The 46,466-nt window shown below is 44.0% G+C and carries 44 protein-coding genes and 3 tRNA genes; 9 read left to right on the forward strand and 38 right to left on the reverse strand.

The window, feature by feature from the left end:
• On the forward strand, positions 1 to 207 hold a 207-nt coding region (locus tag AB4154_RS10040; RefSeq protein ID WP_206361182.1), incomplete at its 5' end, for a hypothetical protein.
• A 12-nt stretch (positions 208 to 219) separates the two neighbouring features.
• Here the strand turns inward: AB4154_RS10040 and AB4154_RS10045 are convergent.
• The 7 genes from AB4154_RS10045 to dusA form a co-directional block, all read right to left on the reverse strand.
• Positions 220 to 996: a phosphoadenylyl-sulfate reductase gene (locus tag AB4154_RS10045; protein WP_017059954.1), complete on the reverse strand. Its 777-nt coding sequence runs from the start codon at positions 994 to 996 to the stop codon at positions 220 to 222.
• Positions 989 to 2,716 carry an assimilatory sulfite reductase (NADPH) hemoprotein subunit gene (gene cysI, locus AB4154_RS10050; RefSeq protein ID WP_017069028.1) on the reverse strand — a complete coding sequence of 576 codons (1,728 nt, stop codon included), beginning with the start codon at positions 2,714 to 2,716 and terminating at the stop codon, positions 989 to 991. The genes AB4154_RS10045 and cysI overlap by 8 nt, the downstream gene beginning before the upstream one ends.
• Positions 2,716 to 4,581, reverse strand: a complete 1,866-nt coding sequence (locus AB4154_RS10055; RefSeq protein ID WP_136981990.1) for an assimilatory sulfite reductase (NADPH) flavoprotein subunit — start codon at positions 4,579 to 4,581, stop codon at positions 2,716 to 2,718. Before AB4154_RS10055 ends, cysI begins: the two co-directional genes overlap by 1 nt.
• Positions 4,582 to 4,704: 123 nt before the next feature.
• On the reverse strand, positions 4,705 to 4,935 hold the full coding sequence (locus AB4154_RS10060; protein WP_004735813.1) for a hypothetical protein: 231 nt from the start codon (positions 4,933 to 4,935) through the stop codon (positions 4,705 to 4,707).
• A 201-nt stretch (positions 4,936 to 5,136) separates the two neighbouring features.
• Positions 5,137 to 5,808, reverse strand: a complete 672-nt coding sequence (locus AB4154_RS10065; protein ID WP_017059951.1) for a TIGR04219 family outer membrane beta-barrel protein — start codon at positions 5,806 to 5,808, stop codon at positions 5,137 to 5,139.
• A 135-nt stretch (positions 5,809 to 5,943) separates the two neighbouring features.
• Complete coding sequence (gene pspG, locus AB4154_RS10070) at positions 5,944 to 6,165, reverse strand: envelope stress response protein PspG (RefSeq protein ID WP_017059950.1); 222 nt, start codon at positions 6,163 to 6,165, stop codon at positions 5,944 to 5,946.
• Between the two features lie 206 nt (positions 6,166 to 6,371).
• The gene (gene dusA, locus AB4154_RS10075; protein WP_019822275.1) at positions 6,372 to 7,376 is read right to left on the reverse strand and encodes a tRNA dihydrouridine(20/20a) synthase DusA; all 1,005 of its coding nucleotides are present in this window, start codon (positions 7,374 to 7,376) and stop codon (positions 6,372 to 6,374) included.
• Positions 7,377 to 7,480: 104 nt separating this feature from the next.
• Here dusA and AB4154_RS10080 point away from each other — a divergent pair, with 104 nt between their 5' ends.
• A complete protein-coding gene (locus AB4154_RS10080) occupies positions 7,481 to 8,545 on the forward strand; it encodes a tyrosine-type recombinase/integrase (RefSeq protein WP_372122866.1) in 1,065 nt (354 codons plus the stop codon).
• Between the two features lie 13 nt (positions 8,546 to 8,558).
• Here AB4154_RS10080 and AB4154_RS10085 read toward each other — a convergent pair whose 3' ends face one another.
• From AB4154_RS10085 to AB4154_RS10125, 9 genes are all read right to left on the reverse strand, one after another.
• Positions 8,559 to 9,050 (reverse strand): hypothetical protein, encoded by a 492-nt coding sequence (locus AB4154_RS10085; protein WP_239937557.1) that lies wholly within the window; start codon positions 9,048 to 9,050, stop codon positions 8,559 to 8,561.
• On the reverse strand, positions 9,050 to 9,463 hold the full coding sequence (locus tag AB4154_RS10090; RefSeq protein WP_239937558.1) for a helix-turn-helix domain-containing protein: 414 nt from the start codon (positions 9,461 to 9,463) through the stop codon (positions 9,050 to 9,052). The genes AB4154_RS10085 and AB4154_RS10090 overlap by 1 nt, the downstream gene beginning before the upstream one ends.
• Before the next feature lie 3 nt (positions 9,464 to 9,466).
• The gene (locus AB4154_RS10095) at positions 9,467 to 9,733 is read right to left on the reverse strand and encodes a hypothetical protein (RefSeq protein ID WP_146162167.1); all 267 of its coding nucleotides are present in this window, start codon (positions 9,731 to 9,733) and stop codon (positions 9,467 to 9,469) included.
• 386 nt (positions 9,734 to 10,119) lie between these two features.
• Positions 10,120 to 10,284 carry a hypothetical protein gene (locus tag AB4154_RS10100; RefSeq protein ID WP_181360447.1) on the reverse strand — a complete coding sequence of 55 codons (165 nt, stop codon included), beginning with the start codon at positions 10,282 to 10,284 and terminating at the stop codon, positions 10,120 to 10,122.
• Complete coding sequence (locus AB4154_RS10105; RefSeq protein ID WP_372122869.1) at positions 10,281 to 10,421, reverse strand: hypothetical protein; 141 nt, start codon at positions 10,419 to 10,421, stop codon at positions 10,281 to 10,283. Before AB4154_RS10105 ends, AB4154_RS10100 begins: the two co-directional genes overlap by 4 nt.
• A gap of 85 nt (positions 10,422 to 10,506) precedes the next feature.
• Complete coding sequence (locus AB4154_RS10110; RefSeq protein WP_372122871.1) at positions 10,507 to 12,870, reverse strand: hypothetical protein; 2,364 nt, start codon at positions 12,868 to 12,870, stop codon at positions 10,507 to 10,509.
• A gap of 43 nt (positions 12,871 to 12,913) precedes the next feature.
• A complete protein-coding gene (locus AB4154_RS10115) occupies positions 12,914 to 14,389 on the reverse strand; it encodes a glycerophosphodiester phosphodiesterase (RefSeq protein WP_017065767.1) in 1,476 nt (491 codons plus the stop codon).
• A 216-nt stretch (positions 14,390 to 14,605) separates the two neighbouring features.
• Positions 14,606 to 15,760, reverse strand: coding sequence for a hypothetical protein (locus AB4154_RS10120; RefSeq protein ID WP_017059943.1), 1,155 nt, complete (start codon positions 15,758 to 15,760; stop codon positions 14,606 to 14,608).
• A 24-nt stretch (positions 15,761 to 15,784) separates the two neighbouring features.
• Positions 15,785 to 15,994: a hypothetical protein gene (locus AB4154_RS10125; RefSeq protein ID WP_017059942.1), complete on the reverse strand. Its 210-nt coding sequence runs from the start codon at positions 15,992 to 15,994 to the stop codon at positions 15,785 to 15,787.
• A 434-nt stretch (positions 15,995 to 16,428) separates the two neighbouring features.
• Between AB4154_RS10125 and zur the strand changes: the two genes are divergently transcribed.
• Both zur and AB4154_RS10135 read left to right on the forward strand, forming a co-directional pair.
• Entirely contained in the window at positions 16,429 to 16,887 is a 459-nt protein-coding gene (zur, locus tag AB4154_RS10130) for a zinc uptake transcriptional repressor Zur (RefSeq protein WP_017078243.1), read from the forward strand.
• Positions 16,888 to 16,904: 17 nt separating this feature from the next.
• Positions 16,905 to 17,366, forward strand: coding sequence for a chemotaxis protein CheX (locus AB4154_RS10135; RefSeq protein WP_017059940.1), 462 nt, complete (start codon positions 16,905 to 16,907; stop codon positions 17,364 to 17,366).
• A gap of 148 nt (positions 17,367 to 17,514) precedes the next feature.
• Here the strand turns inward: AB4154_RS10135 and pgi are convergent, their stop codons facing one another.
• Positions 17,515 to 19,167: a glucose-6-phosphate isomerase gene (gene pgi, locus AB4154_RS10140; protein ID WP_372122873.1), complete on the reverse strand. Its 1,653-nt coding sequence runs from the start codon at positions 19,165 to 19,167 to the stop codon at positions 17,515 to 17,517.
• A 326-nt stretch (positions 19,168 to 19,493) separates the two neighbouring features.
• Here pgi and AB4154_RS10145 point away from each other — a divergent pair, with 326 nt between their 5' ends.
• Positions 19,494 to 19,913 (forward strand): secondary thiamine-phosphate synthase enzyme YjbQ, encoded by a 420-nt coding sequence (locus tag AB4154_RS10145; protein ID WP_102398013.1) that lies wholly within the window; start codon positions 19,494 to 19,496, stop codon positions 19,911 to 19,913.
• A 117-nt stretch (positions 19,914 to 20,030) separates the two neighbouring features.
• On the opposite strand, the gene AB4154_RS10150 is transcribed toward AB4154_RS10145, so the two are convergent.
• The 3 genes from AB4154_RS10150 to AB4154_RS10160 are packed head-to-tail and all read right to left on the reverse strand — an operon-like array spanning position 20,031 to position 23,743.
• Positions 20,031 to 21,236: a BamA/TamA family outer membrane protein gene (locus tag AB4154_RS10150; RefSeq protein WP_372122876.1), complete on the reverse strand. Its 1,206-nt coding sequence runs from the start codon at positions 21,234 to 21,236 to the stop codon at positions 20,031 to 20,033.
• A 23-nt stretch (positions 21,237 to 21,259) separates the two neighbouring features.
• Complete coding sequence (gene alr, locus AB4154_RS10155) at positions 21,260 to 22,345, reverse strand: alanine racemase (protein WP_017065624.1); 1,086 nt, start codon at positions 22,343 to 22,345, stop codon at positions 21,260 to 21,262.
• Between the two features lie 6 nt (positions 22,346 to 22,351).
• The gene (locus tag AB4154_RS10160) at positions 22,352 to 23,743 is read right to left on the reverse strand and encodes a replicative DNA helicase (RefSeq protein ID WP_016767560.1); all 1,392 of its coding nucleotides are present in this window, start codon (positions 23,741 to 23,743) and stop codon (positions 22,352 to 22,354) included.
• Positions 23,744 to 23,919: 176 nt separating this feature from the next.
• Here AB4154_RS10160 and AB4154_RS10165 point away from each other — a divergent pair, with 176 nt between their 5' ends.
• Complete coding sequence (locus tag AB4154_RS10165; protein WP_372122877.1) at positions 23,920 to 24,804, forward strand: DUF481 domain-containing protein; 885 nt, start codon at positions 23,920 to 23,922, stop codon at positions 24,802 to 24,804.
• 162 nt (positions 24,805 to 24,966) lie between these two features.
• Here the strand turns inward: AB4154_RS10165 and rplI are convergent, their stop codons facing one another.
• The 5 genes from rplI to rnr all read right to left on the reverse strand — a co-directional run bounded on the left by rplI (position 24,967) and on the right by rnr (position 29,894).
• The gene (rplI, locus tag AB4154_RS10170) at positions 24,967 to 25,419 is read right to left on the reverse strand and encodes a 50S ribosomal protein L9 (RefSeq protein WP_010434182.1); all 453 of its coding nucleotides are present in this window, start codon (positions 25,417 to 25,419) and stop codon (positions 24,967 to 24,969) included.
• Between the two features lie 38 nt (positions 25,420 to 25,457).
• Positions 25,458 to 25,685, reverse strand: a complete 228-nt coding sequence (gene rpsR, locus AB4154_RS10175; protein WP_000090472.1) for a 30S ribosomal protein S18 — start codon at positions 25,683 to 25,685, stop codon at positions 25,458 to 25,460.
• 112 nt (positions 25,686 to 25,797) lie between these two features.
• Positions 25,798 to 26,187, reverse strand: a complete 390-nt coding sequence (rpsF, locus tag AB4154_RS10180; protein WP_004741278.1) for a 30S ribosomal protein S6 — start codon at positions 26,185 to 26,187, stop codon at positions 25,798 to 25,800.
• Positions 26,188 to 26,464: 277 nt separating this feature from the next.
• Positions 26,465 to 27,205, reverse strand: coding sequence for a 23S rRNA (guanosine(2251)-2'-O)-methyltransferase RlmB (gene rlmB, locus AB4154_RS10185; RefSeq protein WP_017063180.1), 741 nt, complete (start codon positions 27,203 to 27,205; stop codon positions 26,465 to 26,467).
• 187 nt (positions 27,206 to 27,392) lie between these two features.
• On the reverse strand, positions 27,393 to 29,894 hold the full coding sequence (gene rnr / locus AB4154_RS10190) for a ribonuclease R (protein WP_372057160.1): 2,502 nt from the start codon (positions 29,892 to 29,894) through the stop codon (positions 27,393 to 27,395).
• Between the two features lie 247 nt (positions 29,895 to 30,141).
• Here rnr and AB4154_RS10195 point away from each other — a divergent pair, with 247 nt between their 5' ends.
• Positions 30,142 to 31,551, forward strand: coding sequence for an amidohydrolase (locus AB4154_RS10195; RefSeq protein WP_372122879.1), 1,410 nt, complete (start codon positions 30,142 to 30,144; stop codon positions 31,549 to 31,551).
• 155 nt (positions 31,552 to 31,706) lie between these two features.
• Here the strand turns inward: AB4154_RS10195 and motX are convergent, their stop codons facing one another.
• Together motX and AB4154_RS10205 are read right to left on the reverse strand one after the other, a co-directional pair.
• Positions 31,707 to 32,342: a flagellar protein MotX gene (gene motX, locus AB4154_RS10200; RefSeq protein ID WP_004735859.1), complete on the reverse strand. Its 636-nt coding sequence runs from the start codon at positions 32,340 to 32,342 to the stop codon at positions 31,707 to 31,709.
• A 298-nt stretch (positions 32,343 to 32,640) separates the two neighbouring features.
• Positions 32,641 to 33,957: an adenylosuccinate synthase gene (locus AB4154_RS10205; protein ID WP_010434108.1), complete on the reverse strand. Its 1,317-nt coding sequence runs from the start codon at positions 33,955 to 33,957 to the stop codon at positions 32,641 to 32,643.
• Positions 33,958 to 34,129: 172 nt separating this feature from the next.
• On the opposite strand from AB4154_RS10205, the gene AB4154_RS10210 reads away from it, so the two are divergent.
• On the forward strand, positions 34,130 to 34,318 hold the full coding sequence (locus AB4154_RS10210; protein ID WP_010434105.1) for a DUF2065 domain-containing protein: 189 nt from the start codon (positions 34,130 to 34,132) through the stop codon (positions 34,316 to 34,318).
• 190 nt (positions 34,319 to 34,508) lie between these two features.
• Here AB4154_RS10210 and hflC read toward each other — a convergent pair whose 3' ends face one another.
• From hflC to tsaE, 8 genes are all read right to left on the reverse strand, one after another.
• Positions 34,509 to 35,486, reverse strand: coding sequence for a protease modulator HflC (hflC, locus tag AB4154_RS10215; RefSeq protein ID WP_017059930.1), 978 nt, complete (start codon positions 35,484 to 35,486; stop codon positions 34,509 to 34,511).
• A 2-nt stretch (positions 35,487 to 35,488) separates the two neighbouring features.
• Complete coding sequence (gene hflK / locus AB4154_RS10220) at positions 35,489 to 36,691, reverse strand: FtsH protease activity modulator HflK (protein WP_017059929.1); 1,203 nt, start codon at positions 36,689 to 36,691, stop codon at positions 35,489 to 35,491.
• A 27-nt stretch (positions 36,692 to 36,718) separates the two neighbouring features.
• A complete protein-coding gene (gene hflX / locus AB4154_RS10225) occupies positions 36,719 to 38,026 on the reverse strand; it encodes a ribosome rescue GTPase HflX (protein WP_017059928.1) in 1,308 nt (435 codons plus the stop codon).
• A gap of 44 nt (positions 38,027 to 38,070) precedes the next feature.
• On the reverse strand, positions 38,071 to 38,334 hold the full coding sequence (hfq, locus tag AB4154_RS10230) for an RNA chaperone Hfq (RefSeq protein WP_017059927.1): 264 nt from the start codon (positions 38,332 to 38,334) through the stop codon (positions 38,071 to 38,073).
• Between the two features lie 192 nt (positions 38,335 to 38,526).
• Positions 38,527 to 39,459, reverse strand: a complete 933-nt coding sequence (gene miaA, locus AB4154_RS10235; protein WP_102394615.1) for a tRNA (adenosine(37)-N6)-dimethylallyltransferase MiaA — start codon at positions 39,457 to 39,459, stop codon at positions 38,527 to 38,529.
• Positions 39,460 to 39,556: 97 nt separating this feature from the next.
• Entirely contained in the window at positions 39,557 to 41,752 is a 2,196-nt protein-coding gene (gene mutL, locus AB4154_RS10240; RefSeq protein WP_372122882.1) for a DNA mismatch repair endonuclease MutL, read from the reverse strand.
• Between the two features lie 102 nt (positions 41,753 to 41,854).
• The gene (locus AB4154_RS10245) at positions 41,855 to 43,570 is read right to left on the reverse strand and encodes an N-acetylmuramoyl-L-alanine amidase (protein WP_372122884.1); all 1,716 of its coding nucleotides are present in this window, start codon (positions 43,568 to 43,570) and stop codon (positions 41,855 to 41,857) included.
• Positions 43,564 to 44,028, reverse strand: coding sequence for a tRNA (adenosine(37)-N6)-threonylcarbamoyltransferase complex ATPase subunit type 1 TsaE (gene tsaE / locus AB4154_RS10250; RefSeq protein ID WP_004735870.1), 465 nt, complete (start codon positions 44,026 to 44,028; stop codon positions 43,564 to 43,566). Before tsaE ends, AB4154_RS10245 begins: the two co-directional genes overlap by 7 nt.
• Before the next feature lie 240 nt (positions 44,029 to 44,268).
• On the opposite strand from tsaE, the gene queG reads away from it, so the two are divergent.
• Positions 44,269 to 45,447, forward strand: coding sequence for a tRNA epoxyqueuosine(34) reductase QueG (gene queG / locus AB4154_RS10255; RefSeq protein WP_372122886.1), 1,179 nt, complete (start codon positions 44,269 to 44,271; stop codon positions 45,445 to 45,447).
• Positions 45,448 to 46,080: 633 nt separating this feature from the next.
• On the opposite strand, the gene AB4154_RS10260 is transcribed toward queG, so the two are convergent.
• From AB4154_RS10260 to AB4154_RS10270, 3 genes are all read right to left on the reverse strand, one after another.
• Positions 46,081 to 46,156: transfer RNA gene (locus tag AB4154_RS10260), tRNA-Gly, on the reverse strand.
• Between the two features lie 33 nt (positions 46,157 to 46,189).
• Positions 46,190 to 46,266: transfer RNA gene (locus AB4154_RS10265), tRNA-Met, on the reverse strand.
• A gap of 70 nt (positions 46,267 to 46,336) precedes the next feature.
• Positions 46,337 to 46,412 (reverse strand) — tRNA-Gly (locus tag AB4154_RS10270).
• Between the last annotated feature and the right edge of the window lie 54 nt (positions 46,413 to 46,466).

The following is a 46,466-nucleotide window of genomic DNA, read 5'->3' on the forward strand; positions in this document are numbered from 1 at the left end:
AGGCGGCATTATAGAGATGTTCATCACATTGGCAAGTGTTTATTAAAGAAAGATGCAAAAATAACGATTACATGGCGAATAAACACTCAAAGCCTTATTTGTGCAAGTTTAACTACAGAGTACTTACAAAATAACCACAGACTTATCCACAATTGCTCTGATTTTCATCCTAGAAAACAAAAAAGCTGCCTCATGGCAGCTTTTTAAATGGCAACGAGTCTAAATCCCAGAACCATATTGCTCTCCATCATCTTCATGGAGACCACATTCGCGTTTCAACCCATTAAAACGAGTTTCCTCTTCAGTCATACCCGGTTCCCACTTCTTAGTTGTATGTGTATCTCCAACAGAAAGGTAACCCTGCTCTCGAAGCGGGTGATAACCGAGACCATGCTCTTCTAGGTAATAGTGAACATCTTTATTCGTCCAATCGATTACCGGCAAAAATTTAAACACACCATTTTGGATAGATAAGATTGGCAAATTTGCACGCGATTGAGATTGCTCTCTTCTTAAACCGGAAAACCATGTCCCAGCCTCGAGCTCATCCAACGCTCTTCTCATCGGTTCAACTTTATTAAGCTTGTTGTACTTCTCTATCCCTTCTATACCTTGATCCCAAAGTTTTCCATATTGCGCTTCTTGCCAATTAGGGCTCTGTTGGGCGCGAAAGACTTGAAGGTTTAGAGTCAACTTCTGACTTAACTCATCAATAAAGCGATAGGTCTCCGGAAATAGATACCCTGTGTCAGTCAAAATAACCGGAATATCTGGTTTTGCTTGGGTCACTAGGTGCAACATCAATGCTGCTTGGATTCCGAAACTAGAAGACACAACATGTGTCCCTTCTAAATTATCTAAAGCCCACTTAACTCTTTCTAATGCGGTTAGCTGCTCTAACTCTGCGTTGATTTGTCCAAGACGAAGTATTTGCTCCGTCTTAGTCAATGCGAGTAGCTCTGCTAACTTCAATTTTGAAGCGACAGAATTATGCATGCAGATCCCTCTTGGAAATGATCACCTCTTCGATGATGCCAGCTCGGATTGTAAAATCACCGAACCCTTCATTGTCGTTACGTTCCGTAGCCCAACGTCCCACCAGCGAGTCAATCTCTTCTAAGATCTGAGCTGAAGTGATGTTCTCTTTATACATCTTAGGGATACGAGTTCCGGCTTTGTTGCCACCTAAGTGCATGTTGTAACGCCCCGGAGCCTTGCCGACTAAACCAAGCTCAGCCAACATTGCACGACCACAACCGTTTGGACAACCTGTGATTCGAAGGATGATGTTATCTTCTTCTGGTAATCCATGTTTCTTCAGAATGTCTTCAACATCCGTTACAAACTCAGGAAGAAAGCGCTCAGCTTCTGCCATTGCTAAAGGACATGTTGGGAATGCCACACAAGCCATTGAGTTTTTACGCTGCTCGGAAACGGCATCATCCATCAGACCGTATTGACGTGCCAGCTTTTCAATTTTTGCCTTTTGGCTCTTAGGTACACCTGCAACAATTAGGTTTTGGTTCGCTGTCATGCGGAAGTCACCTTTGTGGATCTTCGCTATTTCAGCAACACCTGTTTTCAGGGCTTTACCCGGAAAATCAAGTAAACGACCATTCTCGATGAATAACGCCAAGTGGTGCTTACCATCAATGCCTTCCGCCCAACCAATGCGATCACCACGGCCAGTAAACTCATAAGGACGGCTTTCAGAAAATTCTACGCCTGCACGCTTTTCTACTTCTGCTTTGAATACATCAATACCAACACGGTCTAGTGTGTATTTGGTTTTTGCATTCTTACGGTTTGAACGGTTACCCCAGTCACGCTGAGTCGTTACCACCGCCGCTGCTACATCTAACGTTTTATCTAATGGCACAAAACCAAAGTCGTCAGCTTTACGTGCATAAGTAGAGGTATCACCATGTGTCATAGCAAGACCGCCACCGACTAACACATTAAAGCCCACCAGCTTTCCGTCTTCAGCAATAGCGACAAAGTTAAGATCGTTAGCATGGACGTCCACATCATTTTGCGGAGGAATGACAACCGTCGTCTTGAACTTACGCGGTAGGTAGTTGCTACCAAGGATAGGTTCTTCATCCGTTGTTTCTAGTTTTTCACCATCTAACCAGATTTCTGCATAAGCACGAGTCTTCGGTAATAGATGTTCACTGATCTTTTTCGCCCACTCGTAAGCTTCTTGATGAAGTTCAGATTCAACCGGGTTTGTCGTACATAGAACATTTCGGTTTACATCACCCGCTGTCGCAATTGAATCAATGCCAATGCTATTTAGCGTTTGGTGCATCAACTTAATGTTCGGCTTCAAGACACCGTGGAACTGAAACGTTTGACGAGTTGTTAGACGAATTGAACCGTAAGAGGTACTTTCGTCTGCGAACTTATCAATCGCCAACCACTGCTTAGGGGTAATGATGCCACCAGGCATACGAGCACGAAGCATGACGTTATGTAACGGTTCGAGCTTTTGTTTGGTACGTTCGTTACGAATATCACGGTCGTCTTGTTGATACATACCGTGGAAACGAATCAACTGAAAGTTATCAGCAGTAAAGCCACCTGTTATGCGGTCTTGGAGATCTTGTTCAATCGTACCGCGTAGGTTATTACTTTCACGCTTAAGACGCTCATTGTCAGCCAAAGGTCCAAGTACTTGACCTAGCACTTCTTGCTCTATTACTTGCTTGCTCATTAGTACACATCCCTTTGGTAACGTTTCGCTTTACGTAAATCATTAATATATTGTTCAGCTTGCTCGCGGCTCTGGTTGCCATGCTTTTCCGCTATCGAAACTAACGCTTCATGAACATCTTTAGCCATTCGAGTCGCATCGCCACAGACATAGAGGTACGCGCCCTCTTGCAGCCATTGCCACACCTGCTCTGCTTGTTCGATTAAACGATCCTGAACATAAACCTTTTCTTTTTGGTCACGGCTAAAGGCAACATCGAGCTTAGTTAGCGCGCCAGACTTGAGGTACTTTTGCCATTCAACTTGGTATAAGAAATCTTGAGTAAAGGTACGGTCACCAAAGAACAACCAGCTTTTTCCTTCAGCATCATTGTTTTCACGCTCTTGAACAAAACTGCGGAACGGTGCGATACCGGTACCCGGGCCGACCATGATGATTGGTGTATTGTCGTCTTGTGGTAATTTGAAGTTATTGTTGTTCTCAACAAACACCTTCACTTCACCACCCTCTTCAAGACGTTGAGCTAAGAAGCTAGAAGCTCCGCCTAAACGAGACTCTTCGCCTTTTTGGTATTCAACCAAACCAACCGTCAAGTGAACTTCTTCATCTACTTCTGCTTGGCTTGATGCAATAGAATAGAGACGCGGTGTCAGCTTACGTAACAGGCCAATTAACTCATCAGCCGATAGCTTAGTTTTCTTCTCAGCTAAAACATCGACAACTTGAGTATTACCCGCGTATTCACGAAGCTTGTCTTTATCTTCCACCAGCTTGATTAACTTCTTGCTGCCCGATAACTCAGCAAACTTAGTCACAAGTTGAGGGTTTGAAGTGGTAATCTCAAATTTACTCACTAGCGCACTATGGATAGATAGATTCTCACCATCGACATCGACACTTTCGATACCCGACAACCCAACCTTAGAAAGAATCTGATTTGCGAGTTCTGAACTGTTTTCATACCATACGCCTAGCGCATCGCCGGGTTGGTAGGTAATGCCCGACTCATCAAGATCAATCTCGATATGACGAACATCTTTACCCGAGTCACGACCCGTGATCTTTTGACTGGTTAATAGTGTCGCTGTATATGGATTTTGTTTGGTGTATTGCGAATGACCGGCGGCCGCTTGACCGACTGGTAATTGAACCACATCGGCTTCAGTGCCTGTCGATAGCGTCTCTTTTACTTGCTCTAATGCTTTAGCGCGCCATTCCGTTGCTGATTCTTCGTAATCAACATCACAATCAAGACGGTCGACAAACGATTTAGCACCAAGCTTAGCGAGGAAGCTATCGAAGTCTTTAGCCGTTTGGCAGAAGAACTCATAGCTTGAGTCACCTAAACCAATCACACCGTATTGTAGGTTTGATAATTTTGGCGCTTTCTTCGATTGTAGGAATTCATGCAACTCAATAGCGTTATCAGGGGCTTCGCCCTCACCATTGGTTGAAGCCACAAAAATGACGTGTGTCTCTTTGGCTAGGTTCTTACCTTTATAATCACTTGCATCGAAAAGCTCGACAGCAATACCTAAGGCTTTTGCTTCTGCCTCGAGCGATTCAGCGACGCCTTTCGCATTACCGGTTTGAGAAGCGAAGATAATGCTGAGCTTACCCGCTGGCTTAGCCGCTACTGCAGCGGCCGCTTGAGCGATTGGCGCAGCAGCACCGACAGGCTGAGCTTGGCTCACTCCCCAAAGGTAACCACTGACCCATGCCAGTTGTTGTGAAGACAGTTCAGAAACAGTTTGCTGAAGATGACCCAATTGTTGGTCATTAAGTGGTGCTGCTAGCCCAGGTAACTCATTAGCCCCAGACTGTGCATTATTGTTTTGTGAAGACTCTTTCTTATTTAAAGACATGGTCACGACATCCCTAATCATTGCGTGACGATAGATTAACCACTCCTTTTAATAACAAGAAAGAATAGAAAAGTATGTTTTATAACTTTTTGGAAGTAAAAACCGATTGAAACGTAAATTGACTTACTGGTTTTCAATACGCACTTGCTGAAAGCCAACCGCCATTGCCGATTTAGATGCTAGGTCTAAATCCGCGTAATGGCACTCTTCACCATGAACATCAGTAAGCAGAACAAAGCCACCTCCCATATGGCGAAACTCCACAACCCAAGACCCTTCTTGAATTGAGGGCTCTATGATAGCTTCAACTAACAGGTTTTCTCTATATAAATTTCGTAATTCATTGAGTGTCATATTCCATCCCTTGCTTTGACCTCACTACATAGACCTTATAAGAATAGACGCAAATTGGCTCTCTGTATTAAGGATGGTCGAAAGTGATGAATGTGCTAACTAATTCCAGAAAGATATATACTCAAGTAACCAATAGATATAAAAAACGCCACTTAATAAAGTGGCGTTCTTAAAATTCGCTCTAAATTTGCTTTATATGGCCTAGAAGCGCACTTCAGCACCAGCAAACCAGCCATCGACCATAACAAAGCTCTTACCTAGTTCTGAGCTAAAGAACTCATCCGAATCTAAATCGATAACACGGTAACCACCACGCAGGGCAATTTCAGATTCTGATACAGGGATTCGGTACTGAACACCCGCCATCAAGTCAGTGCTCTTAATACCACTGCTATCACCGAACTCCATCGTACCAATGATATCGAAGTTGGTGTCCGGCACATTGATCTCTGCGTTACCGTAGAAGCTCCACGTGAACTCATCAAACGTCGATGTTTTCGCACCTGTTGCTTTTGGTTCAATGTAATTCGAGTTTGAGTATTGAGTAAACGTCACACCCGCATCGAAGTTCATCAGCTTGTGATCTAACAACGTGTAATAGAAGGTGTAATCGTACTTATCGAAAGCCAATGAATCTGCATCAACAGAAGTATAGCGAAAGCTAGCGTTTGGTAGCATCGGGGCATTATGCTCAAATGCGAAATACAACGAAGGTGAGTTAGAGTCATCATCTTGTCTAACTTCGTTTAGCTTTGTACTTCCCCACCACATATCGGCACCGACTTTAGCCGTGTAAGAAAACTCTTCTTCAGCAGACACTGCCGAGCTTAAAGATAGCATTCCCACTAAAGCAATTAATGGCATTTTATTCATTTGAGATAGCTCCAATTCCATATCGTTGTGCTAATTGTATGCACATTCATAGATTATTGGGGAAAATTCTATCACACATCTTAAATTCTCAAACGATAAACCGCTGACGATCAAAGATATGACGACACCATGACCTTAGTAACGTCTTTGGTTAGAACTGTGTACAAAGTTTTTGAAAAACCACACACCGATTGCAATCACGATCAACCAAGGCAGTAACTTAAACACGACCCCCATCATACCTAAGACCAACATGACTAATAACGCTACTCCGGTTGCAGCCAATACCGTCATAAACGTGATACCAGTGACAAGTAGAGTTGCGACGAAAATAAGAACAAAGATTAATTCAAACATAATGGTCTCCCTAATGAGTTAATGACCTATCTTTCCTACTTTCTAACATTGCAGCTTCCATACCAAGTGTGCCAAACCAATAAAACCCTTATTTATCAGATAAATAAAAAGCCACACATCTTCATGCGTGGCTTTTCAGAAACTTACAGTGGTAAATTTAGCCTCTAGTGGCGAATTTAACCTTAAGTTTTTAACTTAGAGGGAGCTTAAACATTTAGCTCTTTAGGGATCTTAGCCAATGCTGTTTGCATCACTTCAATACCTGCACCTTTCTTATGTGCGTTTTCACTGATGTAGCGACGCCATTGTCTTGCACCAGGCATGCTTTGAAACAAACCAAGCATGTGACGAGAGATGTGGCCTAAACTTGCGCCATTTGAAAGTTCACGCTCGATGTACGGGTACATCTCTTCGACAACCTGTGAGCGCTTCTTAATTGGTGTGTCTAAACCAAAGATCTGTTGATCAACTTCAGCCAAAATAAATGGGCTATGGTAAGCCTCACGACCAATCATCACACCATCAAGATGTTGCAAGTGCTCCTTAGTTTGCTCAAGAGTCGTAATGCCACCATTCACGGCAATCACCAGATCAGAGAAATCTTTCTTGATTTGGTATGCACGATCGTAATCTAGCGGTGGGATCTCACGGTTCTCTTTCGGGCTAAGGCCACTCAACCACGCTTTACGCGCGTGAATAGTAAATTGCTCACAGCCACCTTTTTCAGAAACCGTCGAAACAAACTTAGTTAGAAACTCATAAGAGTCTTGGTCATCGATACCGATACGCGTTTTCACGGTAATTGGAATATCAGTGACTTCTTTCATCGCTGAAACACAATCTGCCACCAACTCGGGCTCAGCCATCAAGCATGCACCAAATCGACCATTCTGAACTCGGTCTGAAGGACAACCTACGTTAAGATTCACTTCATCGTAACCACGCTCACCAGCAAGCTTGGCACAAGCCGCAAGATCAACCGGGTTTGAACCACCGAGTTGAAGTGCAAGAGGATGTTCTTGCTCGTTATATTCTAGGAAGTCGCCCTTACCATGTAAGATCGCGCCCGTTGTTACCATTTCCGTGTACAGAAGAGTCTGCTGAGAAAGCAAACGGTGAAAGTAACGACAGTGGCGGTCAGTCCAATCGAGCATGGGTGCAACAGAAAGTCGGTTACTAGCGTATTTACTGGTTTTATTAGTGTTTGTCATGATTCAGTCTCAATTAATACTGTACAAACATACAGTGAATTACCTAGAATTAAACGGAATTACTTCCTGTAGTACCCCTCAAGTACCCCTTTAGGAGTTGGACAATGGCAAGTTATACCATCGAGACCAGAAAGCTAAAAAGCGGTGAACCAAGGTTCAAGGTAACAATCATCGTTAAAAAGAATTCGCGCATTATACACAGGGAAAGCAAAACTCTAAAAAAGAAAGCACTCGCTAAAGCTTTCGGTAAAAAAAGGGTAGCTGAACTAGAAGCTCAAGGGGTACTCAATCAGCCAAAAACAGTCCCCCTTTCGGTACTCCTCGATTTGTTCATGGCTGAGCGTGATCTCTGGGACAATACAGGCCGCACAAAACGCTACGTTATTAAAATGCTTAGGGATTGCGACATCGCCAATGTTGAGAGCAATCAACTGCGAACTAGCGACTTAATCGAGCACTGTAAAAATAGAAGAGGCGCAGGAGCCAAACCCGCAACGATTTATCATGATATTGCTTACCTACGTTCTGTAATGAAAAAGTCTAAGCCTGTCTTCAACATCGACACCAATCACCAGATATTTGATGAAGCCGTACCCGTTCTGATTGATATGGGGTTAGTCGGTAAGAGTCAGAAACGAACACGTCGCCCAACTTCTGAAGAACTGAAACTCTTAAAGCTTGGATTAGAACAACGTGAATCTTTCCGGCCAAACGGCACAACTCGAATCCCATTCACCGATATTCTTGAGTTCAGCATTCTTACTTGTATGCGAATTGGTGAAGTCTGCAAGCTGCGTTGGGAAGATCTCAACCAAGAACATAAAACAATTCTTGTCAGAGACAGAAAAGACCCAAGGAAGAAAGAAGGTAATCACATGATTGTACCGCTGCTTGGTGAGTCATTTGAGATCACCCTAAAGCAGCCAAACAAAGGCGAACTTATTTTCCCGTACAACTCACGAAGCGTTAGTGCAGGCTTTCAGCGAGTAAGAAATGAATTAGGTATTGAAGATTTGAGATATCACGACTTACGCAGAGAGGGGGCAAGTCGTTTATTTGAGAAAGGCTACTCCATTGAAGAAGTAGCCCAAGTGACTGGTCATCGTAACTTAAATATTTTATGGCAAGTTTATACTCAACTTTATCCCCATAAACTACATGAGAGATGACTGAGTTACCCAACTAAACTCGATAAGGAGGAAGAGGGATAGCTGCGACATCTAGCCTTGCACATGATGATTGTACAAATTCTCTAAAATACGGCCATGCATGAAAGTAAACATGGCTCTCAGCGAACTCAAAACACTCTTCTTGAGACAGACTACATTTAGAGCGGTATTGAATGGTATATTCGGCTTTTATTTCCATGATAGCTTCAATAGATTCATCAGTAGGCTCTTTCTCTGCATCATCAGCGTATAAGCTACGGATTCCTAGAGAGACATAGAACTTGTACATATAAGGAGGAACGTCACTATCCTGTTCCTCTTCTTCATTATCCATTACAAGCTCTCTTATCGTCCCTGTATGTCTCATGATCTGAGTGAACTCTAAGTGCTCTTCTTCTATATCTTCTAATTCAATACTATCATCAACATGCACAGAGAAACTGCGCATCTTAATCTGATCAACTAATAAATTTTTTACACCTTTGTTGGTGCAATCGCTAGACATCAGGCTACCTTCTTTTCTCGATTCCAAGTAACTGCATCTACTTTGTAGACATTCGCTTCTTTTTTATATTTTGGAACTTTCTTTACATGTGTAACATTAGACCAGAAGTTTTTTCTCTCTGGTTTTTCAGGAAGCTCTACAGGTAAAATAACATTTGGCTTAACACCAAGTGCAAAACAAATATCAGATAGTGAACCCAACGTCATATTACGAGAGCCACTCAAAACCTGCGTCACGTAAGACTTAGATTTACTTAGTTTTCTAGCTAGCTCTGCTTTGCTAACTCCTTTATCTTCCATAATCATTAGGAGGTCTTCTGTAACAGTGTAAACAAGATCATCTCTTGCAAACGCTTTTTCTTCGGCATTGCTGAAGACAGTTCCCTCTTGGAAGAACATATCTCTTGCGTTCATAACCTACTCCTCAATTTTTCGCCAATTGGCAACAACTCTATCAGTGTCTTTTTGATCAAGCTTATCCTTTGCTTTATATATGTAGTGACTGATAAAAACTGTATGCGGATGTTTTTTCGAGTGCCAACAATACCCTCTGATAGGGATTTTTTTAAGTGCACGGAATTTCCCACCATTTTTAGGTAGATTTCCTTCTAAAGGATAGTTTTCACCTGACAAACGTCCTTTATTCGCTAACTGTTCAATCTGTCTGACCATCCACATAGCCATTCCGGTGCGTTTTTTGGGTGGATTAACACTATTTATAGCGTTCTCGAAACTTTCGAGTGCACCTTCACAATGAACGACTGTTAGACGTTCTCCTTGAAATTTTTTCTTTAGATTGCTGACCAACTCGATATACCGGTAATATTAGTTCATATATAAGTTAACTTTCAAGTGATTTCATGTAATTTCTGCTCATTAAGCCACCACAACAAACTTAACTGTTTATACATACATAATTGAAAATCTATTTAATCTAGAGCGTAACAATACATTATATTCTCATCTCTTTGAAATTATTGTGATTGATAACGACAATATAAAACTAGAGCAATACGCTACAAAATCGAATGACTTTTTTCTCCGCTCAATTCTGTCGAAAAATAGTGCCACTACCCACAATTATGCTTGGTTTCAAGCTCAACAACACGTTGAACTAACTTATCCAATAAGTGTTTTGTCCCCCTAACATTTTGCCAAAGCATTCCTAGAATCAATACTTCTGTAGGCTTCAAACCTAGCTCTGTTAATATGGGTAAAATAGGAAAATCAATCATTCATCTCCCTTAAATTCATTGCGTAGAGTTTCCCATAGGCCAAATACTATTGGAGCACTTGCGCCAATAATGCCACCGAATTGAACACCGTCTGCCGATACGCTCGCGGTGATAAGTTCAGGGTGACCAGCTACCAAAGCAGCTCCCGCGCCAAGTAACGCTAAACCCTTTTTAGTGGAAGGAGCAGATCATTTTCTTCTGTTCACTTTCTATGACGCGGACTTAAATAACCAACTTTTCAAGTTCGATTCGGTGAGAGGCTTTTCCTTTACTGTGCTTTACCCATAAACGCTTTGGTTGGTATCCATTGGCACGGACCTCAACATCATAATTACCCTCTGGCAATCGCATACCGGCTTGGTACCTAGGCTTAATATTCATTATTCGAACCTTAAAACCCGGTTGGTTCTGTGCATTTGAATTGATGTACATAGGAAACTCCGTTTGGGCTTCATTATTGTTTTTAGCTGAACTCACCGGTTCGCTCTCAGCACGCTGAGTTAAATAACGAGCAAAAACACCATCAAACTCCGCTACCGAATGCTCCAAAGAGGTAGAAAACCCATCAGTAATACGCATACTTTTGTCTATTTGAGCGCCAAGTGGATGAATCAACGGTTGAGTATGTATCACCCAACGAACGGCATAAGAAGCCGACGGAGATAGTGTGTCACTGACTTGCTCTAAGAAAAAGCCAATCGTTGAGTCCGTTTGAGTGTACTTGGATGAAAATACATTCACAGGCACAACAAGAATAACGAATATGACGATAAACGAGCTGCCTATATTCAGAGCCTTGCTCTTCAAGTTCGGTGCTGGCCGTGGTTTATGGCAATTCATCAACGCGATAAATTTTCCTGGCAGCTTAAACACCGTTAGGACAACGAGAAATAGCGATAGTCCCATTGATATTGGCGGCACAATGATAGAACGCAATGCCGCTTTGCCTTGTTCAGCATAAGGGCCATCATCAGCAAACTGAGCGCGTGACGCCTCAATATAACCTAGCCAATAATCTCTCTCACGCCTCACATTTGGAACAATAACCTGTTGGTAAAATTGCTTATTATTCCACGTCGCCATCATGGGCTCGACGTAATAACGTTCGCCCATACGATTCTTTATTTGTTGCTGAACTTCGGCTACTTTTTGAAAATCATTCCAAGATAAGTTCGGTTCAATGTCGTAACCCCGCTGCTTTGCCTCGGCATGCCAACGAGCTTTGGTGTCCTTCATAACTTTGTTTCTGACTGCATTTTTAAACACGCTAATTTGGTTTATTTGCCAATTGGAGTCTAAATGGATCCCCTTTCGATGAACTTGAGTACGAACCTTACTTGCTGTTGTAGAGTGGGAGCGAAACTCCGACATAGAGTCGATTCCCATAGGATAACCGGTCTCTTTTAAGAACTGTTTTTGCCACACTGCCAGTATTCGTGGTGTGTAATGAGCGACACTATTGGTATACGTTTTATCTTGAATGGCTTCTCCAGCTTGCCCTGTCGCCTGCTCAATACCGGCTTGGATAACTGATAAGCCTAGAGAACCGAATGCTTCCCCCCAAGATGTTTCACCTTTCGTTCGTCGAAAGGTTTTCTCTAACCAATAATCCATCGGTTGGTGGGGAATCGAGTTATCTTTTAATAAGCGTTCATAGCGATCTTCAATGCGGCTGATACAATTGGCTCTTGAGCTTCCTTTGCGTTTATAACAGCGTTCTTTATCATCAAATAGGTCAAAAATAGGTTGTGCAACTCTTTGTGCTCTCGCCTCTGCTCTCGTTAAATAGGCCTTACTCGCCTGTTGATAATCACGATACCCCGTCGCGACGGTCGACTCGACCTCTTCCCACGCTTGATTGGCCTTTTGATGGCGAGACTCTACCGTCTGATTATACGCCCCAACATGTTTTTGATATTGATGCCACGATTGCTGAACTTCACTCCGTAATACTTTATAGTTCGCATAGTGCTCATCGAAATTGGCGTTTGCTCGATTTTGAATATAACGATCCAAAATTTGAACTTTCTTATCATCAATATGACTTAAGAATGCATCATTGCTGTAAACCAACCCACCGATCAAAGCGAGAAAAGTCATTTCTGACGACTCGGTACTCGCCTCTGAGTTATAAGGGATCCCTTCGATATTAATCGCATTCATCGCTAAACTAGATCGCAGTACAGAGGAAAAGAAAGCCTCCTGTCTCTGCTTTGCACTACTCGGTTCAATCAACCATTTATCTATTACCGCCTTTTGACCAAAAAAAACCGTTGGCCAAACCAAAGCTGTAATCACGACCAACGATGAAATAGCGCGAAACTTCGTCGTGGTCAGCCATCCTTTAAGTAGAAAATCCGCAACAATTAAAGTCACCCCGATCCCTGAGATGGTTCGGCCAAATAGCTCCGTTTTATGTAATTGAGCATCACTAACATCGATTCCACCCGCAATTTCAACCAACTTGGCGTTGAAAGCGACTTCAGGAAAAAGATAAAGAAGTGAACAAAAAAACAACAAAACAGCCAACCATTTCGGCTTCTTATTATTTGTGGTTATTACGTCCTGGCTAGGAACTGGTTTCATCTTAACGCTTCCATAATTTGTCTATCCCTGTTCTCATCAAACATCATTTTTCTGTCGGCATCGAAATGCTGATCGCATCGTTACTTAAATTTAAATCTTCATCTTGAATATCAAACAGCACTGCTGGCTTCGCGCTCTGCGTTGTTTGCGTTCTTTTTTTCACACCTTTCACGCTAGCAGGCTTGGAATATGACACACTCCTAATGAGACCTCGGTTAGTGATGTAATGGCCATCTTTGAGGTAATCTATTTGTTCATAGAGTCGGTGAAAATCAGCGTCATTGGGTAGGCCAGCAACGGTTTCGCCTGCTAACGTTGTGGGTTGGTAGCCATTTGATTGAACGACAAGCTGTGGAGCAAGCTGCTGACAAATAGAGAACTTACTGGTATCCATGATCGCCTCATCTGGCAGAGGTCGACCTGCCTTAGCTAACGAGACCAATTGATCTTGGTGGTAATCCGTTCCGTTAATCGTATAAGTCACCACCTTCATGCCTTGCGCTTTCGCACGGCTGTAAATTGTCGCATATTGTCGGTAACTTCTTATATCAACATGTAATCCACTATTGGGGCCAAGTATTCGTTTTACCGTTTTAGCGGAATGTTTGGGCTTATGCTTACGATAACGCCCCTCCATAGCAAAGGCGCGATCGATATTCTTTTTATTTTTCTGATAATAATCATCAGAACCCATGCCTCGTTTTGCATCTCGCTTAAACTGAGCAACCGACGCCGAATGAGGCTCCCATACATACCCAAGATAAACACTTGAATTGATTTCCCGCATTTTTTTCAGAACGTCCATATCCATTGATGAATAAAAATAGTTTCTATAGGGGAGACTTTGTCTGGCCATTTCGTCGAGTTTAAACAAATCTTCCATGGAGCCATCTGATGTTTTTATTTCAATATTAAGGGGTTGTTCAATCGTTGCGTAATGGTACCAATCATTCACGGCTTCATTGAAATAAGCGGGACGATACCCATCTAATGTTCCGTCAGGGCTCCTTCCACTCAGAGAGTTCCACTCACTACTCTTCATACGACTCACGCGATATCGCTTACCATCACTTCGAGCGGTTGCTCTTCCTGTTTCTATGTCGTGATGTACAACCCAATCTTTATCACGCGTCAGCATCACATCAATTTCTGCTCCATCAAAACCACTTACCGCCGCCATTTGAATCGCATTACGAGAGTTTTCAGCATAATTAGAGCTGCCACGGTGGGCGATAACATCAATAGGGCACTGTCCTTTGATGTAAGAGATATCCCCTCCCATGGTTTGATAAAGATTGCGCGATTTTAACGCCAACTGCATATCACGAAACATTTCTCGCCCCTCTGCTGAGTTATGATTCGAGATTAGTTTTGCATCTGCAGGTAATCCAAGCCCTCGCTCCAAGGTTGGTTGTGGTGGTGTTACTTTATCTGTAGATGAACATCCCTGAATAAGAGCAATAGTAGTGACAAGCAGCCCTCTTGAAAGCGTGGTTACACGTGAAGGTGGTGAAAACATGAGATCCTTATCCGTTGGTAGCTTATATGTGACATAACTGGGTTTCACACGCTGAGCACGACAAAGTCGGCCTCCAAGCACGGAGACCGCAAAGTGCTAATATATGATGACTCCAACCATTGATTTCGATTGTTGATATGTTGTTGGAGTGGACGTATTTAATGGTTTAATTTGATTGAAAGCAAAGGCTCAAAAACTCATAAATACAAATCATGATTACATTATTTCATCAAATAATAATTGAATAAGCCCTTGTTCATCTGGGATGTCATACCCCTTTCGACATGGATAAGCCAAACCATCTGTGAAGTTCAAAAACGAAAAGCTATTGTCTATGCTTTCGCTCCCCTCTTCATCCTGCCATGGTTCAATAGTACTGTTCTGTTTAGTCACGATATAACCACACGAATTGACAGGCATCTCGGTCTTACGATTTAAGACTATCTTATGATTGGAATTATTGTAGTGATTTACTCGAATCTTACCGGCTAACGCTAGATATATCGCCCCTGCGGCGCCCAAAAGCAAAGTATGGCCGATAACTTTACCTGTCGCACTCGCTACGGCGATTCCAACATTAGCAGTCGCACTCGCGATGCTTTGACCTCGGTTTCCATAACGGTCTGTAGAATACACGTAATCCACGCTATGTTTTCTTTCAACGCGAGCACGTTGTCTGACAGGAGTATGGTTTATGTACTCTTGACCACCAAAAGCATCAAAGTTGTGTATTAATACCGGAACACAATGATAAGTTTCTCCATTCCAGTTCACTACACGAGCCTTCATTTGCCATGGATAATACTCTTCATCTAAATATTTCTTACATAAAGCTGGTAACAAATGGCTAAGTAACGCTGTGTTGTGATCGCTCTGCGCCATGTTGTACAGTTCTTGCGTTATTGATCGGGCCTGCTCTTGATCTCCTGATCTTGCGGCAACGATAAAGAGAATGACCTCGCCCCAAAAAGTATCGTTGATCAAGTAGTCAACCGGCAAATTATCGATTTCGATTAAAGCTCGTGGAACATCTTCATCGGACAAAGCCTCCAATACTGCAGACAAGTGATGCACGCGATCTTGAGGCTTTGCAATAGGTTCGTAATATGCGTCCCATCGTTCAACAAAGGTCTTCCAACGCATTATTTTTTTAAACTCCTCAGTTACTCCTTCCGTGGTGAGTAACTTAGGTTCAATATATTTTGCAATGTGCTTTTTATGACCGTCTCGCTTTTTCATCGCCTTTGTGTAAATTTTGCTATCAGACTTGAATAAGTGCAGTGCTAAACCATAGCTTTCATACCATTCACCAAGGTTAAGATGACTACTTTCTAATGAAGCTTTAGCCAAAGCGTCAAAATGCTTTTTCATTTTATTCCCTTCCAATTTGACGACTTAAATAAAGATAAAGGCGATGACTAAAATAATAGCTGCGGCTATAGCCAGTTTGATGTATAGCTCATTTTTTTTAACTCTTGGTTCTTCCACTTCTTCAAGCTTATCCCTCATGGCCTTAAAGTCATCCAAACGTTGTTGATAACGTTTTTCTCTTTGATTATAGATGGACAACAGTTTCAGAAATGATTCTTTGTTTACTTGCTCCACAGCTTAACTCCAAGCATTTGAAATTAAAGACTAAAACTCCAATACACCATGACAAGCTCATGTTGACAGGAGGGGTCAATAGTCTTCTTCTAGTCTATATTAGGCATCGATTTTAGCGAATAAGGAACAATATGCGATAAGAAATGTGATTTAAAACAGCACATTATTGTAAGAAAAATTAATTGAGCTAAATTGAACTCAAATGAAGATGTCATATCAACTTTACCTCACATTTTTTATTTAAACCTATTCACCAAACCTCTAATTCAGCCTCACTAATCAGTTATGCCTTGAGTCACACTGTCATTTTGAGTTACCTTGTCTTATTCAAAGTCGTGGGTCACAATACGCTCTGTACCTGACTTTAATAGAAATCATTGGCTCCCAAAACGTAGTAACCTAGAAATAAGGTTTGATTAGGGATGTCCGATTGAATGGTGAAAAATTTGGACCACACATTAATAGAGCAAGTTGAAGGGATATGCGCATCGCGAGGCGTTAGATTAACACCTCAAAGAAAGCGAGTGTTTGAGCTCATTTTCTCTAATAAAAAAGCCTCCAGTGCTTATGAATTATTAGAGCAGTTGAAAGTCAGTGAACCGCAAGCCAAGCCTCCTACAGTTTATCGTGCTTTGGATTTCTTGTTGGAACAAGGTTTCATTCACCGAGTTGAATCAACCAATAGCTTCATATGTTGCTGTTCTTGCAATGCAAACAAACATTTCTCCCAACTACTGATCTGCGATAAATGTGGCACTGTGATAGAATTGCAAGACGATGCGCTTGTCACTCTACTCGCTAGTAACGCTGAGAAGCATGGCTTTCAATTGACCAATCATGTCATTGAATCGCATGGCATTTGCCAATCTTGCTCCTCCGAGATGAAAGAATAAGATTATAGAAGAACATTATGCGCGCTGAATTTGTAAACCCGTTTTTAGCTTCTTTGATGAATGTACTAAAAACGATGGCTTCTCTTGAATTGAAGCCACAAAAACCAAGAGTTAAGAAAGATGAAATCGCTCGTGGTGATGTATCCGGCCTAATTGGTATGGTTGGCACACAATCTCGTGGCTCAATGTCGATCACTTTTGATGAAGGTCTTGCCCTAGAAATCATGGAAAACATGTTGGGTGAACGACCAAATGGCTTGAACGAAGAAGTGACCGATATGGTGGGTGAAATCACTAATATGGTGACTGGCGGTGCAAAACGTATTCTTGCGGAAAGCGGCTTTGACTTCGATATGGCAACGCCAATCGTGGTTTCCGGTAAAGGTCATACGATTCGTCACAAGTGTGATGGGGCAATCATCATCATGCCTTTTTCATCTCAATGGGGTAATGCTTTCATCGAGATCTGTTTCGAATAACAGCTGTTGATTTCTAGCAGTACTGAGTATCAAAGAAGGTTGGCATAATGCCAGCCTTTTTTATTACCTGCGATTTAACCATTGCTTGCTCTACAGATACAAAAACGCCAACCCGAAGGTTGGCGTTTTTTGGATGCTATCGACTCAATTAAGCTTTAAGCGCTTTAAATGCGTTGATTAGACCGTTCGTTGAGCTGTCGTGAGATGTTACTTGAGCATCATCAGCAAGCTCTGGAAGAATTTGGTTTGCTAGTTGCTTACCAAGTTCTACACCCCATTGGTCGAAGCTGAAGATGTTCCAGATAACACCTTGAACAAAGATCTTGTGCTCGTACATCGCGATTAGGTTACCTAAAGAGCGAGGGTTGATTTGCTTAACAAGAATTGAGTTCGTTGGGCGGTTACCTTCAAACACTTTGAAAGGTACTAGCTCAGCAACTTCTTCAGCTGTTTTGCCCGCAGCTAGGAATTCAGCTTCTACAGTCTCTTTTGTCTTACCGAAAGCTAGAGCTTCAGTTTGAGCAAAGAAGTTAGACATTAGCTTCTGGTGGTGATCAGATGCTGGGTTGTGGCTGATAGCAGGCGCGATGAAGTCTGATGGGATCAGCTTAGTGCCTTGGTGAATCAGTTGGTAGAAAGCGTGCTGACCGTTTGTACCTGGTTCACCCCAGATGATAGGACCAGTTTGGTATTCTACTGGATTGCCGTCACGGTCAACAAATTTACCATTCGATTCCATGTTGCCTTGTTGGAAGTAAGCCGCAAAACGGTGCATATATTGATCGTAAGGTAGAATTGCTTCTGACTCAGCGCCGTGGAAGTTGTTATACCAAATACCGATAAGCGCAAGGATTACTGGAATGTTGCTTTCAAACTCAGTTGAAGCAAAGTGGTTATCCATCTCGTGAGCACCTTCTAGTAGCTCAACGAAGTTATCGAAGCCAACAGATAGTGAGATAGAAAGACCGATTGCAGACCATAGTGAGTAACGACCACCAACCCAGTCCCAGAATTCGAACATGTTGTCAGTATCAATACCAAACTCAGCGACCGCAGTTGCGTTAGTTGATAGTGCTGCGAAGTGTTTAGCTACGTGTGCGTTGTCACCCGCTTCAGCCAAGAACCAATCACGTGCAGAGTGCGCGTTAGTCATTGTTTCTTGAGTCGTGAATGTTTTAGATGCCACTAAGAATAGCGTTGTTTCTGGGTTAAGAGGCTTAAGTGTCTCAACGATGTGAGTGCCATCTACGTTAGAAACGAAGTGCATGTTTAGGCGAGTTTTGTATGGCGTTAGTGCTTCAGTCACCATGTATGGACCAAGATCCGAACCGCCGATACCGATGTTTACAACATCAGTGATCTCTTTACCTGTGTAACCTTTCCACTCACCAGAAACGATGCGGTGTGTGAACAGTTCCATTTTTGCTAGTACAGCGTTAACTGCTGGCATTACGTCTTTGCCGTCAACCATTACTGGCTTGTCGCTACGGTTACGTAGAGCAGTGTGAAGTACTGAACGACCTTCAGTCTTGTTGATTGCATCACCACCGAACATTGCTTCGATTGCAGACTTAACTTCAGTCTCGTTCGCAAGAGCAAATAGGTGCTGCATAGTTTCAGCATCGATAAGGTTCTTAGAGTAATCCACTAAGATGTCAGAACCGAAACGAGTAGAAAAGCTCTCGAAACGCTTTGCATCTTGAGCAAACAGCTCTTTCATATCCATATCTTGAGCAGACTCAAAATGTGCCGTTAGAGCTTTCCACGCTTGTGTATGCGTTGGGTTGATATTTTTCAACATGGTATCTATCCCGATGTTACTGTAGGTTTTATTCTAAACGTCACCTAGGTGATGAATAGAACCCCCGATTAGGCGAAAGTTTATATTTTTCTGTGATGACCAAACCGCGCCACCACTGAAAGATTCTTTGTAATTTTTTTTCACGACGTATTATGCCGCATATGAAGAGCTGTACCTTGAGATAAATCAGGATTAGATTTCCTGACAGAAGAATCGGTACAGACTCTAGCTCTAACATAATTAAATGTGAGCGAGACCTGATAAATTCAAGTTCAAAAGATAGCGTTAAACCACTTTTTTTCCAAATACATTATAAAGGATGGCGTATGTGGATTCAGAAGACTATACACCTAAATGCACGAAAGCGTGGATTTCATCTCATTACTGATGAAATTGAACAACAGATACACGATATCAACTCTCTATCTGTTGGTTTATTACATCTTTTTATCCAACATACCTCTGCCAGCCTCACATTAAATGAGAACGCAGATCCTACCGTCCGTACCGATATGGAATCGCACTTCAATAAGTTTGTCCCAGAGCGAGCGCCCTACTACAGACACACCTATGAAGGTGATGATGACATGCCTGCCCACATTAAAGCATCGACACTTGGCGCCAGTGTGACAATACCAATTAGCAATGGTCGTTTAGCTTTAGGAACATGGCAGGGCATTTACTTAGGAGAGCACCGGGATTGTGGTGGAAGCCGAACTGTGATCGCTACGATGCAAGGTGAGTAGACTGCTTGAAAACAAGATTTCCATAATAAAAACAATATCTTGTTAATAAAAAAGAGTGGAGCGTTTCCACAACCACTCTTATAAAAATAGTATTTGGCCTACTGTAGGCCGAAAGCTTTAGAAGGGCTGATTTATCATGACCCTAAAGGTCCCTTCATCACCACCTCGCGCTAATTCAGCACGAACAACAATGCCTTCCACTTGGAAACGAACCGCGCCACCTAAGCTCCACTTCATGTCTGTATGCAGTGTTTTAATGTCGTACTCATCGGCAACACGCCCTACTTCAGCAAACGCTACCCATTGCCACCAAGGCAAGTCGTAGTAGTTAATCAGTGGGATATCGCCCAAAGGTTGCCAGTCAGGAAGCACTCGATACTCTGCAGAGTAATGCACTGCAGAGCGACCGTGATAACGGCCTCCGGTATAACCTCGTAATCGATACAAGCCACCTAATCGAGCTTGCTCGGTCTCCGGTGGACGAGCACAATCTTGCCCAGAGCAGTTATCCCACGTTGGCGTGTCAGCGGTATAGAAATCAAATGCTAAAACTTGTTGATCGAATAAGTCCCCTAAAGGACCTAAAGCAAAGTACTGGCTATTTTGGAAGGTCCACTTAAGCCACAAGTCATCGTTAGACCAACTCTCTGCGCCAGTGGTGAACTCAAGGTTAGTGTGAGAACCTCTGGTCGGGTTGCGTGTGCTATCACGGTTATCCCAATCAAACGCCAAACTAAAGCCTGTTGCCTCCTCGGTATTATTTAAACCTTCCAACTCACGAGCAGTATAAAAAGGCGTAAATAGAATCGAACTGACACCCGATTCGATTGGCGAAGCAAAGCTCACATCTTTGATTGGCTGAAAAGCACCGAGTAAACCGTGTTCTGCAACGTTGCCCCAAGGTAGCAAATACTTAAACTCAAACTGATAGTTTTGCTCTAAGCCATCAGCAATGGTTTTGTCATCGATAGATGAATCATTATCGCCTTGAGAACCAATGTAATACGGGTTGTCGTTGAAGCGCGCTTGATACATCTGAGTGCTAAACAATACGTTCTCAGACAAGGCATAGTTAAAAGCCGATAGAAAACCGACGTAACTGTCTTTGTCTGAATAGAGTGCCATACCAAACAGAGCGGCTTGAGGTTGCCAAACACCCTTTGCGACACCCGCAACCCCAAAGGTGTTACCCATGGTTTCGGTGCTGAAGTAGAAAGGGACAAAAGCTGAATCTTTTTCTTCACTCGCAGCGGAAGAAGAAAAGCTGACACCGAGTAATGTCATTGCAGACATTAGCCAGTTTCGAGTCGTTCGCTTGAACATAATTTACTTATCAAGATCCATGATTACTTCACATATTCCATCGCAACACGCGAAGTCAGCTTAGTAACTAACTCGTAAGCGATAGTGCCGATATGTTCAGCCACTTCTTCGGAAGGTAAATCTTTACCCCACAGAGTCGCTTCATCGCCGACTTTATCTGCCGCATCAGGGCCTAGATCAACCGTTAGCATGTCCATTGATACACGTCCTGCGATCGGTACTTTTCGACCGTTAACGAACACTGGGGTGCCGTTAGGTGCAGTGCGAGGATAACCATCACCATAACCAATCGCGATAACACCAACCTTGGTATCACGTTCACTGGTCCAGTTTCCGCCATAACCCACACTTTCACCGGCTTTCACATCGCGAACGGCAATTAGGTGTGAGGTCAGGGTCATCACAGGCAAAAATCCAAGCTCTTGCGCTGATTTATCAACAAACGGAGAGACACCGTAAGATATGATTCCCGGACGAACCCAATCAAGGTGGCTGTCTGGCCAAGCGAGTAAACCCGCAGAGGCAGCAAGTGAACGCTCCCCTTCACAACCTTCAGTAAGCGACAAGAAAAGCTCTGTCTGTTCAACGGTGGTTGCTCTATCCAGTTCATCAGCACAACCGAAGTGGCTCATGTAACGTAGAGGTTTGGCAACATTCGCACATTGATGCAAACGCTCAACAAAGTTTTGGTATTGCTCAGGGCGAACACCTAATCGGTGCATACCACTGTCGACTTTTAGCCATACCACAACGGGTGTTTCCAAATCCGCATTCTCTAGCGCGCTTAATTGCTCTTCACAATGCACCACCGTTTGAATGTTATTGGTCACCAAGATTGGCAAATCGCCCGAAGAGTAAAATCCTTCCAGCAACAAAATAGGTTTAACAATGCCACCAGCACGAAGTTGTAACGCTTCTTCAATACGCGCCACACCAAAAGCATCAGAGCTTTTTGAATGCTTGGCTATATGCAGTAAGCCGTGTCCGTAGCCATTGGCTTTCACAACAGACATGACCTTGCACTGAGGAGCCTTCGACTTTATCTGGTTCAGGTTATGTTCGAGCGCGTTTAAGTCAATGCTCGCCGTCGCCGCTTTCATGTAAGTCATTAGCGATTACTCATCATCAAATGCAGGGCCTGCATAGTTATCAAATCGGGAGTGTTGGCCTTGGAACGTAAGACGAACAGAACCGATCGGACCGTTACGTTGCTTACCAAGGATGATCTCAGCAATGCCTTTCAAGGAACTATCTGGGTTATAAACCTCATCACGATAGATAAACATGATCAAATCGGCATCTTGCTCAATCGAACCTGATTCACGCAAATCCGAGTTTACTGGGCGCTTATCAGCACGTTGCTCTAGGGAACGGTTAAGCTGAGAAAGTGCCACAACCGGAACGTTTAGCTCTTTTGCTAACGCTTTCAATGAGCGAGAAATCTCGGCGATTTCAAGAGTACGGTTATCAGATAACGAAGGTACACGCATTAATTGAAGGTAATCTATCATGATCATAGAGATACCATCGTGTTCACGAGCGATACGTCGAGCACGAGAACGCACTTCTGTTGGCGTTAGACCCGAGCTGTCATCGATATACATATTCTTCTTATCCATCAGAATACCCATACTCGACGAGATACGAGCCCAATCTTCATCATCTAGCTGACCAGTACGAATCTTGGTTTGGTCTACGCGAGAAAGTGACGCAAGCATACGCATCATCAGCTGTTCGGCTGGCATCTCTAGCGAGAAGATTAAAACCGGTTTGTCTTGCTTCATCGCCGCGTTTTCACACAAGTTCATCGCAAATGTGGTTTTACCCATCGATGGACGAGCAGCAACAATAATTAAGTCAGAGCCTTGTAGACCTGCTGTTTTCTTGTTGAGGTCGTTGAAGCCAGTATCGACACCTGTCACACCATCTTGCGGCGTTTTGTATAGGATCTCGATACGTTCTAGCGTCTTCTCTAGAATGCTATCAACGTTTTGTGGACCTTCGTTTTCACTTGCACGGCCTTCGGCAATCGCGAAGACTTTACTTTCAGCAAGATCAACCAGCTCTTCCGAAGTACGACCTTGAGGGTCATAACCAGAATCAGCAATCTCATTCGCGACACCAATCAGGCTACGAACAAGTGCACGTTGCGCTACGATATCCGCATACGCATTGATGTTTGCGGCACTTGGTGTGTTTTTCGCTAAGTCAGCAAGGTAAGCAAAGCCACCCACTTCTTCAAGTTGCTCACGCAGCTCTAAATGTTCAGAGAGTGTAATAAGATCCAGAGGAGAACTTTCTTCAAGGATATCCTTTACCGCTTCAAAGATCAGACGGTGAGGACGGCTATAAAAGTCTTTGGCCACAACCTTTTCGGCAACTGTATCCCAGCGTTCGTTATCTAATAACAAACCGCCAATAACAGATTGCTCAGCTTCTAATGAATGTGGCGGGACCTTGATGGCGTCCACCTGATCGTTGGCTGATTTCTGACTTTTGGTATCCACTATGACTACACTCAATAACTAATAATGATCGTTCATTATACCCAAGAACATCCGTTTGTAATCCAATCCTATGAGTTTGTTTTATTCTTCAGGAAGAATTTACCTATTGCTGACGGAATTAACCAAGGGTAGCATTACGATCCTGCCATTCACTCACTGTATAACTAGAGGTATGCGTGTCCAAATTATTGGCTCTGAGCACTGGTCTTCTAAGCACTGGTCTCCTGAGCGCTCCGATGGCCTTAGCTGATGATGCTAAAGACTCTGTTGATGCAATCCTCGACTCTATAGTAGTTTCAGAACCTACTTCTGAGCCGATCGTCGTTGCACCGACACCTGAAGAAAAAGAGTTGGATATCGCACCGAGTGATACAAGTGATACAGAACTACCGAGCCCGCTAAAAACGGAAGTCGAATTTGGATATCAGTCGCATACTGGTAACTCTGATTCACGAGCGCTTAACGCACGCCTGAACGGTGAGTACACGGCTGGCCGTCATAGAACCAGTGGTGAATGGAAATACTACAACCTCTACAAAGATGGCGAAGAAGATAAAAGGCAATCGACTTACTCAGCTCAGAGTGACTACAAGTTAAGCCCTAAAACCTACCTTTACGGCAGTTTCAAAGGAGTCGACTCGAGATACAGTGCTTACTTTAAGGACTACACAATTTCGAGTGGTCTGGGTTACCAGTTTTCGAATACCGAAGAGTTTGTATTGGAAGTCGAAGTGGGCCCAGGTTTTCGTTACCAAGAGCCAAACCTCGATGAGATCGACGATGATGACATCATCTTCCCTGAGATTGTTGAAGAAGCGATTTTTCGTGGCAACGTGAATACGTCATGGCAGGTGTTGAAGAATTTGCAGCTCAAGGCAGACGTGACGCTTGTCTCTGGTCACAGTAACCTAAAGTTTGATACTGAGTTAGAAGCCATCAACGATATTACTGACAATATCGCGCTGAAGATCGCTCACTCTCGCCAGTACCACGATAAAGTGCCTGAAGGCTTAAGCAAAGAAGACTCTGTGCTGTCGATTAACCTACTCTTTCAATTCTAATTCCATAGCTGGTTGTTCAGCCATCAGAGCTTTTGGATCATAGTAGGCTTTTAACCTAATGTAACCCTCTCTTACCTTTTCCTATATTCCAGACATAAAAAAACACCAGCCGAAGCTGGTGTTTAAAACTTTCAAAAGAAAGAATTCGTCTTGGTACTGAAATTACTCAGCTGCAACGATAGCGATTTTCGCAGTAGCAAAAACTTCAGAGTGAAGTTGGATGCTTACTTCGAATTCGCCGATGTTACGTAGAGCGCCTTCAGGTAGGCGTACTTCGCTCTTAGCTACTGCAACACCTGCCGCTGTAATAGCGTCAGCGATGTCACGAGTACCGATAGAACCGAATAGTTTACCTTCGTCACCAGCTTTAGAAGCGATTGTAACGCCTTCTAGAGTGTTAACGCTCTCTGCACGAGCTTCAGCAGCAGCTAGTTGCTCAGCAACTTTAGCTTCTAGTTCAGCACGACGAGTTTCGAACATAGCAACGTTGTCTTTAGTTGCCATAACTGCTTTACCCTGTGGGATAAGGAAGTTACGAGCGTAACCAGATTTAACGTTTACTTGGTCGCCAAGGCCACCTAGGTTACCGATCTTATCAAGTAGAATAACTTGCATTATCTTAGTCCTCTTAAACTATTATTAACTATTACCGATTACTGATGCTTGTCAGTGTACGGTAGTAGAGCTAGGTAACGAGAACGCTTGATAGCGCGAGCTAGTTGACGCTGGTACTTAGCGCTTGTACCAGTGATACGGCTAGGTACGATTTTACCAGCTTCAGTGATGTAGTTTTTAAGAGTTGCTACGTCTTTGTAGTCAATCTCTTGTACGCCTTCTGCAGTGAAACGGCAGAATTTACGACGACGGAAGAAACGAGCCATGGGCTATCTCCTGATCTTAAATTTAGTAAAGCGGTCTTTCACAATTATCGAAATAACTATCAATGACCTAAAACAAGTTGAGAATTTTTTAAGGCGTTAAGCCAAAAAAGAATTACTCAGCAGCTGCTTCTGGTTTAGCTTCTGTACGCTCTTCGCGACGAGGAGCACGCTCTGCACGCTCTTCTTTTTGCTTAAGCATAATAGATTGCTCAGTCACAGCGCCTTTAGTGCGCATGATCATGTTACGTAGAACTGCATCGTTGAAACGGAAAGCAGTTTCTAGCTCGTCAATCACTTCTTGACCAGCTTCAACGTTCATAAGAACGTAGTGAGCTTTGTGAAGCTTGTTGATTGGGTAAGCCATTTGACGACGACCCCAGTCTTCTAGACGGTGGATAGTACCGCCAGCTTCAGTGATAGAACCAGTGTAACGCTCGATCATGCCAGCAACTTGCTCGCTTTGATCAGGGTGAACCATGAATACGATTTCGTAATGACGCATTTGGTTGCTCCTTACGGATTATTAGCTTCCACGAGTGGCCCGGTCGTCCAGAGGAAGCAAGGAACTAAAGATAAATGACCGAGTTTTAAGGACGGCAAATGTTATAGAAAGAACCCGGTATTGGCAAGCGCTATTTGGTGAATAATGAAACAGTTTTTCTGTCGCCATCTAGCCATCCGACAAACCGATGGATTTTGCTATAACAGCCTAAAAAGAAACGCCCACCAGCAAGTGGTGAGCGCTAATAAATTCATAGACTTAAAGCAGCGTTAACGCATTACTGAGCTAAACGCTGTCTTACCGCTTCGAACAGGCAAATACCCGACGCCACAGAAACATTTAAGCTCGATACGCTACCTGCCATTGGAATCTTAATCAGATCATCGCAAGTTTCACGAGTTAAACGACGCATACCGTCACCTTCTGCACCCATAACTACCGCAAGAGGACCCGTTAGCTTCGCTTGATAGATATCATGCGTTGCTTCACCTGCCGTACCCACAAACCATACGCCCTGCTCTTGCAGTGCACGCATTGTGCGAGCTAGGTTGGTTACGCGCACGAGAGGAACCGTTTCAGCTGCGCCACATGCAACCTTGCTTACCGTTGCTGTTAACGGCGAAGAGCGATCTTTAGGTACGATAACAGCAGCGACACCTGCGGCATCCGCGTTACGTAGACAAGCGCCTAGGTTATGAGGGTCTGTTACGCCGTCTAGAACTAACAGCAAAGGCTGTTCGTGCTGCGCTAGGATATCGTCTAGGTGAGTTTCATTAAGCTGCTTAGCAGGCTTCACCTTAGCAATAAGACCTTGGTGATTCGCACCTTGTGCTTTTTCATCCAACGGCTTACGACCCATCTGTTGAATCGACACACCAAACTGTTGCAGTTGGTTCAGTAATGGAAGAAGACGCTCGTCTTGGCGACCTTTCAATACATACGCTTCGATAAAACGTGCAGGATCTTTTTCTAGTACGGCTTTCACCGCGTGAATACCGTAAATAAATTCGTTACTCATTGTCTCAACTTACTCTTATTGCTCAGAGATGAATGACATCAATGCCGATGTGTCCACCTCTGTGTTGTTCATTTCGAGAGTATGCGTCTTGTGCCTGATACTCTCGCATTAAAGTCATTTCACACTAAATCAGTAGGCGCTAAACCTGATTAGAAGAGCGCCTTATTAGCCTTAAGATTTATCAGTCTTAAGATCTATCAGCCTTTGGCTTACGGCTTGCAGCACGCTTTTTCTTAGCGCGAGCTTTAGCAGCACCGGTTTTATTCGCTGGCTTTTTCTTCTTAGCAGGGCCTTCGCTGCTTCCGTCAGGTCGCTTAGTTGGCTCAACCATAGGCTTCGCTGATACACCTGGCTTATTACTCTTCACTGCTGAGCGCTTCTTGCTTTTCGCCTTTTTCATCGCTTCTGCTGCACGCTTCTTGGCTGTTTTGCCTTTGCCACGCGGCTGACGATCAGTGTCTTCTAAGTCAAAGTCGATTTGGCGAGTTTCTAAATTAACCGCAGAAACCTTCACTTTAACCGAATCACCCAAGCGGTAGATATTACCTGAGCTTTCACCCACTAGACGCTGACCAACAGCATCAAATTGGTAGTAATCATTCGCTAGCGCTGAGATGTGTACCAAGCCATCAATGTGCAGTTCAGTTAGACGAACAAAGAAGCCAAAACCAGTCACGTTGGCAATCACACCATCCATCACCTCACCGACATGGTCTTGCATGTATTCACACTTCAACCAGTCGTTTACTTCACGCGTTGCGTCATCAGCACGACGTTCAGTCATTGAACACTGCTCGCCGTAGAAGTCCATATCATCGAAAGTGTAGTGGTAACCACCAGTTGGCGTCCAACGTTCGCTGTTACGACCTTCTTCTTTCGCAATAAGGTACTTAATCGCACGGTGCAATAGCAAATCTGGGTAACGACGAATTGGCGAGGTAAAGTGAGCATAGCGTTTAAGAGCTAAACCAAAGTGACCCGCGTTATCCGCGTTGTATACCGCTTGCTTCATTGAGCGTAGCAGCATAGTTTGGATTAATTCACGATCTTCACGTTCATTAATCTGTTGCATCAGTTGTGCATAGTCTACTGGTGATGGCGACAGACCACCTTCCAGTGTTAAACCTAATTCACTTAAAAAGCTCTTGAAGCCCATTAAGCGCTCTTCGCCCGGAGTTTCGTGAACACGGTACAGCGCAGGCTCTTTCGCTTTTTCTACGTAAGATGCCGATGCGATATTCGCAAGAATCATACATTCTTCGATGATCTTGTGTGCATCGTTACGAATTACTGGCTCAATACGGTCGATCTTACGATCCGCATTGAAGATAAACTTAGTTTCTACCGTTTCAAATTCAATCGCACCACGTTCGTCACGCGTTTTCTTAAGCACCTTATACATCTTATGAAGCTCTTCAAGATGTGGTACTTCAGGTTCGTAACGCTCACGTAATTCTTCATTGCCATCTAAGATCGCGCCTACTTTGTTATAAGTAAGACGAGCATGAGAATTCATTACCGCTTCGTAGTGCTTGTAGCCTGACAGTTTACCTTTGTCTGAGATAGTCATCTCACACACCATACATAAACGGTCTACCTGAGGGTTCAATGAACACAAACCATTTGAAAGCACTTCTGGCAGCATTGGCACGACTTGTGACGGGAAGTATACCGAGTTACCACGGTTAATCGCTTCTTTGTCTAGCGCTGTATCTGGGCGAACGTAGTAACTTACGTCAGCAATCGCTACCCATAGACGCCAGCCGCCGCCTTTCTTCGCTTCACAGTAAACCGCATCATCGAAGTCACGCGCATCTTCACCATCAATGGTAACCAATGGCAGTTTACGCAGGTCTACACGTCCTTCTTTTGCTTCTTCAGGAACATGCTCACCTAGGTTTTCGATTTGCTTATCTACCGCTTCAGGCCACTCTTGTGGGATCTGGTGAGTACGGATCGCGATCTGCGTTTCCATACCCGGCGCCATGTTTTCACCAAGAACTTCGGTCACTTTACCCATCATGTTACGAGAACGACCACCACGATCCGTAATTTCAATCACAACCACATTACCCATTCGAGCACCGCCTTTATGCTCAGTAGGGATCTGGATGTCGTGACTAATACGCGAATCATCAGCAACCACGTAAGAATGGCCATATTCTAGGAAGAAGCGACCAACAAGTGGCGTTTTGCGCTCTTCAAGAACACGAACCAAACGACCTTCACGACGACCACGTTTACTGTTGTCAGTAGGCTGAACCAATACGTAATCACCGTGCATGATGGTTTTCATCTGATGATGCGGCAGCACGATATCATTGTCTTTACCCACACTGCCGTCTGGGCGAACCCAACCATGACCGTCTTTATGACCAATCACATAGCCTTTGATCAGTTCCATCTTCTCAGGCAATGCGTAGCACTGACGACGAGTAAAGATAAGCTGTCCATCACGCTCCATTGCACGCAAACGACGACGCAGCCCTTCATATTGTTCCTCTCCAGCAAGACCCAAAGCTTCGAATAGATCGTTGCGGTTCATCGGAATATTCGCGTCTGTTAGAAACGAAATAATGAACTCTCGGCTTGGTACTGGGTTATCGTAATTTTTCGACTCTCGGTCGGCAAAAGGATCAACAGTGGTTGTCGCTGTCGTATTTTCTGACGTTGGTGTGTTTTTTGACATAGGCGGGCCTGCTTAAGCAAGGAAGGTATATACCCCTAGTATATCTGATGCTAGGGGTAAGCTACAGATATGCTTTAGAAAACACTCAAATAACCTCAGATTGATACATATCTTCACTTTGTGAAACATCGCTTCATAGACGTGGATTATCATCAAAATTTCAAGCAAACGATAAAACAAACGTTTGCGCCATGAATGAAATACACTATTATCCACGCACTTTACCAACTCCTGTTCTGGGTATGATATGAAACTAAAACGCACTTTATTGGCTTCAGCTATGGCGAGCCTAGCGCTGTTCCCATTCGCAAGTTCGGCAATGGAAAAGGCTGACCTGATGATTACCGATGCGATGGTTCTAACCATGAACCAAGACAAAACGGTTTATGAAAGCGGTACTGTTGTGGTCAAAGACAACAAAATCATTGCGGTTGGAGATGCTTCACTAGAGAAGCAGTACCAAGCTAAGCAAGTGTTAGACGTTGATGGCGATATCGTTATGCCAGGTCTCATCAATACCCATACTCATGTATCAATGACAGTTTTCCGTTCGTTAGCCGATGATGTGCCAGATCGCCTACACCGCTACATCTTCCCGCTAGAGAAGAAGCTAGTATCGCGAGACATGGTACGCATTGGTGCCAACCTAGGTAACGTTGAAATGGTGAAAGGCGGTGTGACCACTTACGCCGACATGTACTACTTCGAAGATGAAGTCGCAAAAACCGTCGATAAGATCGGTATGCGTGCCATCCTAGGTGAAACGGTGATTAAGTTCCCAGTCGCCGACGCTGCCAACGCAGAAGAAGGCATTAAGTACGCGTTGAACTTCATTGAAGAATACAAAGATCACCCACGCATCACACCAGCGTTTGCCCCGCATGCGCCTTACACCAACACCACAGAGATCCTTCAGAAAATATCTAAACTATCCCTAGAATTAGATGTTCCAGTAATGATTCACCTTGCAGAATCACACCGTGAAGAAGAGAAAATCGCAGAGCGTTCTGATGGATTGTCCCCGGTTCAATACATGGACAGCATTGGCGCACTCAACAAGAACTTGGTGGGTGCACACATGATCCTTGTTGACGATCATGATATCGAACTGGTGAAGAAATCGGATATGGGCGTGGCTCATAACATGAGTGCTAACATCAAGTCAGCAAAAGGCGTATCACCTGCGCTTAAGATGTATGACGAAAACGTGCGTATCGGTTTAGGTACTGATGGCCCAATGTCTGGTAACACACTGAGCACCATTGATGAGTTCAACCAAGTCGCTAAAGTTCACAAGCTGGTTAATAAAGATCGTGCCGCAATGCCGCCGATCAAGGTGATCGACATGGCAACAATGGGCGCAGCAAAAGCGCTACACATGGAAGATAAGATCGGTTCTCTTGAAGCCGGTAAACTCGCCGACATCATAGTGATCGATACGAAAGCGCCAAACATGGTTCCGGTCTACAACCCATACTCTGCATTAGTTTACTCAGCTAACTCGGGTAACGTTCGCCACACCATCGTTGACGGTAAGATCATCATGCAAGACCGCGACATGCTAACGGTCGATGAAGATAAGATTCGCCAAGAAGCACTCGATTTCACCAAAGTCGTTCGTAAGACGGTGATTGAATCTGGTGAAGTTGTTCAATAACGCCACCGAGTGAGATAAACGGTTTACCGTTAAGATCAAAAAAGGCCTCATAGGTATTTACCTACGAGGCCTTTTTAATACGGTATCTTTCTATATCAAGATAGATGGTTAACGAGTGCAGTCGTTCACCATCTAACCTTAATTAATATTCGTAATTACCAGAACACGTCTCGACGTTTTGCTCGAGCGATAATATTGTCCGGCATTCTCTGTTCCAGACCGCTACGAAGCACGGTGATGCGTTTGTGTTGCCTGTCATCCGCAGTCACCGAGTTGTATAACCAGCGGTAAGCATCTTCATAATCTAACGGGCTACCGTAATCACGCAGCAAGAGTTCCGCTAAGTGAATGCTTGCACTGAGATTACCCATAGAGGCCGCTTCACGTAAATACGGAATCGCGCGCTCTTTGTCTTGTTGAACCAAGGTTCCACGAGAATAATAACGACCTAGCTGCTCTAGTGCAGCCGGTAAACCTTGATGCGCCGCGTTTTCCATATAGTAAATGCCAAGCTCGACATCTTGTGGAACACACACGCCCCAAGCCAACATATCACCGTATAAAAACTCATAAGAAGGCAAGCTAATACGCGTTGCACGAGCAACGATATCTTCAACTAACTGGCACTTATCAGCTTTCACTCGCTCTAGGTGTTGATTATTCTCGATTAAATTAATCAGTTCAGCTTCTGTATATATTGGAACGGGCTCTCCCACGTCAGTCAAATTTGCATGACTCAAGGGTGAGCTCAGCGCCATTATCAATGAAGCTGCTACAATTCGTAGCTTCATACCTGCACTCTATTATCTGTCGCTAAAGTTATCTATTGAGGGCCGCAGAGGATTTCTACACGCACAAAACAGGGTGAACTTCACTTTCCATGATATCTGTATCGGCAATAACCCCGACGGCTTTAGACAAAACTTGCCGCTAATGGGCAATATTTTGCCTGATGACGCTTAAAAGATCACCATCAAAGAGTGAGCGGTTAAATTGCAGGTATTAAAAAGCCGACTTAATAAAGTCGGCTTTTAGAAAACTATTTTATTATCAAAGCACTGTTCGTGCCTGGTAATCACTCAGCAGGCATTATGCGCCGTATGGGTGAACCTTGATGATAGTTTCGTTACGATCTGGGCCAGTTGATACGATATCAATTGGAACGCCAGTTAGGTCTTCGATACGCTTGATGTAATCTAGAGCAGCTTGTGGAAGCGCGTCGATAGATTTAGCACCAAATGTGTTTTCAGACCAACCAGGCATTGTTTCGTAGATTGGCGTCGCTTCTTCGAATGACTCAGCAGCCATTGGAGAAACTTCTAGGATAGAACCATCTTTCATCTTGTAACCAGTACAGATTTTTAGTTCTTCTAGGCCATCTAGAACGTCTAGTTTAGTTAGACACATACCAGATAGAGAGTTGATTTGGATTGCACGACGCATAGCAACAGCATCGAACCAACCAGTACGACGTAGACGACCAGTTGTTGCGCCAAACTCGTGACCAACATCGCCTAGGTGTTTACCAACTGGGTCTTGCTTCTCAAGGCCATCGTATAGCTCAGTAGGGAATGGACCTGAACCAACACGAGTACAGTAAGCCTTAGTAATACCAAGGATGTAACCGATGTGACGAGGACCGAAACCAGAACCTGCAGCAACACCACCAGCAGTCGTGTTAGAAGACGTTACGTATGGGTAAGTACCGTGGTCGATATCTAGTAGCGTACCTTGAGCACCTTCGAACATGATCTTGTCGCCGCGCTTACGTGCTGCGTCTAGTTCGTCAGTTACGTCGATAACCATCGCAGTTAACATGTCTGCGTAGCTCATCGCTTGCTCAAGAACTTCTTCGTAGCTTACTGTTTCAGCTTTGTAGAAGTGCTCTAGTTGGAAGTTGTGGAATTCCATCACTTCTTTTAGCTTCTCAGCAAATGCTTCTTTATCGAAAAGGTCGCCAACGCGTAGACCGCGACGAGCAACTTTATCTTCGTAAGCAGGACCGATACCACGACCCGTTGTACCGATAGCTTTAGCGCCACGAGCGATTTCACGCGCGTTGTCGATTGCAATGTGGTACGGAAGAATTAGAGGACAAGCTTCAGAGATGAAAAGACGTTCACGTACTGGAATACCGCGATCTTCAAGAGGCTTCATTTCTTTTAGAAGTGCGTCAGGCGATAATACTACACCGTTACCAATAACACATTTAACGTTATTACGTAGGATGCCTGATGGAATTAAGTGAAGAACGGTTTTTTCACCGTCAATTACAAGTGTGTGACCTGCATTGTGACCGCCTTGGTAGCGAACCACGTATTTTGCATCTTCAGTTAAAAGGTCAACGATTTTACCTTTACCTTCATCACCCCATTGGGTGCCTAGAACGACTACGTTATTTCCCATCTTTCCAATTTCTGTTGCTAATTAAAAATGGATTCTAGCACTGAATCACACTTCTTGCAGTCACTTTTTGTTCATAAACGTTAACGCTGTACAAAAATAAACCAGCCATAACTGGGGGCAGATGTGTAAAGATACTGATATCATTGCTTTTTTACAGACAAAAGGCAGAACCATGTCTCAATCAATTTGGCTCGCTATTGGGCTCGTACTTATTGTGGAAGGGCTCGGCCCCTTGATTGCACCCAATGGCTGGAGAAACATGGTCGCGCAACTGAGCGAGCAACCAGACACGCAACTGCGCCGCATTGGAGGCTGTCTTGTGGTGGCTGGAGCGGTTATCGCTTTCATGACCTACCGCTAGGTTTCTATAAGTACTAATCTGTTTATAAGTACCACTCTGTTAAGCGCCTTCCCTCGCGCCCCAATAGTGAATCCACAAACATGTCTCCTCCTGAAAGAAGTCATAGAAAACAAAAAGGCTCCCACAATGGGAGCCTTTTAAGTTTTAACGTATTTTGCTTATTAAGCTAAGCATTCGCTAACGCATCAGCTTATTTTGCTGGAGCGCCGCTTGCTTGATTCATGTATTGGAAGAAGTCAGTCTTCGGATCCAGTACTAGAATGTCGCTCTTATCGCTAAATGATGTCTCATAAGCTTGCAATGAACGCATGAAGCCGTAGAACTCAGGATCTTTGCTGAACGCATCAGAGTAGATCTTCGCTGCTTCTGCATCCGCATCACCACGAGTGATTCGAGCTGTACGGTCAGCTTCAGCAAGAACTGTTGCCACTTCTAGCTCAGCTTGAGCACGGATAACTTCCGCTTTCTCACGACCTTGAGAACGGTGTCTACGAGCAACCGATTCACGTTCTGCACGCATACGGCGGTAGATAGATTCACTGATTTCGTCAGGAAGGTTAATCTTCTTCATACGAAAATCAACAACTTCAACACCTAAATCAGCCATCGCACTTTCTGCCGTTCCAGACAAAACGTTTTCCATGATCTTATCGCGTTCGCCATCAACTTCTAGTGCTTCTGCAGCCGCTACCGTTGTGACGACTTCGCTATCAGCAGAGTCTGGCAGGATGTCCTTGTTACGAGGGCCTGACACGATCTGCTTAATTTCACGAGAACCAATTTCAGAACGAAGAACATCTGTCACTTTACGCTCAAGAAGTGCTTCTGCCGTCATGATATTACCGCCACCGGTACTCAGATAGAAACGTCCAAAATCAGCAATACGCCATTTTGCGTAAGTATCAATTAGAACGTCTTTTTTCTCTGATGTTACGAAACGGTCAGAACGGCCATCCATCGTTTGAATACGAGCATCAAGTACTTTTACGCGATCAAACATCGGTAGTTTAAAGTGCAGACCTGGTTCATAGATTCGTGATACGCCGTTGTCATCGAGAACTCGACCAAAACGAATTACCATGCCACGCTCACCTTCTTGAATCACAAACACTGACATCAATAGAAGGGCAATCGTCACAACTAATACAGGGATCATTAATTTACGCATTATTAGTATCTCCCTTGGCGTGAACTGTCTGAACGAGTTTGAGTGCTAGGCTTTGGATCCGCTTGAGTTTCTAACTCAATTTGATCGTAAGTTGATGATGCTTTTGCAGGGCGAGAGCCCGACTGAGAACCACCTTGTGCGCCTAGCTTATCAATTGGTAGGTATAGCAAGTTACCGCTTGATTCAGAATCAATCAGGACTTTCGATGTGCTTGAGTACACTTTTTCCATTGTATCTAGGTACATACGGTTACGTGTTACTTCAGGAGCAGCTTGGTATTCAGGTAGCAGTTTCTCGAATTGAGCAACTTGACCTAGAGCACCATTAACTGTGCGCTCTGAGTAACCCACCGCTTCTTTCTTCAAACGCTCAGCACGACCTGTTGCTTTTGGAAGAATGTCATTTCGGTAAGCTTCAGCTTCACGTTCAAAACGCTCTTCATCCTCACGAGCCGCGATAGCATCATCAAATGCATCTTTCACTTGCTCAGGTGGACGTGCTGACTGGAAGTTCACATCAACAATCAGAATACCCATATCGTAGCTATCAATAATACGGTTCAACGTTTCTTGAGTGCTTTGACGAATCTGCTGACGACCACTTGTCAGGATACTATCCATTAGTGAGTCACCAATTACCGCACGAAGCGCGGAATCGGTTGCTTGACGTAAACTGTCGTCTGCATTCGTTACACGATACAAGTACTTGTATGGGTCAGAAACACGGTATTGAACACCCATTTCAACGGTCACAACGTTTTCATCTTTCGTTAGCATCGTGCCAGCAGCACGTAGAGAACGAATCGCTTGAACGTTTACTAGTTGCTCATCACTGATTTCATCGATGAAGCGTGGGTGCCAGTTAAGACCAGGTTCTTCGATACGGTCGAACTGACCCAGTCGAAGTACTACTGCTCTTTCTGCTTCGCCAACGGTGTAGAAACCAGCGAAGAACCAGATAGCAATAGCAATAACGGCAATGACACCAAAGCCAATTGCACCGCCACCACCAATAGATGGCCCGTTACCGTTGCCACCCTTTTTACCAAACTTGCCACCTAACTTTTGACTTAGTTTATTAAACACTTCGTCTAGATCTGGCGGTCCTTGTTCTCGGCCGCCGCGATTATTTTTATTACCCCAAGGGTCATTATCGCGGCCGTTATTATCGCCGTTGTTGTTATTTCCAGGCTCATTCCACGCCATTAGAAAGCTCCATCATTTGATATGACGTTATACTGTAGCAGTCTCTTTGGTAACGATAAAGTCACCTAAGAGCGCCCCTTCTCTTTTTTCAAGTTTAGACCAATCTATTTGTTGCATTCGGATATCTATCAACAAGTTACCATTTTCATCATACTCTTCCTGTTGAATACATTTCATCTCGAAGAATAAGCTGCGAATACGGCCCTGATGTTGATGTGGAATACACAACCGGAATTGAACCATCTGGCTAGCTAAACGCTCAGTTAAAGCTTCAAACAGCAGTTCAATACCTTCTCCTTCCATTGCAGAAACCCAAACAGCGCGAGGTGCGCCCTCTTCGTCTCTTTCAATTCGAGGTTTTTGGTCTTCCATGCAGTCAATTTTGTTCATGACTACAAGGGTTGGCACTTCATGAGCATCGATTTCTTCTAATACTTCATGAACAGCCTGAATGTTCTCACGAAAACGGTCATCACTGGCATCAACAACATGTAACAAAATGTCAGCTTCCTGCGTCTCTTGTAATGTTGCCTTGAACGCAGCGACCAAGTCGTGTGGTAGATGACGGATAAAACCTACGGTATCTGCGAGAATTGCAGGCCCGACATCTGCCAAATCAATCTTACGTAGTGTTGGGTCTAGGGTTGCAAACAGTTGGTCTGCCGCATAAACACCAGCACTTGTGATGCGATTGAAAAGTGTTGATTTCCCTGCGTTGGTATAACCAACCAAAGAAATTGTTGGGATTTCAGCTCGATTACGAGCACGTCGTCCTTGTTCACGCTGTTTAGCAACTTTCGCTAAACGACGTAGTATTGCCTTTATACGGTCACGCAACAAACGTCGATCGGTTTCCAGTTGAGTTTCACCTGGACCACGAAGACCAATACCACCTTTCTGCCTTTCAAGGTGAGTCCAACCACGAATCAATCGGGTAGAGATATGACGAAGCTGAGCGAGCTCAACTTGTAGCTTACCTTCATGAGTTCGCGCACGTTGTGCAAAAATATCTAAGATCAAACCCGTGCGATCAATCACACGACATTTACACAATTGCTCGAGGTTGCGCTCTTGGGCAGGAGAGAGGGAGTGGTTAAAAATCACAATTTCAGCACCGGTCAGCTGAACAGCTTGTGCGATTTCTAGGGCTTTACCTTCTCCAACGTAGTATTTAGGGAGTGGGGATTGTCGGCTACCAGTAATCACTTGTAGCGTTTCTACCCCCGCTGAGGAGACCAGCATTTCACATTCGCTTAGATCTTCCCATTCTCCCTCTTGCGTGAAGTTGATATGAACAAGTACGGCTCGCTCGCCGGATTCATAACGGTCAAACAAGCAACCAACTCCTTATTACAGCGCAAGCTGTACAAATTGAACGATTAATCTTCAGTCTTCTCTGGACGATCAGATGGCGTGCGTTGCTCGCCGCTGTGGTGACTAACTGCGCGAGCAGGTACCACAGTAGAAATCGCATGCTTGTAAACCATTTGGTTTACTGTGTTCTTCAATAAGATCACGAATTGATCGAAAGACTCGATCTGACCTTGCAGCTTAATGCCATTAACAAGATAGATAGAGACTGGAATGCGCTCACGACGGAGTGCATTTAGGAATGGGTCTTGTAGCGATTGCCCCTTAGCCATTTTATTTTCCTTATTTGTATTTTGTTGTAATTATTTAGCTAGTGGTGCACAAAAAGGTGCGGCCTTTGCATCTGAGCTAAATGAATAAAAAAACTCCGTTGTTATTGAAAGGCTGTGATTTTTAAAAGCCTCAATAACGGATCCTTTCCAGAGTATATTCACGCAAAAGCGATCACATTATACACAGCAATACTAATCAGATGCTATTGCATCTGAAAGAGTTTCTAACGCTTGATCAATGTTTTCGCTATCTAACCAAGTTAAATCATCCCAACTGCGCAACCAGGTGATTTGTCGCTTGGCCAACTGACGGGTTGCACAGACACCACGGAAAACCGCTTCGTCTAAATCACAATTACCGTCTAAATAATCCCACATCTGCCTATAACCAACGCATCGGATCGATGGCAGTTCAGGGTGAAGATCTTCTCTGGCGTACAACGCCTTCATTTCATCTTCAAACCCAGCTTCTATCATCTTCTCGAAACGCAGCTCAATGCGGCGATGGAGTTCAGTCCTTTCCTTGGGAGCTATTGCAAATTGTTTTACACGAAATGGCAGGCTATCGCCTTTCGTTTGAGTTAGCTCTGTTAATGTTTTACCCGAAATTCGGTAAACTTCCAATGCCCTTGAAAGCCTTTGTGGATCATTTGGGTGTATTCTTTCAGCGGATACGGGATCTATCTCTCTTAATTGATCGTGCAATGCCTGCCAACCTTGTTCGATAGATTCCGCTTCAATCTGCTTACGAATCTCTTGATCCGCGGCTGGTAATGGCGATAAACCTTCCAACAATGCTTTGTAGTACAGCATTGTGCCACCAACAAGTAACGGGATTTTGCCTTCCGCTACAATCTTATTCATTTCATTGATCGCATCACGACGAAAATCTGCCGCAGAATACGCTTCGCTTGGATCCAAAATATCAATCAAGCGATGAGGTGCGAGCTCAAGCTCTTCCGCATCCGGTTTAGCGGTACCAACATCCATGTCTTTGTAGATCAATGCCGAATCGACGCTGATGATCTCTACAGGGTATTTCTGACGTAAGCGGATAGCTAAATCTGTTTTTCCTGACGCCGTTGGGCCCATTAAAAACAACGCTAAAGGTAATTTTTCAGTCATGATATTTTGTATTTGCTTCTCTGTTTTAGCGCTTTTTAGCAAAGGGCTTTGTGTCGCGACGTATTCAGCTAAAAAGACAAAGGTCGTCGCGAAAAAATTAAACCGTAAACGCGGCTATAGTCGCTGAAAAGTCGATAGGATTAACAAACTCTGGATCATCTAATGGAAGTAGACCATGCCAAAGTTGTTCTAGTTCCCCAACTAGTTGAACCGCTTCAGATAAAGTGTAGTCGCTTTTTACTTGTGCGGTTTGAATCCCGATCCAGTTAACCAAAGCTGACAACATGTCATTAGGTTGCTTCACTGCACCCTGGGCATTTATTGAAGCCGCGTAAGATAACAGATCTGGGATCAAAATTTGTAAGTTTTGCTGCCTTAAAGGAGAAGGCACGCCCATCACCATTACCGCCTCGCTGTTTCGCGCCTTAAGCTCAATCCCCAGTAATGCCAGAGTTTGACTCAGCGCCTTAGCAACTTCGACAAGTTCACTACCCAGCTTAATCGATAAAGGCACCAATAGTGGTTGGCTTTTTAACGCGCCACCTCGAGTATCAAGCTGACCAACAACACGCAATAACTCAGCCTTAGCCAAGGAAACCAGCACACTGCCGTTCTTATTGCCCATTACCAGATACTGACGTTCCACAATCGAGACCGCTTTGCCCAAGTCCGTTACAGGTGCTCTTGGCTTTAAATGAACAGGATTCTGTTGAGCAGGCTTAGCTTCTTTATTTTCTTTATTTTCTTTATTTTCTAAGTTGTCTCTGGTTTCTACTGGTGCCACATGCTCTTGAGAAAGTGAAGGCTGTACAACTTGCTCATCAAAATCTGGCGTTTTCAGAAGCTCTTTATAGGCTTTCACTTCTCGCTTAGATGGCGCGGGTTCACCATGATGTTGGTGTGGCTCTTTCTCTTTTTTAGGTTCAGGTCGAGACTCTATCCACTCTTGGCGAGAGGAACCGGTAAAACTGCTGTCACTAGTAGCCGAGCTTCGGCCAGCAGATGAACTTGAGCTGGTTGATGGAGCATAGTGTCGCCCACCATCATTAACGCTGTGTTGAGGCTTGTCATGAACCTGCTCAGATTCGGCTTTTCTCGGGTAGGCTGGTGTTTGCTCAATAGCGTGTCGCACCCTATCCGAAACTTGGGTTTGATCCGAACTGCTAGGCATTACGCTTTCTGGCTCAGCGAAACTTGCAACACCATCAACTGCAGAGCTCGTACTATCTTGCTGATGATGAATCACTTCTGACTGATGAAAAGCCGACTGATTGATTGGTGCAGCATCGATCTGCTTGCTCTGCGCTAAACCATCGCTCAATGCTTGGTAAATAAAGTCATGCACAAGGCGCGCTTGATGAAAACGCACTTCATGTTTTGCAGGGTGGACATTCACGTCCACCTGATGTGGGTCGAGTTCAATGAACAACACATACGTCGCGAATTGGTCTGGACGCAGGCTGGTTTCGTAGCTTTGACGAATCGCATGGTTGATCAGCTTGTCACGCATCATACGACCATTCACATAGCAGTATTGCAGGTCGCTTTGCTGTCTGGCCCCTTCAGGTGTGGTGATCCAGCCATGAAGTTTTAAGCCTTGGTGCTCAAGTTCGATCTTAAGCATATGGCGAACAAAAGGATTGCCACATACCGCAGCGATGCGCTTTTCTGCTTGAACTTCTGTCTTGGCAGCGCGGTACTGACGAATCATCTTGCCGTTATGACGAAGGTTGATCGTCACATCAAAGCGACTTAATGCAATACGCTTGAGCAACTCATCAATATGGGTGAATTCAGTCTTCTCGGTGCGTAAGAATTTGCGGCGCGCTGGTGTATTGAAGAACAGATCCAACACCTCAACCGAAGTACCAATTGGGTGTGCTGCTGGCTGCAGTTTTACCTGCATATCACGACCTTCACTGTGTGCTGCCCAAGCTTGATCTTGAGTGGCAGGGCGTGAAGTCATGGTCAAGCGCGCAACCGAGCTAATACTCGCCAGCGCTTCACCACGGAAACCGAGGCTGACGATCGCCTCTAGGTCATCAAGAGTGTGGATTTTGGAGGTAGCATGACGACTCAGTGCCAAGGCAAGCTCATCTTTTACGATGCCTTTACCATTGTCACGAACGCGGATCATCTTGGCGCCACCTTTCTCGATATCAATATCGATACGTGTCGCACCAGAATCCAAACTGTTCTCAACCAACTCTTTTACAACAGAAGCGGGTCTTTCTACCACCTCACCCGCTGCGATTTGGTTAGCTAACCGAGCTGGCAGTATTTTGATCGTCATATTTATAGCTACCTTACTGCCATTGATGGAAACGCTGCTACGTTTGCACTAGTTCTTATTTTTTATCATTGATATACCTGAAGCTGTTTAGCATTCCCAAGACTACTTGTGAGGAATAATCAACACTTGGCCGATAGCTAGACTGTCAGATCTTAGCTTATTCGCTTGGCGAATGCTGTTGACGCTCACGCCGTATTTCGAAGCTATCTTGCCAAGGTAATCACCTCTTGCAACTTTGTGTTTGCGCAGAGGAACATCTTTAACTTCAACCGTAATACGTAACTTTTGGCCTACTCTCACCGTCTCTGATTTCAAACGGTTCTCACGTTTAATATCAGCCACCGACACTTTATAGCGGCTGGCGATCTTACCTAGGTACTCTCCAGACTTAACCGTGTGAGTGATGGTCTTCATTTTAACCGCACTGCTTGATGATGAAGTTGAAGCACTGCCTGGAATCTTAAGTACTTGGCCAATTGCTAGGCTGCTCGATTTCAGATTGTTGAACTTCATCAACGTCTGTGTCGACGTACCATACTTGCTCGCAATCACAGACAAAGACTCACCACGAGAGACTTTATGTTGGCTCACGCTGCCCGTTGATGACGTTGCGTTAGACAAGATAATCCCTTCAGGCGGGTTAGCCTTCAAATACTTAACCACCGCTTTAGTCACTGCTCGTGCCAATTTATCTTGGTGCGAACGTTGGAAAAGAAGCTTCTCTTCCGTCGGATTCGAAATAAAACCTGTCTCTACCAGTACTGATGGGATCTGTGGTGAACGTAATACGGCTAAGCTGGTGTTAATCGGCTTGCTATTGTGCAGTTTCGCAACCTTACCCATTTCAGACAGAATTGCCGTTGCCAGTTTGTAGCCCTCTTTTTGAGAGTGGCTAAACTGCAAATCAAGCAGGGTTTGGTTTACGTTCTTATCATCAATATTGCTTGTGAACGCTGCACCGCTACCACCAAGCAATTCAGACTGTTTCTCTTTATTCTCAATCCAACGAGAGATCTCTGTATTTGCGCGTCGAGTGTTCAATACAAACACTGAACCACCTCTTGGTTGAGGCGTCGTAAAGGCGTCGGCGTGAATAGAGATCAACAGGTGAGCTTCATTCTCTCGAGCAATCGCAACACGTCGATTCAGGTTCACAAAGTAATCAGCATTACGAGTCATACGAGTTTTGATCCCCGGGACCGCATTCAGTTGAGCTGCTAACTTCTTAGAAATACTCAGAGTCGCGTCTTTTTCGTATTTACGCGTAGGACCAATCGAACCTGGGTCTTCACCACCGTGGCCAGGATCAATCACAATTAGAATATCTTTCTGGCGCTTAACCTGATTAATGTTCTTACTTACCGTTGGCTTACTCGGTGTCGATGTCGCTTTACTTGCCGCACCATGAGGTAAGTCGATCACCAAACGGTGTCCATACTGACCACCTGGGGTCGGGCTCAGTTTGAATAATTCTGCTTTAGACGACTTCTTTAACTCAAAAACCAAGCGATAGGTGTTTTTGTCTGGCGGTGAGCTCTTACGAATCTTAGATAGAACAGGGCTGTCTTTCACCTCGACCGGTAACTTAGTCGCAAGACTGGTATTTTTTAAATCAACCACTAAGCGACTCGGGCTACTCAGGGTGAAATAGCTAAAGTCCGCTTCTGATTTTAAGTCGATAACCACACGAGTTTCTTCTGGAGAAGGCCAAACCCTTAAACTTTTCAGTGAGTTTGCAGAAACAAGTGAAGAAAACAGTATAGAAAAAACAGCAGCCATCATGGCCACTGTTGAAATAAGGCGTTTAGAAATCAACATAACTCCAACTGACTAAGTAAGCGCTGTCCGTATTCACTATTAGCGGTTAAAGAAACAATACGGTGATCGTCTTGGTAACGAATATCAATATCCAAATCGGCTTCTGGTAGCATCCCATAACCTTTCTCAGGCCACTCAACCAAACAGATAGCATCCGGCGTAAAATAGTCACGAATTCCCATAAACTCTAACTCTTCAGGATCTGCTAGGCGATAAAGGTCAAAGTGGTACACCTGCCAATCTGCAAGTTGATAAGGTTCAACTAGAGTATACGTTGGGCTTTTTACATTTCCTTGATGGCCAAGTGCTTTTACAAAGCCACGACTGAAAGTCGTTTTACCTGCGCCAAGATCACCATGCAGATAAATAGTCGTCTGCTGTGAGCAAAGATTAGAAAGCTCCGTTCCTAATTGAATCGTTGCTTGTTCATCTTTCAAAGTAAATTGTTTCGTGCTCATGAATACGTTCTCTAAAAATCGATCGTTGACTATATAAAAATCAAAAGAACAAGAATAGTAAACCGTGATGCTTTTGGGAGACAAGCACTCAAGTGTAAGTTCTATGAAAAATACTGATCAAAACGCGTCTGTTCTGGTCAACACCACTAAGATCCGTTAAGATCCGCCCCCATTTTTGCCGAACCTAATTTTAATTAGCCTTATCTCTAATTGTAAAACAGAGAAAATAAGAAATAAGCCATGAATCTAGACCATCTTGCTGAAAAAATTAAAATCTGGGGAAAAGAGCTGGGCTTTCAAAAAGTTGGCATCTGCGATGTTGATTTAAGTGAACACGAAGCCCCTCTTCAAGCATGGCTAGATGCAGGCAACCACGGCGAAATGGATTGGATGGCTCGACATGGGATGATGCGTGCACGTCCTGATGAACTTCACCCAGGCACAATTCGAGTGATCAGCGCTCGAATGAACTACCTACCACCAGAAGCTCAGTTCGCCTCTAACCTAAGCGATACCACTCAAGGCTACATCAGCCGCTATTCTTTAGGCCGCGACTATCACAAATTGTTCCGTAACCAGTTGAAAAAACTAGGACAAAGAATTGAAAAAGAGGTCGAGGGTTTAGACTCACGCCCTTTCGTCGATTCAGCGCCCATTTTGGAAAGACCACTCGCTCAAAAAGCAGGGTTGGGCTGGACAGGTAAACACTCATTAATTCTTGATAAAGACGCTGGCTCTTGGTTCTTTCTAGGGGAGCTGTTGGTTAACATCTCTCTTCCAACGGATGAACCCAGTGTCGATGAGTGCGGCAAATGCACCGCATGTATCACTTCTTGCCCAACGGGTGCCATTATTGCTGATGGCGTGGTTGATGCGCGCAAATGTATTTCGTACTTAACCATTGAATATGATGGTGTGATCCCTGAAGAGTATAGAGATGCCATTGGTAACCGTATCTACGGTTGCGATGATTGTCAGTTAGTTTGCCCGTGGAATCGTCATGCCGAACTTACAGAACAAACAGACTTTCACCGCAGAGAAGATTTCCAAGAAGCCGATCTGGTTTCACTTTCAAGTTGGGACGAAGCAACCTTCCTAAAGAAAATGGAAGGCTCAGCAATCAGACGTATCGGCCACACCCAGTGGTTACGCAATATCTTTGTTGCGATGGGCAATGCACCATTTCAACAACGCATTATTGAAACCCTGGAGTCTCATCAAGGCAAAAACGAAATGCTTGATGTGCATATTGAGTGGGCTTTGAATAAACAACTACAGCAGTTACCCAACGCTAGCAGTGTGCAAGAAGATAGCTCTACGCAGAAAAATAGCTGTGTGCAAAAAAGTAACAGCAAAATCTCCACCAAAAAGCACCGGCTGATACGCATCGTTGAGAAAGGACTACCAAGAGACGCCTAGCCCTTTTGGTATCAACGATTGACAGCGACACCCACATCGATAGTCCAATATTTAAGACAACTCGTTGCACATAATTTTAGAACAATGTTTGACCTTGTTCTCAATTCTAACAATGTGGAAAAAATTCAGAACTCTCGTAAACTTCCGACACCCGAGCAAAGTTAAACACAGTACCGATAAATGATTAAGATCAAAAAACAACAAGTTAACGATCTTTTATTAAATCCAAGATAGGCATCCAACTTGATAAAAAACAACAAGTTACGATCGCTGCAATTCATCTAATATATTGAAAACAAGAAAGATCTTTTAGGGATAGGTAAAGAATTAAGCCTGAAACAACTTTATCAACTAAGTTATCCACACCTAACATTTTGTGGATAAGTCTGTTTATAGATGTGAAAAACCTCAAGTGTCTGCTTCAGAGACCTGATATTTACTAGCATTTCAGTTGCTAAGAAAAATTTAAGACAAAAAAATATCCACCATGATGGAGGATTATTTGCTTTTTTGGGGGATTATGCTTCGCAGCATTAAAGAAAGAGCGTGACCTTTGTGGTCGCCTTTAAACTCTGTGATCTAAAGAAAAACACGGTGGTTTAAAGAGTCTTAATAGCTTTTTTAGAAGAAAGCTGGAGCGATACATCGGGTTCGAACCGATGACCTCAACCTTGGCAAGGTTGCGCTCTACCAACTGAGCTAGTATCGCATAAGTTAACCGCTATCGCGTTTAACTGTAATGTGGTTGCGGGAGCCGGATTTGAACCGACGACCTTCGGGTTATGAGCCCGACGAGCTACCAAACTGCTCCATCCCGCGTCCGGATGCATTGTTTAAGACAATGAGACTAAACCATTTTCATCTTCAGCATAAAGCGTGAGAGAGAATTTGGAGCGATACATCGGGTTCGAACCGATGACCTCAACCTTGGCAAGGTTGCGCTCTACCAACTGAGCTAGTATCGCATTAGTTAGTCGCTGCTCTTACTGCCTTGGGCAACAGATAGCGCTTAACTGTAA

This window comes from Vibrio sp. 10N.286.51.B11 (assembly GCF_041469245.1).
GTDB classification, from domain to species: Bacteria; Pseudomonadota; Gammaproteobacteria; order Enterobacterales; family Vibrionaceae; genus Vibrio; species Vibrio crassostreae_C.

Bases quoted from the DNA above. Each gene is read 5' to 3' on its own strand.
- AB4154_RS10045 (WP_017059954.1), bottom strand. From the start codon at position 996: ATGCATAATTCTGTCGCTTCAAAATTGAAGTTAGCAGAGCTACTCGCA.
- cysI (WP_017069028.1), bottom strand. From the start codon at position 2,716: ATGAGCAAGCAAGTAATAGAGCAAGAAGTGCTAGGTCAAGTACTTGGA.
- AB4154_RS10055 (WP_136981990.1), bottom strand. From the start codon at position 4,581: ATGTCTTTAAATAAGAAAGAGTCTTCACAAAACAATAATGCACAGTCT.
- AB4154_RS10060 (WP_004735813.1), bottom strand. From the start codon at position 4,935: ATGACACTCAATGAATTACGAAATTTATATAGAGAAAACCTGTTAGTT.
- AB4154_RS10065 (WP_017059951.1), bottom strand. From the start codon at position 5,808: ATGAATAAAATGCCATTAATTGCTTTAGTGGGAATGCTATCTTTAAGC.
- pspG (WP_017059950.1), bottom strand. From the start codon at position 6,165: ATGTTTGAATTAATCTTTGTTCTTATTTTCGTCGCAACTCTACTTGTC.
- dusA (WP_019822275.1), bottom strand. From the start codon at position 7,376: ATGACAAACACTAATAAAACCAGTAAATACGCTAGTAACCGACTTTCT.
- AB4154_RS10080 (WP_372122866.1), top strand. From the start codon at position 7,481: ATGGCAAGTTATACCATCGAGACCAGAAAGCTAAAAAGCGGTGAACCA.
- AB4154_RS10085 (WP_239937557.1), bottom strand. From the start codon at position 9,050: ATGTCTAGCGATTGCACCAACAAAGGTGTAAAAAATTTATTAGTTGAT.
- AB4154_RS10090 (WP_239937558.1), bottom strand. From the start codon at position 9,463: ATGAACGCAAGAGATATGTTCTTCCAAGAGGGAACTGTCTTCAGCAAT.
- AB4154_RS10095 (WP_146162167.1), bottom strand. From the start codon at position 9,733: ATGGCTATGTGGATGGTCAGACAGATTGAACAGTTAGCGAATAAAGGA.
- AB4154_RS10100 (WP_181360447.1), bottom strand. From the start codon at position 10,284: ATGATTGATTTTCCTATTTTACCCATATTAACAGAGCTAGGTTTGAAG.
- AB4154_RS10110 (WP_372122871.1), bottom strand. From the start codon at position 12,870: ATGAAACCAGTTCCTAGCCAGGACGTAATAACCACAAATAATAAGAAG.
- AB4154_RS10115 (WP_017065767.1), bottom strand. From the start codon at position 14,389: ATGTTTTCACCACCTTCACGTGTAACCACGCTTTCAAGAGGGCTGCTT.
- AB4154_RS10120 (WP_017059943.1), bottom strand. From the start codon at position 15,760: ATGAAAAAGCATTTTGACGCTTTGGCTAAAGCTTCATTAGAAAGTAGT.
- zur (WP_017078243.1), top strand. From the start codon at position 16,429: ATGGTGAAAAATTTGGACCACACATTAATAGAGCAAGTTGAAGGGATA.
- AB4154_RS10135 (WP_017059940.1), top strand. From the start codon at position 16,905: ATGCGCGCTGAATTTGTAAACCCGTTTTTAGCTTCTTTGATGAATGTA.
- pgi (WP_372122873.1), bottom strand. From the start codon at position 19,167: ATGTTGAAAAATATCAACCCAACGCATACACAAGCGTGGAAAGCTCTA.
- AB4154_RS10145 (WP_102398013.1), top strand. From the start codon at position 19,494: ATGTGGATTCAGAAGACTATACACCTAAATGCACGAAAGCGTGGATTT.
- AB4154_RS10150 (WP_372122876.1), bottom strand. From the start codon at position 21,236: ATGTTCAAGCGAACGACTCGAAACTGGCTAATGTCTGCAATGACATTA.
- alr (WP_017065624.1), bottom strand. From the start codon at position 22,345: ATGACTTACATGAAAGCGGCGACGGCGAGCATTGACTTAAACGCGCTC.
- rplI (WP_010434182.1), bottom strand. From the start codon at position 25,419: ATGCAAGTTATTCTACTTGATAAGATCGGTAACCTAGGTGGCCTTGGC.
- rpsR (WP_000090472.1), bottom strand. From the start codon at position 25,685: ATGGCTCGTTTCTTCCGTCGTCGTAAATTCTGCCGTTTCACTGCAGAA.
- rpsF (WP_004741278.1), bottom strand. From the start codon at position 26,187: ATGCGTCATTACGAAATCGTATTCATGGTTCACCCTGATCAAAGCGAG.
- rlmB (WP_017063180.1), bottom strand. From the start codon at position 27,205: ATGAGTAACGAATTTATTTACGGTATTCACGCGGTGAAAGCCGTACTA.
- rnr (WP_372057160.1), bottom strand. From the start codon at position 29,894: ATGTCAAAAAACACACCAACGTCAGAAAATACGACAGCGACAACCACT.
- AB4154_RS10195 (WP_372122879.1), top strand. From the start codon at position 30,142: ATGAAACTAAAACGCACTTTATTGGCTTCAGCTATGGCGAGCCTAGCG.
- motX (WP_004735859.1), bottom strand. From the start codon at position 32,342: ATGAAGCTACGAATTGTAGCAGCTTCATTGATAATGGCGCTGAGCTCA.
- AB4154_RS10205 (WP_010434108.1), bottom strand. From the start codon at position 33,957: ATGGGAAATAACGTAGTCGTTCTAGGCACCCAATGGGGTGATGAAGGT.
- AB4154_RS10210 (WP_010434105.1), top strand. From the start codon at position 34,130: ATGTCTCAATCAATTTGGCTCGCTATTGGGCTCGTACTTATTGTGGAA.
- hflC (WP_017059930.1), bottom strand. From the start codon at position 35,486: ATGCGTAAATTAATGATCCCTGTATTAGTTGTGACGATTGCCCTTCTA.
- hflK (WP_017059929.1), bottom strand. From the start codon at position 36,691: ATGGCGTGGAATGAGCCTGGAAATAACAACAACGGCGATAATAACGGC.
- hfq (WP_017059927.1), bottom strand. From the start codon at position 38,334: ATGGCTAAGGGGCAATCGCTACAAGACCCATTCCTAAATGCACTCCGT.
- miaA (WP_102394615.1), bottom strand. From the start codon at position 39,459: ATGACTGAAAAATTACCTTTAGCGTTGTTTTTAATGGGCCCAACGGCG.
- mutL (WP_372122882.1), bottom strand. From the start codon at position 41,752: ATGACGATCAAAATACTGCCAGCTCGGTTAGCTAACCAAATCGCAGCG.
- AB4154_RS10245 (WP_372122884.1), bottom strand. From the start codon at position 43,570: ATGTTGATTTCTAAACGCCTTATTTCAACAGTGGCCATGATGGCTGCT.
- tsaE (WP_004735870.1), bottom strand. From the start codon at position 44,028: ATGAGCACGAAACAATTTACTTTGAAAGATGAACAAGCAACGATTCAA.
- queG (WP_372122886.1), top strand. From the start codon at position 44,269: ATGAATCTAGACCATCTTGCTGAAAAAATTAAAATCTGGGGAAAAGAG.